Origin of the sequence: Paracraurococcus ruber (assembly GCF_004353985.1) — a bacterium.
Lineage (GTDB): Bacteria > Pseudomonadota > Alphaproteobacteria > Acetobacterales > Acetobacteraceae > Paracraurococcus > Paracraurococcus ruber.
Map to the genome: position 1 here is coordinate 1 of NZ_SMOA01000006.1, position 55,894 is coordinate 55,894.

Annotated in this window: 50 protein-coding genes (1 of these 50 cut by a window edge); 31 read left to right on the top strand and 19 right to left on the bottom strand. The window is 72.7% G+C overall.

Going from position 1 to position 55,894, the window contains the following annotated elements; genetic code table 11:
• Both E2C05_RS02815 and E2C05_RS02820 read left to right on the top strand, forming a co-directional pair.
• Nucleotides 1-573 (top strand): Smr/MutS family protein (locus E2C05_RS02815; protein ID WP_338045097.1); only part of this gene is annotated, 573 nt, incomplete at its 5' end.
• A gap of 58 nt (nt 574-631) precedes the next feature.
• A complete protein-coding gene (locus E2C05_RS02820) occupies nt 632-997 on the top strand; it encodes a helix-turn-helix domain-containing protein (protein ID WP_133218084.1) in 366 nt (121 codons plus the stop codon).
• A gap of 103 nt (nt 998-1,100) precedes the next feature.
• Here E2C05_RS02820 and E2C05_RS02825 read toward each other — a convergent pair whose 3' ends face one another.
• Complete coding sequence (locus tag E2C05_RS02825; RefSeq protein WP_133218085.1) at nt 1,101-1,931, bottom strand: alpha/beta fold hydrolase; 831 nt, start codon at nt 1,929-1,931, stop codon at nt 1,101-1,103.
• A 239-nt stretch (nt 1,932-2,170) separates the two neighbouring features.
• Between E2C05_RS02825 and E2C05_RS02830 the strand changes: the two genes are divergently transcribed.
• The 4 genes from E2C05_RS02830 (at nt 2,171) to E2C05_RS02845 (ending at nt 10,728) form a co-directional block, all read left to right on the top strand.
• A complete protein-coding gene (locus E2C05_RS02830; RefSeq protein WP_133218086.1) occupies nt 2,171-2,743 on the top strand; it encodes a helix-turn-helix domain-containing protein in 573 nt (190 codons plus the stop codon).
• 456 nt (nt 2,744-3,199) lie between these two features.
• Nucleotides 3,200-4,366, top strand: a complete 1,167-nt coding sequence (locus tag E2C05_RS02835; RefSeq protein WP_133218087.1) for an efflux RND transporter periplasmic adaptor subunit — start codon at nt 3,200-3,202, stop codon at nt 4,364-4,366.
• 76 nt (nt 4,367-4,442) lie between these two features.
• Nucleotides 4,443-7,640 (top strand): efflux RND transporter permease subunit, encoded by a 3,198-nt coding sequence (locus E2C05_RS02840; RefSeq protein WP_240046531.1) that lies wholly within the window; start codon nt 4,443-4,445, stop codon nt 7,638-7,640.
• Between the two features lie 187 nt (nt 7,641-7,827).
• Nucleotides 7,828-10,728: an ATP-binding protein gene (locus E2C05_RS02845; protein ID WP_158291913.1), complete on the top strand. Its 2,901-nt coding sequence runs from the start codon at nt 7,828-7,830 to the stop codon at nt 10,726-10,728.
• A gap of 386 nt (nt 10,729-11,114) precedes the next feature.
• Here E2C05_RS02845 and E2C05_RS02850 read toward each other — a convergent pair whose 3' ends face one another.
• Nucleotides 11,115-11,693 (bottom strand): TetR/AcrR family transcriptional regulator, encoded by a 579-nt coding sequence (locus E2C05_RS02850; protein ID WP_133218089.1) that lies wholly within the window; start codon nt 11,691-11,693, stop codon nt 11,115-11,117.
• Between the two features lie 113 nt (nt 11,694-11,806).
• On the opposite strand from E2C05_RS02850, the gene E2C05_RS02855 reads away from it, so the two are divergent.
• Nucleotides 11,807-12,643 (top strand): SDR family NAD(P)-dependent oxidoreductase, encoded by an 837-nt coding sequence (locus E2C05_RS02855; protein WP_133218090.1) that lies wholly within the window; start codon nt 11,807-11,809, stop codon nt 12,641-12,643.
• Entirely contained in the window at nt 12,640-14,046 is a 1,407-nt protein-coding gene (locus E2C05_RS02860; RefSeq protein ID WP_200305179.1) for an MATE family efflux transporter, read from the top strand. Before E2C05_RS02855 ends, E2C05_RS02860 begins: the two co-directional genes overlap by 4 nt.
• A 64-nt stretch (nt 14,047-14,110) precedes the next feature.
• Here the strand turns inward: E2C05_RS02860 and E2C05_RS02865 are convergent, their stop codons facing one another.
• The 6 genes from E2C05_RS02865 to E2C05_RS02890 all read right to left on the bottom strand — a co-directional run bounded on the left by E2C05_RS02865 (nt 14,111) and on the right by E2C05_RS02890 (nt 21,289).
• Nucleotides 14,111-14,611 carry a hypothetical protein gene (locus E2C05_RS02865; protein WP_133218091.1) on the bottom strand — a complete coding sequence of 167 codons (501 nt, stop codon included), beginning with the start codon at nt 14,609-14,611 and terminating at the stop codon, nt 14,111-14,113.
• Complete coding sequence (locus E2C05_RS02870; RefSeq protein ID WP_133218092.1) at nt 14,608-15,777, bottom strand: zinc-dependent alcohol dehydrogenase; 1,170 nt, start codon at nt 15,775-15,777, stop codon at nt 14,608-14,610. The genes E2C05_RS02865 and E2C05_RS02870 overlap by 4 nt, the downstream gene beginning before the upstream one ends.
• Before the next feature lie 187 nt (nt 15,778-15,964).
• Nucleotides 15,965-16,981, bottom strand: coding sequence for a cation diffusion facilitator family transporter (locus E2C05_RS02875; protein ID WP_133218093.1), 1,017 nt, complete (start codon nt 16,979-16,981; stop codon nt 15,965-15,967).
• A 13-nt stretch (nt 16,982-16,994) separates the two neighbouring features.
• Nucleotides 16,995-17,465 (bottom strand): nuclear transport factor 2 family protein, encoded by a 471-nt coding sequence (locus E2C05_RS02880; RefSeq protein WP_133218094.1) that lies wholly within the window; start codon nt 17,463-17,465, stop codon nt 16,995-16,997.
• 170 nt (nt 17,466-17,635) lie between these two features.
• Nucleotides 17,636-18,430 (bottom strand): Bax inhibitor-1/YccA family protein, encoded by a 795-nt coding sequence (locus tag E2C05_RS02885; RefSeq protein ID WP_133218095.1) that lies wholly within the window; start codon nt 18,428-18,430, stop codon nt 17,636-17,638.
• A 285-nt stretch (nt 18,431-18,715) separates the two neighbouring features.
• Nucleotides 18,716-21,289: an ABC transporter permease gene (locus tag E2C05_RS02890; RefSeq protein ID WP_240046532.1), complete on the bottom strand. Its 2,574-nt coding sequence runs from the start codon at nt 21,287-21,289 to the stop codon at nt 18,716-18,718.
• A 116-nt stretch (nt 21,290-21,405) separates the two neighbouring features.
• Here E2C05_RS02890 and E2C05_RS02895 point away from each other — a divergent pair, with 116 nt between their 5' ends.
• Nucleotides 21,406-22,218, top strand: a complete 813-nt coding sequence (locus E2C05_RS02895; RefSeq protein ID WP_133218096.1) for a TerC family protein — start codon at nt 21,406-21,408, stop codon at nt 22,216-22,218.
• Between the two features lie 266 nt (nt 22,219-22,484).
• On the opposite strand, the gene E2C05_RS02900 is transcribed toward E2C05_RS02895, so the two are convergent.
• Nucleotides 22,485-23,291 carry an SDR family NAD(P)-dependent oxidoreductase gene (locus E2C05_RS02900; protein ID WP_133218097.1) on the bottom strand — a complete coding sequence of 269 codons (807 nt, stop codon included), beginning with the start codon at nt 23,289-23,291 and terminating at the stop codon, nt 22,485-22,487.
• A gap of 40 nt (nt 23,292-23,331) precedes the next feature.
• Between E2C05_RS02900 and E2C05_RS02905 the strand changes: the two genes are divergently transcribed.
• The 5 genes from E2C05_RS02905 to E2C05_RS02925 all read left to right on the top strand — a co-directional run bounded on the left by E2C05_RS02905 (nt 23,332) and on the right by E2C05_RS02925 (nt 28,653).
• Entirely contained in the window at nt 23,332-24,231 is a 900-nt protein-coding gene (locus E2C05_RS02905) for a YicC/YloC family endoribonuclease (protein ID WP_240046533.1), read from the top strand.
• Nucleotides 24,221-24,895, top strand: a complete 675-nt coding sequence (gene gmk / locus E2C05_RS02910) for a guanylate kinase (protein ID WP_133218098.1) — start codon at nt 24,221-24,223, stop codon at nt 24,893-24,895. The genes E2C05_RS02905 and gmk overlap by 11 nt, the downstream gene beginning before the upstream one ends.
• Before the next feature lie 112 nt (nt 24,896-25,007).
• Nucleotides 25,008-25,877: an FAD binding domain-containing protein gene (locus tag E2C05_RS02915; protein ID WP_133218099.1), complete on the top strand. Its 870-nt coding sequence runs from the start codon at nt 25,008-25,010 to the stop codon at nt 25,875-25,877.
• 17 nt (nt 25,878-25,894) lie between these two features.
• The gene (locus E2C05_RS02920) at nt 25,895-26,377 is read left to right on the top strand and encodes a (2Fe-2S)-binding protein (RefSeq protein WP_133218100.1); all 483 of its coding nucleotides are present in this window, start codon (nt 25,895-25,897) and stop codon (nt 26,375-26,377) included.
• A complete protein-coding gene (locus E2C05_RS02925) occupies nt 26,374-28,653 on the top strand; it encodes a xanthine dehydrogenase family protein molybdopterin-binding subunit (RefSeq protein ID WP_133218101.1) in 2,280 nt (759 codons plus the stop codon). The genes E2C05_RS02920 and E2C05_RS02925 overlap by 4 nt, the downstream gene beginning before the upstream one ends.
• 138 nt (nt 28,654-28,791) lie before the next feature.
• Here E2C05_RS02925 and E2C05_RS32780 read toward each other — a convergent pair whose 3' ends face one another.
• Complete coding sequence (locus tag E2C05_RS32780) at nt 28,792-29,307, bottom strand: DUF4142 domain-containing protein (RefSeq protein ID WP_158291914.1); 516 nt, start codon at nt 29,305-29,307, stop codon at nt 28,792-28,794.
• 598 nt (nt 29,308-29,905) lie between these two features.
• Here E2C05_RS32780 and E2C05_RS02935 point away from each other — a divergent pair.
• Complete coding sequence (locus tag E2C05_RS02935) at nt 29,906-30,565, top strand: HAD family hydrolase (protein WP_200305177.1); 660 nt, start codon at nt 29,906-29,908, stop codon at nt 30,563-30,565.
• 5 nt (nt 30,566-30,570) lie between these two features.
• Nucleotides 30,571-32,136 (top strand): alpha-amylase family glycosyl hydrolase, encoded by a 1,566-nt coding sequence (locus E2C05_RS02940; protein ID WP_133218103.1) that lies wholly within the window; start codon nt 30,571-30,573, stop codon nt 32,134-32,136.
• A 107-nt stretch (nt 32,137-32,243) separates the two neighbouring features.
• Here E2C05_RS02940 and E2C05_RS02945 read toward each other — a convergent pair whose 3' ends face one another.
• The 3 genes from E2C05_RS02945 to E2C05_RS02955 all read right to left on the bottom strand — a co-directional run bounded on the left by E2C05_RS02945 (nt 32,244) and on the right by E2C05_RS02955 (nt 34,390).
• On the bottom strand, nt 32,244-32,738 hold the full coding sequence (locus E2C05_RS02945) for a hypothetical protein (protein WP_133218104.1): 495 nt from the start codon (nt 32,736-32,738) through the stop codon (nt 32,244-32,246).
• A 159-nt stretch (nt 32,739-32,897) separates the two neighbouring features.
• Entirely contained in the window at nt 32,898-33,515 is a 618-nt protein-coding gene (locus E2C05_RS02950; RefSeq protein ID WP_133218105.1) for a Maf family protein, read from the bottom strand.
• Nucleotides 33,512-34,390, bottom strand: a complete 879-nt coding sequence (locus E2C05_RS02955; protein WP_133218106.1) for a pyruvate, water dikinase regulatory protein — start codon at nt 34,388-34,390, stop codon at nt 33,512-33,514. The genes E2C05_RS02950 and E2C05_RS02955 overlap by 4 nt, the downstream gene beginning before the upstream one ends.
• Before the next feature lie 300 nt (nt 34,391-34,690).
• Here E2C05_RS02955 and hemE point away from each other — a divergent pair, with 300 nt between their 5' ends.
• The 6 genes from hemE (at nt 34,691) to rho (ending at nt 42,347) form a co-directional block, all read left to right on the top strand.
• Nucleotides 34,691-35,761 carry a uroporphyrinogen decarboxylase gene (hemE, locus tag E2C05_RS02960; protein WP_133218107.1) on the top strand — a complete coding sequence of 357 codons (1,071 nt, stop codon included), beginning with the start codon at nt 34,691-34,693 and terminating at the stop codon, nt 35,759-35,761.
• A gap of 374 nt (nt 35,762-36,135) precedes the next feature.
• Nucleotides 36,136-38,385 carry a methyl-accepting chemotaxis protein gene (locus E2C05_RS02965; protein WP_133218108.1) on the top strand — a complete coding sequence of 750 codons (2,250 nt, stop codon included), beginning with the start codon at nt 36,136-36,138 and terminating at the stop codon, nt 38,383-38,385.
• Between the two features lie 68 nt (nt 38,386-38,453).
• The gene (gene hemH / locus E2C05_RS02970; RefSeq protein ID WP_240046535.1) at nt 38,454-39,587 is read left to right on the top strand and encodes a ferrochelatase; all 1,134 of its coding nucleotides are present in this window, start codon (nt 38,454-38,456) and stop codon (nt 39,585-39,587) included.
• Nucleotides 39,588-39,654: 67 nt separating this feature from the next.
• Nucleotides 39,655-40,326, top strand: coding sequence for an HAD family hydrolase (locus tag E2C05_RS02975; RefSeq protein ID WP_133218109.1), 672 nt, complete (start codon nt 39,655-39,657; stop codon nt 40,324-40,326).
• Complete coding sequence (hemJ, locus tag E2C05_RS02980; protein WP_133218110.1) at nt 40,323-40,775, top strand: protoporphyrinogen oxidase HemJ; 453 nt, start codon at nt 40,323-40,325, stop codon at nt 40,773-40,775. The genes E2C05_RS02975 and hemJ overlap by 4 nt, the downstream gene beginning before the upstream one ends.
• A 297-nt stretch (nt 40,776-41,072) precedes the next feature.
• Nucleotides 41,073-42,347, top strand: a complete 1,275-nt coding sequence (rho, locus tag E2C05_RS02985) for a transcription termination factor Rho (RefSeq protein ID WP_133218111.1) — start codon at nt 41,073-41,075, stop codon at nt 42,345-42,347.
• A 45-nt stretch (nt 42,348-42,392) separates the two neighbouring features.
• On the opposite strand, the gene E2C05_RS02990 is transcribed toward rho, so the two are convergent.
• Nucleotides 42,393-43,532: a pentapeptide repeat-containing protein gene (locus E2C05_RS02990; RefSeq protein WP_338045098.1), complete on the bottom strand. Its 1,140-nt coding sequence runs from the start codon at nt 43,530-43,532 to the stop codon at nt 42,393-42,395.
• 6 nt (nt 43,533-43,538) lie between these two features.
• Nucleotides 43,539-44,405, bottom strand: coding sequence for a hypothetical protein (locus tag E2C05_RS02995; protein WP_133218113.1), 867 nt, complete (start codon nt 44,403-44,405; stop codon nt 43,539-43,541).
• A gap of 119 nt (nt 44,406-44,524) precedes the next feature.
• On the opposite strand from E2C05_RS02995, the gene E2C05_RS03000 reads away from it, so the two are divergent.
• Nucleotides 44,525-45,115 carry an HD domain-containing protein gene (locus E2C05_RS03000; protein ID WP_133218114.1) on the top strand — a complete coding sequence of 197 codons (591 nt, stop codon included), beginning with the start codon at nt 44,525-44,527 and terminating at the stop codon, nt 45,113-45,115.
• A complete protein-coding gene (locus E2C05_RS03005) occupies nt 45,112-45,861 on the top strand; it encodes a GNAT family N-acetyltransferase (RefSeq protein WP_133218115.1) in 750 nt (249 codons plus the stop codon). The genes E2C05_RS03000 and E2C05_RS03005 overlap by 4 nt, the downstream gene beginning before the upstream one ends.
• A 99-nt stretch (nt 45,862-45,960) precedes the next feature.
• Here E2C05_RS03005 and E2C05_RS03010 read toward each other — a convergent pair whose 3' ends face one another.
• The 3 genes from E2C05_RS03010 to E2C05_RS03020 all read right to left on the bottom strand — a co-directional run bounded on the left by E2C05_RS03010 (nt 45,961) and on the right by E2C05_RS03020 (nt 48,437).
• A complete protein-coding gene (locus tag E2C05_RS03010) occupies nt 45,961-46,869 on the bottom strand; it encodes a LysR family transcriptional regulator (protein WP_133218116.1) in 909 nt (302 codons plus the stop codon).
• A gap of 69 nt (nt 46,870-46,938) precedes the next feature.
• Nucleotides 46,939-47,907: a quinone oxidoreductase family protein gene (locus tag E2C05_RS03015; RefSeq protein WP_133218117.1), complete on the bottom strand. Its 969-nt coding sequence runs from the start codon at nt 47,905-47,907 to the stop codon at nt 46,939-46,941.
• A complete protein-coding gene (locus E2C05_RS03020; protein ID WP_133218118.1) occupies nt 47,904-48,437 on the bottom strand; it encodes a methylated-DNA--[protein]-cysteine S-methyltransferase in 534 nt (177 codons plus the stop codon). Before E2C05_RS03020 ends, E2C05_RS03015 begins: the two co-directional genes overlap by 4 nt.
• Before the next feature lie 296 nt (nt 48,438-48,733).
• Between E2C05_RS03020 and E2C05_RS03025 the strand changes: the two genes are divergently transcribed.
• The 7 genes from E2C05_RS03025 (at nt 48,734) to E2C05_RS03055 (ending at nt 55,290) form a co-directional block, all read left to right on the top strand.
• Nucleotides 48,734-49,096: a (2Fe-2S) ferredoxin domain-containing protein gene (locus tag E2C05_RS03025; RefSeq protein WP_133218119.1), complete on the top strand. Its 363-nt coding sequence runs from the start codon at nt 48,734-48,736 to the stop codon at nt 49,094-49,096.
• Nucleotides 49,097-49,180: 84 nt separating this feature from the next.
• Nucleotides 49,181-50,506, top strand: coding sequence for a tRNA uridine-5-carboxymethylaminomethyl(34) synthesis GTPase MnmE (gene mnmE, locus E2C05_RS03030; protein WP_133218120.1), 1,326 nt, complete (start codon nt 49,181-49,183; stop codon nt 50,504-50,506).
• Nucleotides 50,507-50,510: 4 nt separating this feature from the next.
• Nucleotides 50,511-51,134, top strand: coding sequence for a hypothetical protein (locus E2C05_RS03035; RefSeq protein WP_133218121.1), 624 nt, complete (start codon nt 50,511-50,513; stop codon nt 51,132-51,134).
• Between the two features lie 38 nt (nt 51,135-51,172).
• On the top strand, nt 51,173-53,044 hold the full coding sequence (gene mnmG / locus E2C05_RS03040) for a tRNA uridine-5-carboxymethylaminomethyl(34) synthesis enzyme MnmG (protein WP_133218122.1): 1,872 nt from the start codon (nt 51,173-51,175) through the stop codon (nt 53,042-53,044).
• Nucleotides 53,041-53,649, top strand: coding sequence for a 16S rRNA (guanine(527)-N(7))-methyltransferase RsmG (gene rsmG, locus E2C05_RS03045; protein ID WP_192912406.1), 609 nt, complete (start codon nt 53,041-53,043; stop codon nt 53,647-53,649). Before mnmG ends, rsmG begins: the two co-directional genes overlap by 4 nt.
• Nucleotides 53,618-54,433, top strand: coding sequence for a ParA family protein (locus E2C05_RS03050; protein WP_240046537.1), 816 nt, complete (start codon nt 53,618-53,620; stop codon nt 54,431-54,433). The genes rsmG and E2C05_RS03050 overlap by 32 nt, the downstream gene beginning before the upstream one ends.
• Nucleotides 54,430-55,290 carry a ParB/RepB/Spo0J family partition protein gene (locus tag E2C05_RS03055; RefSeq protein ID WP_133218123.1) on the top strand — a complete coding sequence of 287 codons (861 nt, stop codon included), beginning with the start codon at nt 54,430-54,432 and terminating at the stop codon, nt 55,288-55,290. Before E2C05_RS03050 ends, E2C05_RS03055 begins: the two co-directional genes overlap by 4 nt.
• A 51-nt stretch (nt 55,291-55,341) precedes the next feature.
• Here E2C05_RS03055 and holA read toward each other — a convergent pair whose 3' ends face one another.
• A protein-coding gene (gene holA, locus E2C05_RS03060; protein ID WP_133218124.1) for a DNA polymerase III subunit delta crosses the window boundary here: on the bottom strand, nt 55,342-55,894 show its 3' portion. It continues 467 nt past the right edge of the window; 553 of the gene's 1,020 nt are visible here — the last part of the coding sequence; its start codon lies beyond the right edge, outside the window — the gene reads right to left on this strand; its stop codon occupies nt 55,342-55,344.

Here is a 55,894-nt window from a genome sequence, read left to right on the forward strand (position 1 = left end):
AGCGGCGGGGACGCCGCCCCGCCCCCGCGTGCCCGGCGGCTGCTGAGCGAGGCCGAGAGGGCCCTGTGGCAGCTCTACACCGCGCGCGCCCAGGTGGCGCCGCTGCCCGGCAAGGCGTTGCCGCCCCCGCCGGCACCGCCGACCGCCGCCGCCACCGCGCCTGCCTCGCCGCCCGCCGCCGTGCCCGTGCCGAAGCCGGCTGCCGCGCATCGCGGGGTGGAGGTGCAGATCGGCGCCCAGCCCGCCGGCCTGGACCAGAAGCGCTGGAAATCCCTCCGCCGCGGGGAGACGCGGCCGGAGCGCACGCTGGACCTGCATGGCCGTCGCGCGCAGGACGCCCATGCCGCCGTCCGCCGCTTCCTCCACCAGGCCCAGGCGGAAGGCCTGCGCTGCGTCGCCATCGTCACCGGCAAGGGCTCCATGGGACAGGAGATGGGGGTGCTGCGCCGCGAATTGCCGCATTGGCTGAACGCGCCGGACCTGCGGCCGCTGATCCTCGGCGCCGCGCACTACGCCGCCGGCAATCCCGGCGCCGTGGTGCTGCTGCTGCGCCGGCCGCGGGCGCCGCGCTGATGCTGCCGGGCCGCCGAAGCCCGCGCCGGCCGCCGGGCACCGCCTGCGCCGGTCCGGCATGACGCCCTTCGGCGCCCGCCTGCGCGCGCTGCGCGATGCCCGCGGCGTCACCCTGACCGACCTGGCGAAGGCGCTGCATGTCTCGCCCGCGTATCTCTCGGCGCTCGAGCACGGGCATCGCGGCCGCCCCTCCCCCGGCCTGATCCACCAGGTGAACGAGTTCTTCGGCCTGATCTGGGACGATGCGGAGGACATGGTGCGCCTGGCCCGCGTCTCGCATCCGCGGGTGGTGCTGGACACGGCGGGGCTGAGCCCGGAGGCGACCGCGCTGGCGAACCGGCTGGCGCGCGACATCCGCCGCCTGCCGCCGGACGCGATCGCGGCGCTGCTCGCCATCCTGGAACGCGCCGCGCCGGAGGCGTGACGCCAAGGGGGTCCCGCCCGGCCGCGCCGGCGCGGCCTTGCCCGCCGCCCCGGCGGCGAGGATGCGCAGCCTTCGGCAGGGCGCGTGCGGCCCCGTTGCGGCCTCAACCCTGCAGGAAGGCGAGCATGTCCTGGTTCAGGCGCTGCTTGTGGGTCTCCGTCAGACCATGCGGCGCGCCTGCATAGACCCGCAGCACGGCCTGCGGACCCAGTGCCTCGGCGGCGCGGCTGGCGCCGTCGACGGGCACCATCTGGTCGTCATCGCCATGCAGGACCAGCGTCGGCCGGTCGAAGTGCACCAGGTCGCGGCGGAAATCCGTCTGCCCGAAGGCGGCGATGCCGTCATACGCGGCCTTGTGCCCGGCCTGCAGCCCCTGCAGCACGAAGCGGTCGATCAAGGCTTGGCTGGCCGCGGCGCCGGCCCGGTTGAAGCCGTAGAAGGGGCCGGATGCCAGGTCGCTGTAGAGCTGCGCGCGGTTGTCGAGGCTGGCGGCGCGCAGGGCGTCGAAGGCCGCCATCGGCAGCCCGCGTGGATTATCCGGCATCCGCAGCAGCAGCGGCGTCACGGCGGCGATCAGGCCCAGCCGCGCGATGCGCGCCGTGCCGTGCCGGCCGACATAGCGCGCCACCTCCCCGCCGCCGGCGGAGACGCCGAACAGCGAGATGCCGCGCAGGTCCAGCGCCTCGACCAGCGCCGCCAGGTCGTCGGCATAGTGATCCATGTCGTGGCCATCCCAGGGCTGGCAGGAACGGCCATGGCCACGGCGGTCATGCGCCACCACGCGGAAGCCGCGTTGGGCAAGGTGCAGGGCCTGGCTTTCCAGGCTGTCGGCGTTCAGCGGCCAGCCATGGCTCAGCAGGACCACGGGCCCCGCGCACGGTCCCCAGTCCTGGTAGTGCAGCGTGATGCCGTCCCGCGTGGTGATGCTGCCCATGGTCGGTCTTGCCCTGCGGTTGCGGTTGGCGCGGCGGTCGCCGGGGCTGGATGTATCCGGCGGGCGCCCCGCGGCGGCTTGGCGGCCCGGCCGTGATTTGGCGATTTCGCCGCCGCTGCGGCCGCGGTGTGAATCGGGCGATTTGCAACGCTTAACTCACGCCTTGGCCGCGACCCGCGGCATGCCTTGCGCTGCGCGCCGCCCGGCAGGGGCCGGCGGCGCCGGAGGAGGGCAAACGGATGCAGACCATCGCCATGACGGACACCGCGGCGGGCGGCGTCCCGCCCGCCCTGGATGTCGCGCAATGGCTGAGCGCCGCGGCCGAAGGCATCCGCACCGATCCTGCGCAGCTGGACGCCATCCTGGCCGAAACCGGCGCCCGGCTGGGCGCGCTGCGCCGTGGCCTGGCGCAGTCCCGCCCTGGCGCCCCGGCCGGGCTGCTGGCCTGGCAGGTGCAGCGCCTCCGCCGCATGATCGAGGACCGGCTGCAGGAGAACCTGCCGGTGCCGGCGATGGCGGCGACGGTACGGCTCAGCCGCAGCCATTTCTGCCGCGCCTTCGCCGCCAGCTTCGGCTGCACCCCACATGCCTATCTGCAGGCGCGCCGCATCGCCCGCGCCCAGGCGCTGATGCTGGCGACGCGAGACCCGCTGGCGCAGATCGCGATCGCGTGCGGCTTCGCCGACCAGGCGCATCTCTCGCGCCTGTTCCGCCGCCATCTGGGCTGCACGCCCAGCGCCTGGCGCCGCAGCCAGGATCCGGCGGCGCCCAGAAGCCATGCGCCGCTGGCCCCGCTGCCCGCCGCCGCGTGACCTGCGATGCAGCCGCCATCCCGATGCCGCAGCGGCCGCGCCGGCCTGGCCAGGGCAGGCGCGTGGCCGTCCTGGCCGCATGAACGGCGGCGGCCGTCCTCCGCATCACCGGCCGCGCCAGGCCGCGCGCGGGGGCGCCGGAAGCGACGATGCGCGCGATGCGGTCCTTGCGACCGCGCGCGATAGGCGCGGGCGCATCGCCCGCTGGCGGCGGGACGGGATCGGCAGGCCCATGGCGCCGGCATTGGCCATTGCCGATGCCGGCAATCCATCGCAAGGCTTGGCCGAGGCGCGGCGCGCCCGCTTGCCGATCGGATGCTGCGCCGGGCCGCCGGCATGGTAGCCTGCGGCAACAGCCGGGGATCGCGGGCGGATGGGCGGGCAGGGGACCAGGATCGCTGCGTGGTGCGGGGCCGGGCTCCGGCCGCCCGCCCGCCCGGTGGCGCGAACCGCTTGATGCGAAGCCTGCGGCAGCGCCGCGCCGCGGCGCCGCGGCTGCTGGCCGTGCTCTGCCTTCTCCTCGCGCTGCTGCCCGGCTGCGACAAGCATGAGCAGGAGATGGCGCCGGAAGTGGCGCCGGTGGTCACGGTGGTGCGACCGGTGCAGCGGCAGGTGACCGACTGGGACGAGTTCACCGGCCGCTTCGTGAGCGTGGAGCGGGTGGAGCTCCGCGCCCGGGTCAGCGGCTATCTCGACAGCTTCGAATTCCAGGACGGCCAGGTGGTGCGGCGCGGCGACCTGCTGTTCCGCATCGACGCCAGGCCCTTCCGCACCGCCATCATCGATGCGGAGGCGCGGCTGGTCGCCGCCCGGTCCCAGGTGGTGCTGGCCGAGCGGGAGTTCGAGCGGACCCGCAACCTGCTGACCGCCCGCGCCGCGTCGGAGGCGAATGTCGAGCAGCGGGCGCAGGCGCTGGATGCCGCCCGCGCCGCCGTCACCCAGGCCGATGCGGCCCTGCAGCGGGCCCGGCTGGACCTGGAGTTCACCGAAGTGCGCGCCCCGGTCGCCGGCCGTATCGGCCGCCACCTGGTCAGCCCCGGCAACCTGGTCTCGGGTGGGGAGGGCAGCACGGCGACGCTGCTGGCGACGATCGTCACCATCGACCCGATCGACTTCGGCTTCGACATCGACCAGGCGGCGGGGCTGCGCTACGCGCGCCTCGCGGTCAGCGGCGGCCGGCCATCCTCGCGCGACATGCAGAACCCGGTGCAGCTGGCGCTGGCGGACGAGACGGGATTCCCGCATGCCGGCCGCGTGGTCTTCGTCGACAACGAGGCGGATGCGGGCACCGGCACCATCCGGCTGCGCGCCCGCTTCGCCAATCCGCGCGACCTGTTCCTGCCCGGCGGCTTCGCCCGGGTGCGGCTGGTGGCCAGCGCGCCCTACCAGGCGCTGCTGGTGCCCGACAGCGCGGTGGCCACCGACCAGTCCCGCCGCGTGGTCTATGTATTGGGTGAAGGCGACAAGCTGCAGATGCGCCAGGTCCAGCTCGGCTCCCTGCATGACGGGATGCGGGTGATCCGCAGCGGCCTCGACGGGTCCGAGGAGGTGGTGACCACCGGGCTGACGCGCATCCGCGCCGGCCAGGCGGTACGCCCGAACCGCGAAGGACCGAAGTCGTGAAGGCGGAAAGACTCGAGGGTTCCAAAGGCCTTTCGGCCCTTGGCGGTGGGAGCGCGAGGGACGCAGGGCCTCCCTCGTGAGCAACCTCGGCGTCCTTTCCGTCCGCCAGCCGGTCCTCGCCTGCGTGATGTCGCTGGTGCTGCTGATCGTCGGCGGGCTGTCGCTGCTGTCGCTGCCCATCTCGGAATACCCGGATGTCGCGCCGCCCACGGTCGTCGTCGCCACCTCGTATCCCGGCGCCTCCGCCCAGGTGGTGGCGGACACGGTGGCGACGCCGATCGAGCAGGAGGTGAACGGGACCGAGGGCATGCTCTACATGTCCTCCCAGTCCACCTCGGACGGGCGGATGGTGCTGACCGTCACCTTCCGCCTGGGCACCGACCCGGACCGGGCGCAGATCCTGGTGCAGGGCGCCGTCTCCACCGCCTTGCCGAGATTGCCGGAGGAGGTGCGGCGCTGGGGCGTGACGACGCGCAAGCTGGCGACCGACCGGCTGATGATCGTCTTCGTCAGCTCGCCCGATGGCAGCTACGACCAGCTCTATGTCTCGAACTACGCGCTGCGGCAGGTGCGGGACGAGCTGCTGCGGATCGACGGCATCGGCGACATCGACATGCAGGGCGCGCGCGACTACGCCATGCGCGTCTGGCTCGACCCGGGCCGCATGGCCGCGAACGGCGTGACGGCGGAGGACGTGATCGCCGCCGTGCAGGCGCAGAATGCCGAAGTGGCGGGCGGGCAGATCGCCGAGCCGCCGGTGACCGGCCAGGCCTTCCAGCCCAACCTGATGTTCCGCGGCCGCCTGGCCGACCCGGCAGAGTTCGAGCACATCGTCATCCGCGCCGGCGCCGATGGGCGGCTGCTGCGGCTGCATGATGTGGGGCGGGTGGAGCTGGGGGCGGCCGCCTACACCACCGGCAGCACGCTGCAGGGAAGGCCGGCGGTGGCGCTGGCGGTCACCCAGCGCCCCGGGTCCAACGCGCTGGCCACCGCCACGCAGATCCGCACCCGCCTGGCGGAAATCACCGCCAATTTCCCCGCCGGCATCCAGGCCGAGATCGCCTACGACCCGACCCGCTTCGTCGCCGACAGCGTGCAGGAACTGGTGAAGACCATCGGGGAAGCGGTGCTGCTGGTGGTCTTCGTCGTGCTGCTGTTCCTGCAGAACTGGCGGGCGGCGATGATCCCCATCCTGGCGATCCCCGTCTCCCTCATCGGCACCTTCGGCGTGATGATCGCGCTGGGCTACACGCTGAATGTGCTGACGCTGTTCGGGCTGGTGCTGGCGGTGGGCATCGTCGTGGACGATGCCATCGTGGTGGTGGAGAACGTGGACCGCCACCTGCGCGACGAGCCGACGGTCGAGCAGGCGGCGACGCGGACGATGCGGGAGGTCGGCGGGGCGCTCATCTCCATCGCCCTCGTGCTTTGCGCCGTCTTCGTCCCGACCGCCTTCTTGGAAGGCATCGCCGGCAATTTCTTCCGCCAGTTCGCCGTCACCATCGCGGTGGCCACGGCGCTGTCCTGCTTCTGCTCCCTCACCCTCAGCCCGGCGCTGGCGACGCTGATCCTGAAGCCGGAGGAACCGGGGGCGCATGCCCGGCGCAGCCTGCCGGCGCGCGTCACCGGCTGGCTGCTGGACGGCTTCAACCGCGGCTTCGACCGGCTGGCGGAGGGCTACGGGGCGATGACCAGGCAGCTCGCGCCGCGCGCCCTGCTCATGCTCACCTTCTATGCCGGGCTGATCGGCGCGGTGGGCTGGCTGCTGGTGACCTCGCCGCAGGGCTTCGTCCCGGCGCAGGACCGCGGCTATGCCATCGTCTCGATCGAACTGCCCGGCGGCGCCTCCCTCGCCCGCACCACGGCGGTGGTGGAACGCGCGGCCGCCATCGCGCGGGACGTGCCGGGGGTCGGCCGCGTCGCCGGCCTTGCCGGCGTCTCCGGCGCGACCAACACCGCCGGCGGCAACCAGGGCCAGCTCACCGTCGTCTTCGCCGGCTGGGAGGAGCGGCTGGAGCATGGGCACACCGCCAGCCGCATCATGGCGGCGCTGCGTCAGCGGCTGGCCGTGCTGCAGGACGCGACGGTGCTGGTCATCCCGCCGCCCGCCGTCCCCGGGCTCGGCAGCGGCGCCGGCTTCGCCCTGCGGCTGGAGGACCGGACCGGCCGCGGCACCGCCGTGCTGGCGGATGCGGCGCAGAGCCTGGCGGAGGCGCTGAACCGCACCCCGGGCCTCGCCAATGTCTATACCCCCTTCAGCGTCGACAGCCCGCTGATCGCGGTGGACATCGACCGGACGCGCGCGGAGATGCTGGGCGTGCCGGTGGCGCGGCTGAGCCAGAGCATCGAGACGCTGCTCGGTTCCTCCTACGTCAACGACTTCACCGCCTATGGCCGCAACTGGCGGGTGGTGGCGCAGGCGGCGCCCGAATTCCGGCGGGAGGCAGCGGATCTCGCGCGGCTCTACGCCCGCAACAACGACGGCGCGATGGTGCCGCTGGCCAATGTCATGTCCTTCCGCGACATCGCCGGGCCGCAGCGGGTGCCGCGCTACAACCTCTACCCGGCCGCCGAGGTGGCGGGGGACATCCGGCCCGGCCTCGGCTCCTCCGCCGCGCTGCGGGTGATCGAGGCGACGGCGCGGCGGGAATTGCCGGACGGCATCGGCTTCGAATGGACCGACCTGTCCTTCGAGCAGCGGAACAGCGGCAATGCCGGGCTGTGGATCTTCCCGCTCTGCGTCGTCTTCGTCTACCTGGTGCTGGCGGCGCAGTACGGGTCTTGGACGCTGCCCTTCGCCGTCATCCTCATCGTGCCGATGTGCCTGCTGACCTCCACCCTGGGCGTGCGCCTGCTGGGGCAGGACGTGAACATCCTGACGCAGATCGGCTTCGTGGTGCTGGTGGGGCTGGCGGCGAAGAACGCCATCCTGATCGTCGAATTCGCCTCGGCGCTCGAGGATGAGGGGAAGTCGCCGCTGGAAGCGGTGGTGCAGGCCTGCCGGCTGCGGCTGCGGGCGATCCTGATGACCTCGCTCGCCTTCATCCTCGGCGTGCTGCCGCTGGTCGTCGCCGAAGGCGCGGGCGCGGAGATGCGGCGGGCGGTGGGCGCGGCGGTGTTCTTCGGGATGATCGGCGTGACCCTGTTCGGGCTGATCTTCACGCCGGTCTTCTACCTGACCATCCGGCGCATCCGCGGGCCGAAGCGGTCGAAGCTGTACCAGATGAAGCGGCGGCAGCGCGGCGCCGCGCCGGCCGGGGCCGCGGCGCACTGACGCCATGATGCACTGACGCAGAGTTACGCTGGCGGCGCAATGCACTGGCGCCGGCCGCGCCAAGGCAGCCGCGGCACGACGGGCCGCCGCGGCTGACGCGGCTGACGCGGCTGACGCGATCGTCGCTTGACCTTGGACCTGGGTACCTTCTTGGTTCACGCGTCCCGTGACAGCGACCCCGCCCCCCGTGCCCGCGTCCGACGGCCTGCTCGGCTTCGGGCCCTTCCGACTGGACCGGCAGCGCCGGCTGCTGCTGCTGGCGGATGGCCGGCCGGTGGAGCTCGGCAGCCGCGCGCTGGACATCCTCCTCCTCCTGCTGGAACGGCCAGGCGCGCTGGTCGGCAAGGCCGAGCTGATGGCGCGCGTCTGGCCTGGCCTGACGGTGGAGGACGGCAATCTCCGCGTGCAGATGGCCGGGCTGCGCAAGGCGCTGGCCGAGGCGACCCCCGACCGGGCGGATGGCCGCTATGTCGAGACCGTCCCGGGCCTCGGCTATCGCTTCGTCGCGCCCGTGCAGGTCATGCCGGACCCGGCGTCGCCAGGACCGGCGCCCGCCGCGCCGCCGGCCGCCCGGCTGTTCGGCCGGGAGGCGGCGCTGGCGCAGGTGCTGGCCGGGCTGCGGCAGGCGCGGCTGGTGACGCTGGTCGGGCCGGGCGGCATCGGCAAGACGACGCTGGCCGGCAGCCTGGCCATCCGGGATCCGCCGCTCGGCCTGCCGGTGCGGGTGGTGGACCTCTCGCCGCTGAGCGACCCGGTCCTAGTCCCGGGCGCGATCGCCGCCGTCCTCGGCGTGGCGACCCGTGGCGGGGATGGCGCGGCGGGGCTGGTGGCGCTGCTGCGCGACCGGTCCCTGCTGCTGGTGCTGGACGGGTGCGAGCATCTGCTGGCGACCGTCGCCGCCCTGGCGGAGGCGCTGCTGCGCGGCGCGCCCGGGCTGCGCATCCTGGCCACCAGCCAGGAACCGCTGGAGGCGGAAGGGGAGATGGTGCTGCGGCTGCCGCCGCTGGCCCTGCCACCGGACCAGCCGCATCTGGGCGCCCGGGAAGCGATGGCCTCGCCCGCCGTGCAGCTCTTCGTCGCCCGTGCCGCGGCGCGTCTCGGCGGCTATGCGCTGACGGATGCCGAGGCGCCGGTGGTCGCCGCCATCTGCCGGCGGCTGGACGGCATCGCCCTGGCGATCGAGATGGCGGCCGGGCGGGTGGACAGCTTCGGCGTGGACGGCGTCAACCGGTTGCTGGACGACCGCTTCCGGCTGCTGGTCGGCGGCCGCCGCACCGCCCTGCCGCGGCACCAGGCGCTGCGCGCCACGCTGGGCTGGAGCTTCGACCTGCTGGCGGAGGAGGACCGGGACATCCTCTCCGGCCTGGCGGTCTTCGCCGGCCCCTTCACCCTGGGCGCGGCGGAGGCGGTGCTGGCCTCCGACGGGGTGGAGGGGTGGCGGGTGGCCGAGGCGATCGGGACCCTGGTCGCCAAATCCCTGGTCAGCGCCGACCTGCGGCAGGCGCCGGTGCAGTACCGGCTGCTGGAGACGACGCGCGCCTTCGCGCTGGAGCAGCTGCGGGCCCGCCCGGCCATGGCGGCGCTGGCCCGCCGGCATGCCGAGCATTACCGCGACCGCATGCTGGAGGCCGAGGCGGCCTGGGAACGGACCGAGGCGCGGACCTGGCTCGCGCTCTATGGCCGGGACATCGACAATGTGCGCGCCGCGCATGACTGGGCCTTCTCGCCCGGCGGCGACCGCAGCATCGGCCTGGCGCTGACCGCCGCCGCGGCGGTGCTGTGGTTCCAGCTGGCGCTGCTCGAGGAAGGCCGGGCGCGGTTCGAGACGGCGCTGCGCGAGATGGACGCGGCCGGCTGCGGCGACCCGGCGGTGGATATCCGGGTGCTGGCGGCGCTCGCCGCCTCCCTTACCTACACCATCGGCCCGGGCCCGGAGGTGGACCGGGTCTGCGACCGCGCCCTGGAACTGGCGGACAGCGCCGGCGCCGGCGGCTGGCGGATGCGGGCGCTCTGGGCCAGCTGGGTGACGCGGCTGGCCGATGGGCGCTTCGCGGCGTCGCTGGACATGGCGCTGGCCTTCCAGTCCCTGGCCGGGGCCGCGGGCGACGCGGCCAACATCATCACCGGCCACCGGCTCGCCGGCGTGGCGCGCACCTATCTCGGCCGCCTGGACGGGGCGGCGGCGGCGCTGGACGCGGCGCTGGCGCCCCCGGCCCGCGGCTCGCACGTCGTCCGCGTGCCGTTCAACCAGCAGCTCACGGCACGGTCCTTCCGCAGCCAGGTGCTGTGGCTGCAGGGCTTCCCGGAGCAGGCGCTGGACATGGCGCGGCGCGCGGTGGCGGAGGCCGAGGCGCTGGACCAGCCGCTGAGCCTGTCGCTGACGCTGGCGGAGGCCGGCTGCCCGATCCCGCAGCTGGCGGGCGACCTGGCGCTGCTGGACCGGCATGTGGCGCTGATGGCGCGGACGGCGGCGGACTACCCCTTCGGCCCCTGGGCCGCCTGGGCCGCCTGCTTCGAGGGCGGGCTGCTGGCGGCCCGCGGCGAGACGGCGGCGGGAATCGCGCGGCTGCGCACCGGGCTGGACCTGCTGCGGCAGACCCGCTGGCAGATCCGGCGGACGCCCTTCCTGGCGGATCTCGGCGCGGCGCTGCTGGCGGCGGGGGAGACGGCGGAAGCCCGCGCGACGCTGGCCGAGGCGCTGGCGCGGGCCAGGCGGGACGAGGAGGCGTGGTGCCTGCCGGAATTGCTGCGGCGGCAGGCCGCGCTCGACCTCGCGGAGGCGCGGCGGGGCGAGGCCGAGGCCGGGCTGCGCGAGGCGCTGGCGGTCGCCGAGGCGCAGGGCGCGTTGTCCTGGACGCTGCGGGCGGCGACCGACCTGGCGGGGCTGCTGCCCGCCGCGGCGGGACATGCGGTGCTGGCGCCGGTGCTGGCGCGCTTCACCGAGGGCTTCGGGCTGCCGGACCTGCAGGCGGCGGCGGCGCGGCTCCGCATGGCAGCGGCTGGCGGGTCCCGCGCCGCCCGGGACGAGGGCGCATCGCCCATCGACCCGCCGCGCGAGGCCGAGCGGCAAGGCGACCCGGGGGCCTGAGGCGCGGCGGCGCTCCGGCGGCCTGCCGGGTCGGTTGACCCCGCACGCCGCTGCAAGCCATTGCCGGTGCAGCGGCTACGCGCCTCGCGCCGGTCACTGCCGCCCGCGATCCGTTCCAGCCAGCCGGCCGTTCGCTCCCGCCATCGGGCGAGCGGCCAGCCGTCGCGGCGATGGCGGCGAGGCCACCCGGCCCGGAGGCTCGGCCGCCCAGCCCGGGCGAGCCCGGACGCCCCATGGCGGCATCGCTGTGCCGCCATTCCGCCGCCGGCGGGGGCAGGTAGCGAGGGCGGCATGCGCCTGCGATGCCACATGCCAGTGGCCCGACATCCTTGCCTTCAAGGACGGGCGCCGCGCGCCGCGGCGCCATCCGCTCCGGCTGGCGGCCGTCAATCCTCGCCCGGTGGCGCCGCCAGCGCCTCGGTCGCGGCGGAGAGGATGCGGTCCGACAAGGCCGGGTCGTTCACCGCGCGGGCCAGGATCAGCGCGCCGATCATGCCGGCCAGCATGGCCAGCGCCGCATCCTCCCGCGCCTGGTCGCCGTGGCGGCCGGGCAGCAGGCGGGCCAGCCGTGCCGCGCGGTCCCGCAGCGCCGCGGTGAAGATCGCGCGCAGCCCGGGCGACTGGCGCGAGATCTCGCAGCCCAGCGCGGCGAAGGCGCAGCCCTGCCCGGGCGCGTCGCGATGCGCCAGCGCCAGGTAGCGGGCGAGGACATCTTTCAGCATCTCCGGCCCGGCCTCCTCCGGGAGCCGCGCCAGGGGGCTGCGGGACAGGGCCTGTTCGACTGCCGCCGCCGCCAGCCGGTCCTTCGAGCCGAACTGGCTGTAGAGGCTGCCATGGGTCAGCCCGGCGGCCTCGGCCACCGCATCCACGCCGACGCCGTCCAGCCCGCGTTCGCGGAACAGCCACGCCGCTTCCTCGAGGATCCGGGCCCGATTCGCCGCCGCCTGCGCCTTCGAGACCCGCACCCCTGCCGACCCTTCTCCGATCCCAGATTTCCTGCTTGACAGTTTTAATAGCGGTCGCCACCAATGTCAAACATGGCGATCGTCATTAAAATTCGCCGCAAGGAGAGGTCTCCATGCCTGCTTCCCATGCCGCCCCCCCGGGCGCCGGCACCGCGCTGGTCACCGGCGCTTCCGCCGGCATCGGCGCCGCCTATGCGGAGCGCCTGGCCCGGCGCGGCCATAACCTGATCCTCGTCGCCCGCAGCGCCGGCCGGCTGGAGGATGTGGCCGCCACCCTGCGCGCCCAGACTGGCCGCGGCGTGGAGGTGCTGGCGGCCGACCTGGCGCAGGAGGCCGGCCTGGCGCTGGTGGAGGCGCGGCTGCGAGCGGACCCGCACATCGCCCTGCTGGTGAACAATGCCGGCATGGCGTTGGCCGGGCCGGTGGCAGGCGCCGATCCGGCGCGGCTGGCGGCCATGGTGCAGCTGAACGTGGTAGCGGCAGCGCGGCTGGCCGCCGCCGCGGCCACCGCCTTCAGGGCGCGCGGCCAGGGCACGCTGGTGAACATCGCCTCCGTCCTCGGCCTGGCGCCGGAGCGCTTCAACGCGGTCTATGCCGCCTCGAAGGCCTTCATGCTGGCGCTGTCGCAGGGGCTGGACGCGGAGCTGCGCGGCAGCGGCGTGCGGGTGCAGGCGGTGCTGCCGGGCGCGACGCGCACCGCCATCTGGGCCGCCGCCGGCCTGGACCTGGCCAGCATCCCCGCCGACATGGTGATGGAGGTGAAGGAAATGGTGGACGCCGCCCTCGCCGGCCTGGATGCCGGGGAACTGGTCACTCTCCCCTCCCTGCCCGATGCGGCCGGTTGGGAAAGGCTGGACCGGGCGCGCCTTGCCCTCGGCCCCCACCTGTCGCGCCGCCATGCCGCCGAGCGCTACGCGCGCGGCGGGCAGCCGGCGGAGGCGGGCGCGTGAGCGCCGCGCTGTCCCCGGCCATCCCCGGGGCGGTTGCCGCGCCGGGGGCGGCCGAGCTGAACCCGCGCACGCGGCGGCTGCTGCACGACCCGATCGTGCCGACGCTGCTGCGCATGGCCTGGCCCAACATCCTGATCATGCTGGCGCAGGCCTCCACCGGGCTGATCGAGACCTGGTGGGTTTCCCACCTCGGGACCGATGCGCTGGCCGGCATGGCGCTGGTCTTCCCGCCGGTGATGCTGATGCAGATGATCTCGGCCGGCGCGCTGGGCGGCGGCATCTCCTCGGCCGTGGCGCGGGCGCTGGGCGCGGGGAAGCGGGACACGGCGGATGCGCTGGTGCTGCACGCCGTCATCATCAACCTGGTGCTCGGGCTGGCTTTCTCCGCCCTCATGCTCGGCTTCGGGCGCGGGATCTACCAAGCGATGGGCGGGGAGGGCGGCGCGCTGGAGGCGGCGCTGGCCTATTCCCACATCGTCTTCCTCGGCAATCCGCTGCTCTGGCTGATGAACGGCCTCGCCAGCGTCATCCGCGGCACCGGCAACATGCTGGTCCCCGCGCTGGTGATCTGCGCCGGCGTGGCGCTGCTGGTGCCGCTGTCGCCGCTACTGATCTTCGGCTTCGGGCCGGTGCCCGCGCTGGGCGTGGCCGGCGGCGGCTGGGCGCTGGTGCTGTTCAACGTCATGGGCTGCGCGGTGCTGGGCTGGTATGTGCTGTCCGGCCGCAACCTGGCGCGCTTCCGCCCGGCGGCGCTGCGCTGGCCGATGCTGCGGGAGATCCTGCGGATCGGCGCCGTCGCCGCCATCAGCACCCTGCAGACCAACCTGACCATCGCGCTGCTGACCGCGCTGGTGGCCGGCCATGCCGGGCTGGATGCGGTGGCGGGGTTCGGGACGGGCGCGCGCCTGGAATACCTGCTGGTGCCGCTGGCCTTTGGCCTGGGGGCGCCGCTGGTGGCGCTGGTCGGCACCAATATCGGCGCCGGCCAGCGGGAGAGGGCGCTGCGCATCGCGCTGACCGGCGGCGGCATCGCCTTCCTGCTGACCGGGATGGTGGGCGTGCTGGCGGCCTGCTTCCCGGTGGCTTGGCTGGGGCTGTTCAGCGCCGAGCCCGGGATGATCGAGGCGGGCAGCCAGTACCTGCGCATGGTCGGCCCGGCCTATGGCTTTTTCGGCCTCGGGCTGGCGCTGTACTTCGCCTCGCAGGGCGCGGGGCGGCTGGGCTGGCCGCTGGGCGCGGGCTTCCTGCGCATGGTGATCGCGGTCGGCGGCGGCTGGCTGGCGCTGCGGCTGACGGGATCGCTGGAAGCATTGTTCGCCGTCGCCGCATTCGCGCTGGCGGTCTACGGCACCGTGCTTGCCCTGGCGGTCAGGGCCGGCGTCTGGTTCCGCGCCGCGGGCTGACCTCCCGGTTTCCAAAGGCCCTTCGGCCTTTGGCGGGAGGAGTGTGAGGAGGGCAGCGCCCTCCTCACGCCGCGGACGTCCACGGCCTCAGCGCCTCCGGGATGCGGAAATCCTTCGGCACCTCGAAGTCGCTCGCCGCGCCGCGCATCTGCCCGGGCGTTTTCGGCATGCCGCGCCGGTCGGCGAAGCTGCGGACGGGCTGGCGTTCCCGGCGGCTGGAGAGCGCCCGGGCGCAGAGCACGTCCAGCAGCGTGACGCCGGCGACGGCGGCCAGCGCGACGCCGGCGCCGCCGCGCCGGCGGCCCAGCCCCGTCGCCAGCGTACCGAGGTCGAGCGCATCGCCGGCGACGCGGCCCCAGATCCAGGGCGTCGGGTCGCGTGAGGCCAGGATGCCGATGCCGGTTGCGATCTCCCGCGCGCCGTAGCCGGCGATCAGCCCTTCCTGCCCGCGCAGGCCGAGGCCGCGGGCCAGCGCGCGCGGCGCCAGCAGTTCCACCACGCCGAGGCCGATGCTGAACCAGCCGAGGCCGCGGGCGACACCGAGCGTCCTGTCGGCGCGCCTCATGGCCGGATCACCACCTTGATGCAGCTGTCCAGCTTGTCGCGGAAGGTCTTGTACATCTCCGGCCCCTGTTCCAGCCCGATGCGGTGGGTGATGACGAAGGACGGGTCGATCTGCCCCTGCTCGATGCGGCGAAGCAGGTCGTCGCTCCAACGGTTCACATGCGTCTGGCCCATGCGGAAGGTCAGGCCCTTGTTCATGGCCATGCCGAAGGGGATCTTGTCGACCAGCCCGCCATAGACGCCGGGGATGGAGAGCACGCCGGCCGGGCGGCAGACATACATCATCTCCCGCAGCACATGCGGCCGGTCGGTCTCCAGCATCACCGCCTGCTTGGCGCGGTCATAGATGCTGTCCAGCGTGGCGGTGGCGTGCGCCTCAAGCCCCACGCAGTCGATGCATTTCTCCGGCCCCTTGCCTTTGGTCAGCTCGTTCAGCCGCTCGACCGTGCTCTCGGTCTCGAAATTGATGGTGGTGGCGCCGCCGGCGGCGGCCATCGAGAGGCGTTCGGGCACGCAGTCGATGGCGATCACCTGGCGGGCGCCGAGCAGGATGGCGCTGCGGATCGCCATCTGGCCGACCGGGCCGCAGCCCCAGATCGCCACCGTGTCCTCCGGCTGGATGTCGCACTGCACGGCGGCCTGCCAGCCGGTCGGGAAGATGTCGGACAGGAACAGCACCTGCTCGTCCGTCAGGCTCTGCGGCACCTTGATATGCGTCTTGTCGGCGAAGGGCACGCGCAGGTATTCCGCCTGCCCGCCGGGATAGCCGCCGGTCAGGTGGGTGTAGCCGAACAGCCCGGCGGTGGTGTGGCCGAAGACCTTGTCGGCCATGTCCTTGTTGCGGTTGGACCGCTCGCAGACGCTGAAATTGCCGCGTTTGCACTGGTCGCAGTCGCCGCAGATGATGGTGAAGGGGATGACGACGCGGTCGCCCTTCTTCAGGCCACGGCAGTCCGGCCCCACCTCCTCGACGATGCCCATGGTCTCATGGCCCATGATGTCGCCGTTCTTCATGCCGGGCATGAAGTTGTCGTACAGATGAAGGTCGGAGCCGCAGATCGCGCAGGACGTGACCTTGATGATCGCGTCGCGCGGCTGTTCGATCCGCGGATCGGGAACGTTGTCGCAGCGGATGTCCTGCTTGCCGTGCCATACCAGTGCGCGCATGCCGGGGTTCCTCCCGAGAGCACGCCGCGCCCGCCTGCGCGCGCGCGGCCTGCCCTCCTCATTGTTGGCGGAGCGTCGTCCCGCATCCGGATGAGCCGATCCGGATGCGGTCGGGTCTCGGCCTTGCTGCGGGGGCCGTCCTGTGCCGAACGCGGGGGAGCGGGCCGGGTTGTGAGCGCGGGCGGCGTTACAGCGTATGCGCCGGGGCCAGGGCGCAGGAATGCGCCGGATCGCCGCTTTCCACCTGCAAGGTGCTGTGGCCGATGCCGAAGCGGGATCGCAGCGCGCCGCAGAGGCCGGCAAGGAAGGCGTCGTCAGCCCCGCCCGGGCGGACCAGATGGGCGGTCAGCGCCGTCTCGGTGGTGGACAGGGCCCAGATGTGCAGATCATGCACCTCCTGCACGCCGGGCTGGGCGGCGAGGAATTCCTGCACCGCCGCCGGGTCGATGCCGCGCGGGACGGCGTCCATGGCCAGGTCCACGCTTTCCCGCAGCAGGCCCCAGGTGCCCAGCAGGATGACGCCGGCGATGACCAGGCCGAGCACCGGGTCCACCCAGAGCCAGCCGGTGGCGCCGATCAGCAGCGCGCCCAGCACCACGCCGGCGGAAACGCCGGCATCGGCGAGCAGGTGCAGATAGGCGCCGCGGCGGTTCAGGTCGGCCTCCCGCCCCCGGGCGAAGAACAGGGCGGTACCGCCGTTCACGACGATGCCGGCGGCGGCGACCCAGAGCATGAGCCCGGTCTCGACCGGCGCCGGCTCGATCAGCCGCCGGATGGATTCGAGCGCGATGGCGCCGACCGCGACCAGCAGCAGCATGGCATTGGCCAGCGCCGCCAGGATGGTCCCGCGGTGCCAGCCATAGGTCCGGCGGCCGGTGGGCAGGCGGCGGGTCAGCCGGGCGGCGATCCAGGCGAGCACCAGGCCGAGCACGTCGGACAGGTTGTGGCCGGCATCGGCCAGCAGGGCGAGCGAGCCGCCAAGCAGCCCCGCCGCCACCTCCAGCACCACGAAGCCGAGGTTGAGGCCGATGGCGGGGACGAAGCCGCGCTCCCCCGGCATCGGGCCGTGGTGGTGGCCGCCCGGGCCATGGTCGTGGCCCGAATGGTCATGGCCGTGGTCGTGATGGCCGCTGCCCGGGCCGTCATGGTCGTGGGCATGGCGATGCGGGTGCGGCGCGCCGTGGCGGTGGGGTTGCTCGCTCATGCGCCGCCGCCGGTCACAGCCCCAGCGCGGTCAGGCCCGGGTGGTCGGCCGGCCGCGGCCCGGGCGCCGGCCAGCGGAACAGCCGGTCCGCCTCGGCGATCGGGACATCGTTGATGCTGGCATGGCGCTCGGCCATCAGCCCGTTCGCGTCGAACTGCCAATTCTCGTTCCCGTGGCTGCGGAACCAGTGCCCGCTGTCGTCGTGCCATTCATAGACGAAGCGGACCGCGATCCGGTTGCCTTCCCAGGCCCAGACCTCCTTGATCAGCCGGTACTCCAGCTCCCGCGCCCATTTGCGGCGGAGGAAGGCGGCGATGGCGGCGCGGCCGGCGAAGAACTCGGCGCGGTTCCGCCAGCGGCTGTCCTCGGTATAGGCCAGGGCCACGCGGTCCGGGTCGCGGCTGTTCCAGGCATCCTCGGCGGCGCGTGCCTTCTGCGCCGCGGTCTCGGCAGTGAAGGGGGGCAGGGGTGGGCGGCTGCTCATGGCCAGGGCTCCGGACGGGCTGACTCGGGCGGGGACGCCCCGTGCCGTGCCTGGCCCGCCGCGATCCGCTTCCGCCGTGGATTCGGCGCGGCACGGCGGCCGGTTGCAACGAAAAAGGCCCCGGGGAAGGGTCCCCGGGGCCGGATCCGCACTGCCCGATGGGCGTCGGATCAGTTGTCGGACTGCCGCACGCCAACCAGCTGCAGCAGCATCTGGAACAGGTTGATGAAGTTCAGGTAGAGGCCGAGCGCATCCATCACGGACCGCTTGCCGGCCTCCTCCGTCCCCTCGGCATAGGCGTACTCGATGTAGTCCGCCTTGATCCGCTGGGTGTCGAACGCCGTCAGGCCGAGGAACACCACCACGCCGATCAGGCTGATGGCGAACTGCAGCGCCGAGCTGGCGAGGAAGATGTTCACGATGCCGGCGATCAGGATGCCGATCAGCCCCATCATCATGAAGCTGCCCATCCGCGTCAGATCCGCCTTGGTCGTGTAGCCGTAGAGGCTGACCGAGGCGTACATGGCGGCGCAGATGAAGAAGGTGCTGCCGATGCTGGCGCCGGTGTAGCGGAACGCCAGGTTGCTGAGGCTGGCGCCCATGCAGACGCAGAAGGCCCAGAACAGGGCCTGCGCCGTGGTCTTGCTCAGCTTGTTGTAGCCGAAGCTGAGGACCAGCATGAAGGCCAGCGGCGACAGCGAGACGACCCAGAACAGGATCGTCGGCTGCATGACGATGCGGCCGGACGGGGTACGGGCGGCGCTGTAGAACAGCTCCTGCAGCGCGGGCACGGTGACGACCGCCAGCGCGACGATGCCGGTCAGCAGCAGCCCCGAGGCCATCCAGTTGTAGACCCGGAGCATATACGCCCGGAGCCCGGCATCGACGGCGGCCGCGTCGGCCGTCGCGACGCGACCCCAGCCTGGCGCACCCGTCTGGTATCGATAGTCGGGTTGAAGGGCCATAGGTGTCTCGAACCTCCCAAAGGGGGTGATCCCCGCGGTGTCCATATTATGGAGGGTTTGTAATCCTGCGCAATGGGAATCCGTGCGCCGGATTGCCGTAACCACGCCGGCGGGCGGGGGCCGCCAACAGCCGTGATGTAGTGTGGCGTGGTTGCCGTTTCATGTCACGAAGGGTGACCAGCGCGCGGACGATCAGCGGCCGCGGGCGGTGCCCATGCCCGGCACGGTCGGCGACCGGCGAATCCCGGCGCGCAAGCCCGCGGCCGGACGCCGCGGGCCCTGGGCTCACTCGTTCCGCAGCAGCGGGCCCGGCCGGGCCCGCAGCGCCAGCGCGGTGCCGACCTGGCCGCAGAGCAGCGTCAGCGCCGCGCAGCCCAGGATGGTGGCGGCCAGCGTACCCGGCAGCAGCACCCATTCCGCCCGCATGACCAGCGCGACCACCGCCCAGGAGGCCAGGCTGCCCATCACGGCCGCCAGCGTCCCGGCAACCAGGCCGATCAGGGCATATTCCACCAGCCAGGCGGCCCGGATCTGCGCCCTGGTCGCGCCGACCGTCTTGAGGATGACGGCGTCCCGCACCCGCTGCCGCTGGCCGGCCGCCACGGCGCCGGCCAGCACCAGGGCGCCGGCCAGCAGGGTCAGGCTGCCGGTGGCGGTCAGGGCGGTGCCGACCCGCCCCAGGATGCCCGCCACCGCCTCCAGCGCATCCCGCACCCGGATGCCGGAGCTGTTGGGGAAGGCGTCGGTCAGGGCCCGCAGCACCGCGGCATCCTGCGCCGCATCGCCCCGGACGGTGGCGATGTGGGTGTGCGGCGCCGCCTCCAGCAGGCCGGGGGAGGCGATGAGGGTGAAGTTCATGCCCAGCCCCCGCCAGTCCACCGCGCGCAGGTTGGCGATGCGCAGGTCGATGTCGCGCCCCAGCACGTTCACCGTGATCACGTCGCCGATGCCCACCCCCCAGCCGCGGGCGATGGCGGCATCGAAGGACAGCAGCGGGTCGCCGCGGTAGTCGGGCGCCCACCATTGTCCCGCGACCAGCCTCGAACCCTCGGGCGGCGTCGCGGCATAGGTCAGGCCGCGGTCGCCGCGCAGTGCCCAGGCGGTCTCCTCGGTCACCTGCGCCCGCTCCGCCGGCACTCCTTTCACCGCGACCACCCGGGCACGGAGGCTCGGGACCCGCTTGACCTCCGTCACCCCCGGCAGGCCGAGCGCCACCTGGTCGAAGCGCTGCGCCTGGTCCGACTGGATGTCGATGAAGAAGAAATTGGGGGCGCGGCCGGGCATCTCGGCCGCCAATTGCCGGCGCAGATTGCCCTCGATCTGGGCGATGGCGGCCAGGGTGGTCAGGCCGATGCCGAGGGAGACGACCAGCAGCGCCGCCGGCGCCCCCGGCCGGTGCAGGTTGGCGAGGCCGAGGCGGAGCGCCGGCCGCCGCAGATGCGCCAGCCGCCGGGCAAGGGCCGCCAGCCCCCAGGCGCCGCCGCGGAACAACAGCAGCGCGGCGATGGCGGCGCCGCAGAAGCCCAGGGCGAAGCGCGGGTCGCCGGAGGTCAGCACGATCAGCCCGATGAGGGCGAGGGCGGCCAGCGCATTCAGCGCCAGCACGCCCCAGCCGGGCCTGGCGCCGGCCGGCTGCACCGCATCCCGGAACAGCGCGGCGCCGGAGATGCGGGCGGCACGGCCGAGCGGCCAGAGCGCGAAGGCGAGCGCCGTCAGCAGCCCGTAGAGCGCCGCCAGCGCCAGCGGCGCCGGATAGGGCGCCAGCCGCGGCGGCACGGGCAGCGAGCCCGACAGGGCCTGCGCCGCCGCCCAGGTCAGCCCATACCCGGCCAGCAGCCCGAGGCCGATGCCGAGGCCGGCCAGCGCCAGCACCTGCAGCAGGTAGGTCAGGAAGATGGTGGAGGCCGGGGCGCCCAGGCAGCGCAGCGTGGCGATGGACCGCGCCCGGGCGTCCAGCCAGCCGCGCACCCCGGTCGCCACGCCGATGCCGCCGACCAGCAGGGCGGTGAGGCCGGCCAGGATCAGGAAGGATGCGGCGCGGTCGAGGAAGCGGTTCACCCCCGGCTCCGCCTGGTCGGCGGTGCGGATGCGCCAGCCCTCCTGGGCGAAGTCGCGCCGCAGGTCGGCGGCGAAGCGGGCGCGCGGCGTCCCCTCCGGCAGCCGGACCCGCAGGTCATGGTTCACCAGCGCCCCGGGCTGCAGCAGCCGGGTGCGGTCGAGCATGGCCCGCGTGATCAGGGCGCGCGGGCCGAACAAGGCAGGGGTGGTGGCCTTGTCCGGTTCCGCCACCACCCGGGCGGCGACGCGGAACTCCGCCTCGCCGATCCGGACCCGGTCGCCGATGGCCAGCCCCAGCCGCTCGATCACCAGCGGGTCCAGCGCGACGCGCGGCAGGTTCAGCGCCGCCTCCTCGGCCGGGCTGCCCTGCAGGATGGGAACGGCATTCGCCTCCTGCGCCGTCGCCAGCGGCCCGGGCGGGTCGAGATCGAGCGCGCCATAGAGCGGGTAGGGCCCGTCCACCGCCTTCACCTCCACCAGCATCCGCTCGCCGGAGGGGGCGACCAGCATGGAGCGGAGGGTGACGACCTCGGAGACGCGGCCGCCGCGGGCCTCGACCAGGGCGCGGGCCTCGGGCGGCATCGGGCGGTTGCCGCTGCGCACCTCCACATCGCCGCCCAGGATCCGGGCGCCATCGGCGGCCAGCCCTGCCTCGATCGCCGCGCGCAGGGTGCCGACCGCGGCGATGGCGGCGACGCCCAGCGCCAGGCAGGCAAGGACGATGCGAAGCGAGCGGATGCCGCCGCGCAGCTCCCGCCGTGCCAGGCGGAGGCCGAGGAGAAGCTGGCCGAGGGGGCCCAAGGGCGGGAACTCCGTCAGGACTGCTGTCGCAGTTGGGGCGCCGCGAAGCCGTTCCAAGCCCGGCAACGCGCGGCGTTGCGCCGCGTTACGCGGCGGAAAGCCGGGACATAGTTGCAATGGACGCCGAACTCGCCGTCGCCCTCTTCGCCCTGATCGGGATGGAGGTGGTGCTGGGCATCGACAACCTGGTCTTCATCGCGATCCTGTCGAACCGACTGCCGGAGCACCAGCGGGTGAGCGCGCGACGCATCGGCCTCGGCCTGGCGGTGCTGATGCGCTTCGCCATGCTGGCCGGCACCACCTGGCTGCTGACCCTGACCCGGCCGCTGTTCACGGTCGCGGGCATGGAGATCTCCGGCAAGGACCTGATCCTGCTGGCGGGCGGGCTGTTCCTGATCGGCAAGGCGGTGATGGAGATCCACCACCGGGTGGACCCCGAGAGCCAGGCCGACACCCAGGCCGCGAATGCCGCGACGGCGCTGTTCTGGCCCAGCGTCTTCCAGATCCTGCTGCTCGACATGGTCTTCTCGGTGGACAGCATCCTGGCGGCGGTGGCGCTGACCCGGGAATTCTGGGTGATCGCCACGGCCATCGTCGTCTCCGTCCTGGCCATGCTGCTGTCCATGGATGCCCTGTCCCGCTTCATGGAGCGCAACCCCACCGTGGTGATGCTGGCCCTTGCCTTCCTGGTGATGATCGGGATGGTGCTGGTGGCGGAAGGGCTGGGCTTCCATGTCCCGAAGGGCTTCGTCTATGTCGCCATGGCCTTCGCCGCGGCGGTGGAGGGGCTGAACCTGCTGGCCAAGCGGGCCGGCCGCCGGCGCCGCGCGGCGGCCCAGGCCGCCGGGGCGGATGCCGCCTCCCGCCCGGCCGGCGCCAGCATGGTCCAGCCGGGCGCGACCCAGGCCGGGGCGCCGCAGCAGGGCTGAGCGGCGGCCCAAGCGGCGGTCCGGCGGGGGCCCTGCTGACCTTCCTCCGTGCCGGGCCTTGGCCGCGGGCGGCGTAGGGGACGGACCAGCAGCGTCCTTGGCCGCCGACCTGACCGGCGGGCTGCGGCGACAGGCGCCGCCCACCCCGGGACCGGCTGCCGCGACATGCGCCCGCGGCCGGGCGTCGCCCGGCCCCGGCCTTTCCCCACGGGCGCATAGCCTCCCCGGGGCCGGTGGCGGCCCGCGTCGCGTCGGGGCAGGCCGCGCTACCCCACCCGCGGCAGCATCTTCCCCTTGGCCGGCGCCGCCCGGAACAGCGCCGCCCGCAGGCCGGGCGGCAGCGCGCCGGCCAGCCGCGCCGCCAGATAGACCGGTAGCGGATAGGCGATCCGCAGCCGCCCGGCGGCGATCCCGTCCAGGCTGCGCCGCGCCGCCGCCTCCGGCTCCATCAGCAGCGGCATCGGGAAGGCATTCGCCGCCGTCATCGGCGTGCGGATATAGCCGGGGCAGACCGCGTGCAGCCGGATGCCCCGCTGCCGTTCGGTGGCGTCCAGCGCCTCCGCCCAGCGCTGCACCGCCGACTTGCTGGCGCAATAGGCCGGCGCCCCCGGCACCGCGACGAAGGCGGCGATGGAAGCGAGGACGGCGATGCGCCCGCGCACCCCGTCCGGGCCGGGCTCCTGCCCGGCCATGGCGGCGATGGCGGGCAGGGCGGTGTTCAGCACCCCCGTCACATTGGTCTCGAAGATGGCACGGGCCTGGTCGGCGGGTTCCGTGCTGCCGCCGGTGCCGGCCGAGACGCCGGCATTGGCGATGACCAGGTCGAGCCGCCCCGCCCCGCCGATCCAGCCCGCCATCGCCGCCTGGTCCCGTACATCGACGGCGCGCGGGTGCGCCTCGGCCCCCGCTTCGGCGCAGGCGGCGGCGGTTTCCGCCAGCCGCCCGGCATCCCGGCCGCCCAGATGCAGCGTCACCCTCGGCGCGGCGCAGGCCAGGGCCAGGGCACGCCCGATGCCGGAGGAGGCGCCGGTGACCAGCACATGCCGCCAGGGATAGCGCCCGGCCCTCACCATCGCTTGCATCCGGCCCCCTTCGGCGGGACAAACCGCCCCGATGGGCACCCTTATGAGCATGACCGGCTTCGCGCGCGAGAGCGGCACGCTGCCGGACGGCACCGCCTTCGCCTGGGAACTCCGCAGCGTGAACGGCCGCGGCCTGGACTTGCGGCTGCGGCTGCCGAATGGCCAGGACGCGCTGGAACCCGCGCTGCGGGACGCGACGGCGAAGCGCCTGAAGCGCGGCAACGTCTCCGCCAACCTGACCCTGGCGCGGGCGGAGCGGCCGAGGCTGGCGGCGGACCCGGCGGCGCTGGACCAGGCACTGGCCCTGGCGCTGGACCTGGCCAAGCGCATCCCCGGCGCCGCGCCGCCGCGGCCGGAGGCGCTGCTGGCCCTGCCCGGCGTGCTGCGGGCCGAGCAGGCGGAGCCGGACGAGGCGCAGGAGGCGGCGAAGCGCACCGCGCTGGCCGCCGCCTATGACCAGGCGCTGGCCGGCCTGGCCGCCGCCCGCGCGGCCGAGGGCGCCAGGCTGCAGGCCATCCTGGCATCCCTGCTGGAGGAGATCGCCGCCCTGCGGGACGCCGCCGCCACGGAGGCCGCCGGCCAGCCGGAGGCGCAGCGCAGCCGCCTGCTGGACCAGCTTTCGGCCCTGCTGGGGGAGGCCGGTCCGGCCCGCATCCCGCCCGAGCGCCTGGCGCAGGAGGTGGCGCTGCTGGCGCAGAAATCCGACGTGCGGGAAGAGCTGGACAGGCTTTCGGCACATATCGAGGCTGCCCGCGCCCTGCTCGCGGCCGGGGAGGGTGCCGGCCGCAAGCTGGACTTCTTGGTGCAGGAATTCGTTCGGGAGGCGAACACGCTCTGCTCGAAGTCGGCCTCCGTCCCGCTGACGCGGATCGGGCTGGACCTGAAGGCGGCCATCGAGCGGCTGCGGGAGCAGGCGGCCAATGTCGAGTGACGGGCCGGGAGGCCGGAGCGTGAGCCGGACGGTGTCCCCTGTCGCCACCCGGCGAGGCATCTGCCTCGTCCTCGCCTCCGCGCCGGGCGGCGGCAAGACCAGCGTCTCCCGCGCCCTGCTGGAGAGCGAGCCGGCGCTGTCCCTGTCGGTCAGCGCCACCACCCGGGCGCCACGGCCCGGGGAGCAGGAGGGGGTGCACTATTTCTTCCGCACGCCCGGCGAGTTCGCCGAGGGCGTCGCCGCCGGGGAGTTCCTGGAACATGCCAGCTTCCTCGGCCGCAGCTACGGCACCCCGCGGGCGCCCGTGGAACAGGCCCTGGCCGAGGGGCGGGATGTGCTGTTCGACATCGAATGGCAGGGCCACCGGCAGCTCAAGGCGGCGATGCCGCAGGACGTCGTCGGCATCTTCCTGCTGCCGCCGAGCCTGACGGAGCTGGAACGCCGGCTGCGCGGCCGCGGCCAGGATGCGGAGGAGGAGATCGCCCGCCGCATGGTCGCCGCGCGGACCGAGATGGAGCACTGGCACGAATTCGACCATGTGCTGGTGAACGAGGAGTTCGCCGCGACCGTCGCCGCGGTGCGCGCCGTGCTGCACGCCGCCCGCACCCACCGCACCCGGCAGCCCTGGCTGGAAGGCTTCGTCGCCGGCCTGCTGCGGGGCTGAGGCCGGGCCGGCAGGTCGGTCGTCCGAACCGGGGGGCTAGCCCGACCGCAAGGCGCATCCTAGCATCCGTGCAAGCCCCCGCGGGGGCACGGGAACGATCTGGGAATCAGCCATGACGGACGTCCGATACCTGGCGCCTCGCACGCTGGAGGAGGCGGTGAGCGCCTTCGCCGCGGCGCAGGGCGCAGCCCGCATCCTGGCGGGCGGCACCGACCTTCTGGTGCAGATGCGCAACGGCATCCTGAAGCCGGGCGTGATCGTGGACATCAAGAAGATCGCCGAGATGACCGAGATCGCGGACCTGCCCGATGGCGGCTTCCGCATCGGCGCGGCGGTCAGCGGCGCGGCGATGGCCGAGCATCCGCGCTTCGGCAAGGCCTGGCCCGGCGTGCTGGAGGCGGTGAACCTCATCGGCTCCAAGCAGGTGCAGGGCCGCTGCTCGCCGGGCGGCAATCTCTGCCACGGGTCGCCCGCCGCCGACAGCGTGCCGGCCATGGTCGCCGCCGGCGCCGTCGTCACCCTCCAGGGCCCGCAGGGCCGGCGGGAGATCCCGGTGGAGCAGGTGCCGGCCGGGCCGGGCCGCACCACCCTGGCGCCGGGCGAGATCCTGGTCAGCTTCACCCTGACCGCCCGCCCGGCCGGTGCCGGCGATGCCTATCTGCGCATGATCCCGCGGACCGAGATGGACATCGCGGTGGTCGGATGCGGGGTGAACCTGACGATGCAGGGCGGCATCGTGACCGCGGCGCGCGTCGCGCTCGGCGCCGTCGCGCCCACCGTGCGGCTGGTCGAGGATGCCGGGAAGGCGCTGCTCGGCACCCGGCTGGAGGATGCGGCGCTGGAGGCGGCGGCGGCCGCCTGCCGCGCCGCCTGCAAGCCCATCGACGACAAGCGCGGCACCATCGCCTACCGCACCAGGGTCGCCGGCGTGCTGCTGAAGCGCACCGCCGCCGTCGCGGCCCAGCGCGCCCAGGGGAACTGAGGGGGAAGCCGAACGCCATGCCGAAGGTCCATGTCACCGCCAGCATCAATGGCGAGCCCGCGGAATTCCTCTGCGACCCCGACAAGAGCATGCTGGAGGTGCTGCGCAACACGCTCGGCCTGACCGGCACCAAGGAAGGCTGCGGCACCGGCGATTGCGGCGCCTGTTCCATCACCGTGGATGGCCGCCTGGTCTGCGCCTGCCTGATGCTGGCGGTCGAGGCCGAGGGCACCGAGATCGGCACCATCGAGGGGATGGCGCAGGGCGAGGCGCTGCACCCGCTGCAGCGGAAATTCCTGGAGATGGCGGCGCTGCAATGCGGCATCTGCACGCCGGGCGTGCTGATCGCGGCCAGGGCGCTGCTGGAGAAGAACCCCGACCCGACCGAGACCGAGGTGCGCTTCGGCCTGGCCGGCAATCTCTGCCGGTGCACCGGCTACGACAAGATCGTCCGCGCGGTGCTGGAAGCCGCCGCCGAGATGCGGGAGACCGTGGCATGAACGTCATCACCGACAAGCTGCAGGTCGAGGACAACAAGTGGATCGGCACGCGCACCGTCCGCCCGGACGGGGCGGACAAGGTGACCGGCCGCGCCGCCTATGCCGCCGACAACACCATGCCCGGCATGATCTGGGGCAAGGTGCTGCGCAGCCCGCATGCCCATGCGCGCATCCTGTCCATCGACACGAGCAAGGCCGAGGCGCTGCCGGGCGTGAAGGCGGTGGTGACGGCGAAGGACATCGTCGAATTCCCGCTCGACAAGTCGGTCATGCTGGGCATCCAGGACATGCGCTGGATGTGCCGCAACGTGATGGCGCGGGAGAAGGCGCTGTTCCACGGCCACCCGGTGGCCGCCGTCGCCGCCATCAACGAGGAGGTGGCGGCCGCTGCCTGCGCGCTGATCGAGGTGCAGTACGAGCCCCTGCCGCATGTCATCGAGATCGAGGACGCGATCAGGCCGGACGCGCCGATCCTGCATGACTTCCTGAAGTTCCAGGACAAGCCTTCCAACATCTCCGCCACGATGACGGCGAAGCTGGGCGACGTGGAGGCAGGCTTCGCCCAGGCGGATGTCGTGATCGAGCGGACCTTCCGCACCCGGCCGGTCCACCAGGGCTATATCGAGCCGCAGGCCTGCACGGTCAGCTACGCCGCCGATGGCCGCGCGACGATCTGGAGCAGCTCGCAGGGCCAGTTCATGGTCCGGGCGATGACGTCGCTGCTGACCGGCGTGCCGCAGAGCCACATCAAGGCCATCCCGGCCGAGATCGGCGGCGGCTTCGGCGCCAAGACCATCATCTACCTCGAGCCGCTGGCGCTGATCCTGTCGAAGAAGTCCGGCCGCCCGGTGAAGATGGTGATGTCGCGGGACGAGGTGATGCGCGCGACCGGCCCCACCTCGGGCTCCTTCAGCACGGTGAAGATCGGCGCGAAGAAGGACGGCACCATCGTCGCGGCGCAGGGCACCTTCTACATCCAGGCGGGCTGCCTGCCCGGCGGGCCGCTGCGCGGGCCGGTCGGCTGCGCCTTCGCGCCCTACGACATCCCGCATGTCCTCTCGGTCGGCTACGAGGTCGTCTCCAACCGCTCCAAGGTCGCGGCCTATCGCGCCCCGGGCGCGCCGCTCGGCGCCTATGCTGCCGAATGCGTGCTGGACGAGATCGCCGAGAAACTCGGCATGGACCGCCTTGAGATCCGGCTGAAGAACAGCGCGAAGCCCGGCACCAAGGCGGCCTATGGCGCCACCTTCGGCAAGGTCACCTTCGAGGAGACGATCGAGGCGGTCCAGAACCACGAGCACACCAAGGCGCCGCTCGACCGCAACCCGCGCCCGGGCGTGAAGCGCGGCCGCGGCGTCGCCTCTGGCTTCTGGTACAATGCGGGCGGCGAATCCTCGGCGCAGCTGAACATCTCCGAGGACGGCAATGTCCTGGTGACGACCGGCCACCCGGATGTCGGCGGATCCCGCGCCTCCATCGCCAATGTCACGGCGGAGCTGCTGGGGATCGACCATGGCCGCGTCTCCGTGCAGATCGGCGACACCGCTTCCATCGGCTTCTCCAACCTCACCGGCGGCAGCCGCGTCACCTTCGCCTCCGCCATGGTGGTGACGCAGTCCGCCGAAAAGGTGATCGGCCAGCTGAAGGAACGCGCGGCGAAGATCTGGAAGATCGACCCGGAGGCGGTGACCTGGGAGAATGGCGAGGCACGGCCGGCCGGCCCGAATGCCGGCCAGTTCCCGCCGCTGAGCCTGAAGGAACTGGCGGCGAAGGCGAACGAGATGGGCGGGCCCATCGGCGCCGGCGTGCAGCTGAACACCACCGGCGCCGATCCCGGCTTCGCCACGCATGTGGTGGATGTGGAGGTGGACGTCGATCTCGGCATCGTCCGGGTGCTGCGCTACACCGCGGCGCAGGATGTCGGCCGCGCGCTGCATCCCAGCTACGTGGAAGGCCAGATCCAGGGCGGCGTGGTGCAGGGCATCGGCTGGGCGCTGAGCGAGGAATACCTGTACGACAAGCAGGGCCGGCTGGATAATGCCGGCTTCCTCGATTACCGCATGCCGGTCTGCTCCGACGTGCCGATGATCGAGCCGCTGATGCTGGAGATCCCGAACCCCAAGCATCCGCAGGGCGTGCGGGGGGTGGGGGAAGCGCCGATCGTCCCGCCGCTGGCCGCCATCGCCAACGCGGTCTACGACGCGCTCGGCACCCGCTTCTACAGCCTGCCGATGTCGCCGCCGAAGATCCTGGAAGGGCTCGACGCCGCGGGTTAGAGCAGATCCCGATCAGTGAAATCACCTGATCGGGTGAGGATGCTCGTCGATTCAAATGACTAGAGCGGTTGCCGTGAGCCATGGCGAACGGAAACCGCTCTAGCGGAAGGGGGCCGCGGCGCCGCGGCCTCCGTCGCCTCAGGTCAGCATCATCTGGATTTCCTGCAGCATCGTCAGGTGCTGCTGGATGGACATGCGGGCCAGCACGGCGATGTGCTGCGTGTCCGTGCTGCGGTTGGTGTTCTCCAGATAGCCCTGCTGCGTCAGCAGCAACGCCTGGTGCTGCTGGATCTGGCTGAGGATGAAGGCGCGGTCGAAGGCCGCCCCGGTCTGCGACTGCAGCGTCTTCAGCACCGCCATGTGGTCGGCATCCAGCGGCACCGGCCGCGGATTCTCCGAATTGGTCAGGACCTGCGCCAGCGCCGTCTGCTCGGCGATCTCGAAGCCGGCGAACTGCTTCACCTTCGGGTTCTGTGCCCGTTCCAGGGCCAGGGTGCTGGCCTGCGTCGCCAGCGTGCCGCCCATCAGCGTCTTCGCCAGGTATTCGGTGCCGGAGACGGTGGGCACCGTCCGCACCTGCGCCAGGGCCAGCCGCGGGCTGAGCGCCAGGGCCGCGAGCCCGGCCGAGCCGAGCAGGATGCCGCGTCGATCCATCGGGTCGTTCCTTCTGCGGGAGTATCGGCTGGGTCGATCCACCCGGCCGCCGGTGCGCAGAACGAGGATGACGGGCTTGGGTTCGGGGCGGCCGCCTTGTCGGCACCCGCCGGCCCGCCGGACGGCGGCGGTGCTGTCCCGGCTCACGCCGCCGTGACGCCCACCGGGGAAGGGGGATAAACCTCGGCGGTGGCCAGGGTCTTTTCCGTGCCGCCAGCGTTGCCCAGGCATGACAGAGGGAAGGGTCGCCGGCCATGCCACCTGCGGCCGGCCGGCGCGGCGAAGGCGGAGTCGGACCTGCCCGATGCCGCCCGCCACGGCCGCGCGCGCCGCTGCCCGATCCGCGACGGCGACGCAGTGCGGGACCACGGCGTCAAGCTTCGTCACCCGTCGCCCGGCCGGCACGACCGCGCGGAATGTTGGGGGCGCCGGGCATGACGGGCGCGGCGCGCCATGCGGCGGCAGCCAATCGGGCGCTGCGATGTGCGGCCCCCACGCCGCGGGTCGGGCCGGGTCGTGGCCGCGACGGCGCCCGCCGCCACCGCGGCTGCGGCGCCCCACGACCGCTGCGCATTTCCGACCGGGGATGAGGTGACGAATGATCAGCATGGTCCTCTTCGACGTGGACGGCACGCTGGTGGATACGGTGGACCTGCATGCCGAAAGCTGGGTGCGCTGCTTCCGGCATTTCGGGCGTGAGGTCGCCTTCGATGCGGTGCGCAGCCAGATCGGCAAGGGCGGCGACCAGCTCATGCCCGTCTTCCTGCCGCGGGAGGAGGTGGAGCGGCATGGCGAGGACATGGAGGCCTTCCGCAAACAGCTCTACATGCGGGAGATGATCGGGACGGTCCGCGGCTTCCCCGGCGTCGCCGACCTGTTCCGCCGGCTGCGCGCGGATGGGCGGCGCATCGTCCTCGCCTCCTCCGGCAAGCCGGATGAGCTGGAGCGCTACAAGGCGCTGCTCGGCATCCAGGACCTGGTGGACGGGGCGACCAGCTCGGAGGATGCCGAGAGGTCGAAGCCGCATCCGGACATCTTCCAGGCGGCGCTGGATGGCGCGGACCCGCGGGCGGCGATCGTGGTGGGCGATTCGCCCTACGATGCCGAGGCCGCGGGGAAGGCCGGGCTGCGGACCATCGGCCTGCTCTGCGGCGGCTTCCCGCCCGGGGATCTGCGCGGCGCCGGCTGCATCGCGCTCTACCGCGACCCGGCCGACCTGCTGGCGCAATACGACCGCTCGCCGCTGGCGCGGGGCTGAGCCGCATGGCGCGCTGGTGGCAATCCGCGGTCATCTACCAGGTCTATCCGCGCAGCTTCCAGGACAGCGACGGCGACGGCATCGGCGACCTGCCGGGGATCGCGGCGCGGCTGGACCACCTCGTCGCGCTCGGCGTGGACGCGGTCTGGATCTCGCCCTTCTATCCTTCGCCCATGGCGGATTTCGGCTATGACGTGGCCGATCATCGCGGCGTGGACCCGGCCTTCGGCACGCTGGCGGATTTCGACCGGCTGGTCGCCGCAGCGCATGAGCGGGGTTTGCGCGTCATCCTCGACTACGTGCCGAACCACACGGCGGACACGCATCCCTGGTTCCTGGACAGCCGGGCGTCGCACGAGAACCCCAAGCGGGACTGGTACATCTGGCGGGAGCCGGCGCCTGATGGCGGCCCGCCGAACAATTGGCGCAGCGAATTCGGCGGTGCCGCATGGACGCTGGACGCGGCGACGGGCCAGTATTTCTACCATGCCTATCTGCCGCAGCAGCCAGACCTGAACTGGCGCAACCCGGCGGTGCAGGACGCCATGCTGGACGTGCTGCGCTTCTGGCTGGACCGTGGCGTGGATGGCTTCCGGGTGGATGCGATCCACCACCTGTTCGAGGATGCCTCGCTCCGCGACAACCCGCCCAACCCGGCCTGGCGGGACGGCATGTCGCCGGCGCGCCGCGTCCTCCGCACCCACACCATGGACCAGCCGGAGGTACAGGGGGCGGTCGCCGCCATGCGCCGCCTGGCAGACCTCTATCCCGGGGAAAGGCTGCTCATCGGCGAAGCCTATCTGCCGATCGACCGGCTCATGGCCTATTACGGCGTGGACCTGTCGGGCTTCCACCTGCCCTTCAACTTCCACCTGCTCTCCACGCCCTGGTCCGCCCCAGCCATCGCCGACCTGATCGCCCGCTACGAAGCGGCGCTGCCGGAAGGGGCCTGGCCGAACTGGGTGCTCGGCAACCATGACCGCAGCCGCGTCGCCAGCCGCCTCGGGCCACGGCAGGCCCGCATCGCCGCCATGCTGCTGCTGACGCTGCGCGGCACGCCCACCCTCTACCAGGGGGAGGAGCTTGGGCTCACCGACGTGCCGATCCCGCCCGGCTTGGTGCAGGACCCGTGGGAGAAGCGCGTGCCCGGCCTTGGCCTGGGGCGCGACCCGGTCCGCACGCCGATGCCCTGGGACGGCACGGCGCAGGCGGGCTTCACCACCGGGACGCCCTGGCTGCCGCTGGGGGAGGCGCATCGTCCGCTGCATGCGACGGCCCAGGCGCGCGACCCCGGGTCCATGCTCCGGCTCTACCGGGACCTGCTGATGCTGCGGCGGCGGGAACCGGCCCTGTCGCTCGGGCCCATCGCCGCGGTGGCGGCGGAGGGCGATTTGCTCCGCTACGAACGCCGGGATCCGGACGGTGGCCGCGGGTTGCTGGTGCTGCTGAACCTCGCCGAGGCCGAGCGGACGCTGCGGGTCGGCGGCACGCCGCTGCTCTCGACCCATGGCGATGCCGGCAGCGGCACCAGGCTTCGGTCGCTGGAGGGGATGGTCATGCGGCCGGAGTAGAGCGCATTGCGGAGCGGCGTGGCTCCGCCCGGCAGCCAAGGAGATTCAGCGGTGCGGCGTTCAGGCCTGAGCGCGATCCGCCAGGGCGATGCCAGGGCCGTCGTGGTTCAGCCGAGGGCATCCGTCAGGCGCACCGCATGGGTGACGTGTCGCAGGCCATGCGTGGCGCGGCCGACCAGCACCCCGGTGTGACGGTTGTCATACAGGGTCGCCAAGCCGAAGCCATAGCTGCGCAGCAGCAGGAAATGGTCGGTGATGCGCAGCAGGTACCACCCGGCGGCCAGGTCGCCGCGGGCGAAGCGGATCAGGCTCTGCCGCTTCGCCGGCAGCGCCACCGGCCCATGCGCGATGCCGGCCAGGTCCAGCCCGGCCAGCAGGTCGCGCCAATAGGCCGTGACGATGGGCCCATCCGCCGGGTACCAGGCAGGGGCGACGGTGCGCAGCATGGCGCAGGCCTCGGCATAGCCGCGGCCGGTCGCCAGGGCGAGGGCAGCCGGGCCGCACCACGGCGTCTCGCCCTGGTTCTCCTCCAGCAGCGACAGATGGCCGCGCAACGCGGCGGCCGGCCGGGATCCACCGGCCAGTCTGGACTGGAATGACATGCTGAAATCCCGAGGAACGGGCGGCCTCGCCGCCGCGATGCTCGCAAGATCGTGTATTGTCACATTGTAGTCAATCAGAATGTCTATCTTCGCCTATCCAACCCATCGAGCCCCGCGGCCCGTTCCAGGCGGCGGGCATGGCTCTGCCGCCGGCTGGCATCAGCGCAGCAGCACCCCGTGCTGGCGCAGGAAGTCGAGCAGCGGCAGCAGCGGCAGGCCGAGGATGGCGGCGTGCTCCCCCTCCACCCGGGAGAAGAGCTGGACGCCCGGCCCCTCCAGCCGATAGGCGCCGACCGAGGACAGCAGCGCCTCCCCCTCCGCCGCCAGATAGGCCTCGAGGAAGTCGTCGCTGAAGTCCCGCATCGTCAGCCGCGGCCGCGCCAGGTGCTGCCACACCCGCTGGCCCTGCCGCCAGCAGACCAGGGCGGAGACCAGCTCATGCGTCCGGCCGCGCAGCGCCCGCAGATGCGCCCGCGCCCCATCCATCCCCACCGGCTTGTCGAACCAGCGGCCGTCGCAGACCAGCATCTGGTCGGCGCCGATCACCAGTGCCTCCGGGTGCCGGCGGGCGATGCGCTGCGCCTTGGCCTCGGCCAGCAGCATGGCGGCATCCTCCACCGGGATGCCCTCGGCCTGGGCGCTTTCCTTGATCGCCGCCTCGTCCACCGCCGCCGCCTCGGCCGTGAAGGCCAGGCCGGCGCCGCGCAGCACCGCCTGCCGGGCAGTGGAAGCGGTGGCGAGGACCAGCGGCGGCGCCGTGCGCTGCAGCAGGCTCATGTGCCGGAGGCCGGCACCGGACTGGGCATCGGCTTCGCCGCCTGGGCGCGCCGGGCGTGCCAGGCTTCCATCAGCTGCAGCACGGTCGCCGCCGTCTCCTCGATGCTGCGGCGGGTGACGTCGATCACCGGCCAGCCGCGCGCGGTGCAGAGCCGGCGGGCGACCAGGATCTCGGCCTTCACGCTGTCCGGGTCGATATAGTCGTTGGTGTCCTGCCGCACCCCGTCGGCGCCGATCAGCCGCAGCCGGTGGCGGCGGATCTCGATCAGCGCCGGCGCGTCGATGGTCAGGCCCACCACCGGGCAGGGCGGCGAGTCGAGCTCGGGCGGCAGCGGCGCGTTCGGCACGATGGGGACATTCGCCGCCTTGATGCCGCGATTTGCCAGGTAGAAGCAGGTCGGCGTCTTGCTGCTGCGGGACACGCCGACCAGGCAGACATCCGCCTCATGGATGCCGGCCGTGCCCTGGCCGTCATCATGCGACAACACGTAGTGCATGGCGTCGATGCGGCGGAAATAATCGGCGTCCATCACATGCTGCGCCGCCCGCTTCTCCTTCGCCTGGGCGCCGATCTGGCCCTGCAGCAGGTCCATCACCTGGTCGAGGACAGAGAGGCAGGGCACGCCCAGCCGCTCGCACACCTCCTCCAGCGCATGCCGAAGGCTGCGGTCCACCAGGGTGAACAGCACCGGCCCCGGCTCGTGCTGCACGCCTTCCAGCACGCGGTCGAGCTGGAGGCGGGAGCGGATGAGGCTCCAGCGGTGATGAACCACATGGTGGTCCTCGAACCGCGCGAGCGTCGCCCGGGCGATGGAGTTCAGCGTCTCCCCGGTGCTGTCGGAGACCAGATGGAGGTTGATGGCGCGCGTGGGCATGGCCGGGAGAATAGCGTGTGAATCGGGGAGTCATGGGGAAAACCCGCGCGCCCCGCCGCCGGACGGGGGAGAAGGTTGACGAGTCCTTAGCGGACCGACCGGCGGGAGGAAACCGCGGCGGTCGCGACCCGGAATCCGGGCGACTCCGGCTTATCCCCGTGATTCCACCGAGTCGCCGGCCGCGCCGCCTGTGGGCCAGCCTGTGGATCGTTCGCGAACCAATTGTCTCCACATCATCCACAGGCCCTAATTCGACTCCCACCTTTCAAGACTCCTGTTTTCTTGCGAGAGAGTAGGGCGATGGAGAGCGACATCCCGATGCCCGGCGCGGCCACCCCCCCCAAGCCCATGCTGCGCGCCCTGGCCGGGGAAGCGGTCTGGCCCCCGCCGATGTGGCTGATGCGCCAGGCCGGCCGCTACCTGCCCGAGTACCGGGAGGTGCGGGCCCAGGCCGGCGACTTCATCGCCCTCTGCACCAGCCCGGAGCTGGCGGCCGAGGTCACCATCCAGCCCATCCGCCGCTACGGCATGGATGGCGCCATCCTGTTCTCCGACATCCTGATGGTCCCCTGGGCGCTCGGGCAGCCGCTGCGCTTCGCCGAGGGCGAGGGGCCGGTGCTGCAGCCGGTGCGCGACGCCGCGGCGATCGGCGCGCTGGATCCCTCGGTCTGCCGGGCCAATGCGGCGCCGATCCTGGAGACGGTGCGGCTGGTCCGCGCGGCGCTCGACGCGCATGCGCAGAAGACCACGCTGATCGGCTTCGCCGGCAGCCCCTGGACGGTCGCCTGCTACATGGTGGAAGGCCATGGCAGCCGGGACTGGGCCACGGTGCGGGGCCTGGCCTATGCCGACCCGGCGCTGTTCGGCACGCTGATCCGCACCCTGGTGACGGCGACCACGGACTACCTGCTCGGCCAGCTCGAGGCCGGGGCCGAGGCGCTGATGCTGTTCGACAGCTGGGCCGGCAGCCTGCCGCCCAGCCAGTTCCGCCGCTGGGTGATCGAGCCGACCGGGCAGATCGTGCGGAACATCCGCAAGGTGAACACCACGGTGCCGATCATCGGCTTCCCCCGCCTGGCCGGCCCGCTGCTGGCGGAATACGCGCAGCGCACCGGGGTCCAGGCGCTGGGGGTGGACACCACCATGGACCTGCGCTGGGCGGCACAGGCGGTGGCGCCCAGCCAGGCGCTGCAGGGCAACCTGGACCCGCAGGCGCTGGTCGCCGGCGGCATGGCGCTGGAGACGGAGGCGCGGAGCATCCTCGGCGCCATGCGCGGCCGGCCCTACATCTTCAACCTCGGCCATGGGATCGAGAAGGTGACGCCGCCCGAGCATGTCTCGGCCCTGGTGCGGCTGGTGCGCGCCGGATAGGCGGGGCAGGCCGCGCGCCCCGGCGCGGCGTCGGCTTGGGGCGGCACCGCACCGCCGGACACGGGGGCCGTGCGCGGCCGGCAACACGGCCCGTCGCCCCATCGGCTGCACGGGAAGGCGCCGCGGGCAATGCCGGCCGGGCCGCCTGCTGGTCTGCATGGCCGTCGTTCCGGGCGCGCCGCCGCCACGCCAATCCGGCGGGAGACATGGCTGCCCGGGCGTCGGGGCATCGGCACCGGGTCATGGGTCCCGCCAGGGCGGCGAGGCCTGGGCCGCGCCGCACCGGAAACCCCGTCTTCACCGCGGCATGCGATCACCGGTCCGATTGAACCAAAACGGATACGGCTGGGTCCCGGATGACGCTCTTTCCCCGCATGGCCTTGGTGCTTGGCAGCCTGCTCTCGCTCTGCGTGGCAGGCGCTGTCGGCATGCATGTCCTACTCACCACGGTCGGGACCTCGGCCGCCGACGGGGCGGCGGCGAATGCCCGGCTCGGCGCCATCCGCCAGGCGGAGATCGACCTGACCGCCGCCCGCAACCAGATCAACATCTGGCTGCAGCGGGCGAACGACACCAATGCCCGCAATGCCGACGGCTTTTTGGCGGCCATGGCCCGCAGCACGGACGAGATGCGCGCCCGGGCCGCCCGCGACCGGGACCTGCTGGATGGGCTCGAGCGGCTGGACCGCGCCCGCCAGGCCTACACCGCCACCTGGGGGGAGATGCAACGCGCCACCGCCGAGCGGAATGCCGCCGCGCGGCGGATGGATGACAGCGGGCCGCTGCTGGTCGAGGCGGTGACCAGCCTGCCGGCCAGCTTGCGGCTGGCGACCGAGCACCCGGTCAATGAGGCGCGGATCGCGGTGCTGCGCTTCCGCGCCGCGCCGACACCGGAAGATCGTGCCAGCGCGGCGGCCCGGCTGCCCGCCATGGCGCAGGCGATCGCCGCCGCGGCGCCCGACAGCCAGGCGCCCCTGGCGCGGGTCTTCGCCACCTGGGCGGACGGGTATGACCGCTACCTCCGGGCCGCGACCGAGGTGGAGGAATTGCTGGTTCGCTTCCGGACCGAGGGCAATGCGATGAGCGCCATCATGGCGCCCCTGCGGGAACGCGAGGCGGCGCAGGCCCAGGCGGCGACCGATGCCGCCGCGGCAGGCCTCGCCAAGGCGAAAGGCGATCTGCTGCGGTTCGGCGCCGGCATCGTGCTGCTCGGCATCGGCCTCGTCTGGTTCGTGCTGCGGACGGTGGTGCGGCCCCTGCTGGGCGTGACCGGGGCGATCCAGGCGGTGGCCGGCGGAAGGCTGGACGCTGCCATCCCGCATGCCGGCCGACGGGATGAGATCGGTGATACCGCCCGGGCGCTATCGGTGTTCCGTGAAGCCCTGGCCGAGGCCGAGCGGCTGCGCCTGGCCGAGGCGGAGCAGCGCACGGCGGCCGATGCGGCGCGCGTGGCCGCCCTGACGGCGATGGCCGAGCGGGTGGAGGTCGAGGCCGGCGCGGCGGTGGATGGCGTGGCCCAGCAGGCCCAGACCATGGCCGACGATGCCGAGGCGATGGCCGCCTCGGCCGACCTGGTCGCCCGCGACAGCGCCGCCGTCAGCCAGGCCACCGGCGATGCGCAGCGCGGGGTCGAGGCGGTGGCGGCGGCCACCGAGGAATTGACGGCCTCGATCCGCGAGATCGCCCGGCAGGTCGCCGGCGCGACCGCGGCCACCCGCAACGCGACCCAGCTGGGCGCGGAGGGGCGGGACCGCATCGCCACCCTGGTGCGGAACATGGAACGGATCAGCGGCGTCGCCGACAGCATCTCCGGCATCGCGGCGCAGACCAACCTGCTGGCGCTGAACGCGACGATCGAGGCGGCCCGCGCCGGCGAGGCCGGCAAGGGCTTCGCCGTGGTGGCCGGGGAAGTGAAGGCGCTGGCCACCCAGACCTCGCGGGCGACCGAAGAGATCGCCCGCGAGGTCGCCGAGGTGTCCGCCGCGACCGAGGCGGCCGTGGCGGTGGTGCGCGACATGGCGGCGGCCATCGCGGGGGTGGACGGCGCCGCCGCGGCCATCGCGGCGGCCATGGAACAGCAAAGCGCCGCGACGCAGGAGATCTCCCGCGCGGTGGCCGAGACCGCGAACTCGACCCAGGAAGCCGCGGCGCGGGTCGGCAGCATGGCGCAGGAGAGCGGCGCGGTGGGGACCCGTGCCAACCATGTCCGGCAGGCAAGCGGCCTGGCGCGCGACGCTGTGGAGGCGCTGCGGCTGACCATGGTGCGCATCGTCCGGGAAGCGGCGCCCGAGGTGGATAGGCGCGGCGAGGCGCGCATCGCCCTGTCCCTGCCGGTGATGGTGGATGGCGCCGGGCTGCCGCCGGAGGGCGCGCGGGCGGCGCTGACCGACCTTTCCATGGGCGGCTGCGCCCTGCAGGACGGGCCAATGCTGCCGCGCGGCAGCCGGGTGACGCTGCGCGGCAGCGGCCCGCTGGCCGGCCTGGCCCTGCCGGCCGAGGTGGCTGGAACACCGCCCGAGGAGCCGCGGCTGCGCCTGCGCTTCACCGGGCTGGACGCGGCTGCGCGGGCCCGGCTTTCGGCGCTGGTGGAACCCGTGCCCGCCACCCGGCGGGACGCCGCCTGAGTAGTGCGCGACGCGCCGCCGGCACGGCGGCCTTGACCTGGGGGGCTGGCATGTCATCTGCATTCGCCATGGATCAGACCGCGCCCGCCGGCCCGCCCGACGAGACCATGGACCGTCCGGGCGCGCCGCGCCCGCGGGTCGCCATCGTGCTGTTCAACCTGGGCGGGCCGGACAAGCCGGAGAGCGTGCGCCCCTTCCTCGAGAACCTCTTCCTCGACCCCGCCATCCTGCGGGTGCCGGGCTGGGTGCGGCCCTGGCTGGGCCGGCTGATCGCCCGCCGCCGCACCAAGGCGGCGTCGGAGAACTACGCGATCCTCGGCGGCCGCTCCCCGCTGCTGGAACTGACCGAGGAGCAGGGCCGCACGCTGGATGCGATGCTGGCCGGGGAAGCGGTGGAATACCGCAGCTTCGTCGCCATGCGGTACTGGCACCCGATGAGCGACGCGGCCGCCCGCGCGGTGGCGGCCTGGGGGGCGGAGGAGGTGCTGCTGCTGCCGCTCTATCCGCAATTCTCCACCACCACCACGGGCAGCAGCCTGGCCGCCTGGGAGGCCGCCGCGCGCAAGGCAGGGCTGGACGTGCCGACGGCGACGCTGTGCTGCTACCATTCCGATCCGGGCTTCGCCGCGGCCACGGCGGCGCTGGTGCGCGGGGCCTGGGACAAGGCACGGGCGGAATTGCCGCCGGAGGTGCCGCTGCGGATCCTGTTCTCCGCGCACGGCCTGCCCGAAAGCATCGTCAAGGCCGGCGACCCCTACCAGTGGCAGGTCGAGCGCAGCGTCGCCGCGGTGGTGGAACGGCTTGGCATGGACGGGCTGGACCACGTGACCTGCTACCAGTCCCGGGTGACCCCGCAGAAATGGATCGGCCCCAGCACGGAGGACGAGCTGGAGCGGGCGGCGCACGACAAGGTGGCGGTGCTGGTCTGCCCGATCGCCTTCGTGTCCGAGCATTCCGAGACGCTGGTGGAGCTGGACGTCGAGTACCGGGAGGAGGCGGAGCGGCTGGGCGTGCCCGGCTATTTCCGCGTCCCCGCCCAGAACAGCGACCCTGGCTTCATCCAGGCCCTGCGCGACCTGGTGCTGGCCGCCCGCGGCGGCGGCCGCGCCCTGTGCAGCTATGCCGGCGCGCGGCAATGCCCGAAGGCCTTCGGCGACTGCCCGCATGCGAAGGCCCGCACCCGGGTCTCCGCGCTGGCCTGAGCCGCCCCGGCAAGGGCGGGCATCCCCCCGATTGCGCTTCCCGGTGAAAACCGGCACTCCGCCGCGCATGACCCGTACCCGCCGCCCCGCCGCCGTGCTGTTCGACTGCGACGGCGTCCTCGCCGACAGCGAGGGGCTGGTGAACCGCATCGTCGCCGAGGACCTGACCATGCGCGGCTGGCGGCTCACCGCCGAGCAGGCGCGGGAGGAGTTCCTTGGCCTGGCGGCGCCCGACATGCTGCCGATGATAGAGGCGCGGGTCGGCCCGCTGCCGGCGCGCTGGATGCACGACCTGTCCCGCCGCATCGCCGCCGCCATGACCGCCGAGCTGGAGCCGGTGCCGGGCGCTGCCATGGCGCTGCGGGCGGTGGCGGCAGCCGGGCTGCCGGTGGCGGTCGCGTCCAACTCCGCCCGGGCGGAGCTGCTGGCCAAGCTGGACCGGCTGGGCTTCGCCGACATCTTCGGCGACCGGGTGCTGTGCTACGAGGACGTGCCGGCGCCGAAGCCGGCGCCCGACATGTACCGCGCCGCCGCAGCGGCCTGCGGCGTGCCGGCCGAAGCCTGCGTGGTGGTGGAGGACAGCCTGATCGGCTGCCGCGCCGGCATCGCCGCCGGCTGCCGCGTGCTGGGCCTGACGCGGGAGACGGATGCTGCTGTGCTGGCGGCGGTGGGCGCCGAGCCCTTCGCGCGGATGGAGGACCTGCCCCTTCTGCTGGGGCTGACGGAGACCCTGGCGTGACGCTGGACTTCCTCGCCCCCGCCTACCCTTGGGTGAAGGCGCTGCACCTGATCGCCGTCATCGCCTGGATGGCCGGGCTGCTGTACCTGCCGCGGCTCTTCGTGAACCACTACCGCGTGCCGGCCGGCGGGCCGGAAAGCACGCTGCTGGACGGGATGGAGCGGCGGCTGATCCGCGCCATCATGAACCCGGCGATGATCGCGGTCTGGCTGCTGGGGATCACGCTGGTGCTGACGCCGGGCGTGGTGGACTGGCGGGCCGGCTGGTGGCACGTGAAGCTTGTTTCCGTCATCGGCATGACCGGCTTCCATCATCACCTCAGCGTCAACCGCAAGGCGATGGCCCGGGGCGAAAGGCCACGCAGCGAAACCTACTGGCGGGCAATGAACGAGGTGCCGACGCTGCTGATGATCGGCATCGTCATCATGGTCATCGTCAAGCCGTTCTGATCGGCCGGGCGGGCGGGACCGGCCTTGATCTTGCCATTTTCGGTTGCCATCTCTCTGGTTGACGGGCCGCGGGGCGATCCCTAGGTTCGCGTCGCTCCCTTCGGGGTGGTCAAGGCCTTTGCGCCGCGCCGCCCCTCTCCCTCCTCTCCTCGGGACTTCGCCGGCCAACGGCCCCAGCCCATCGCGGGCTGCGTTCATGGCCAAGGCGAACCGGCCGGGGCCATCGCGCGGGTTCTCCGCACCGCCGCCGGCCTACTGGGAAGGGTTCCGCTTCCCCGCATTCGGACGCACAGCGCCATGCATCTCTCAGAACTCAAGGCCAAAAGCCCCGCCGACCTCCTCTCCTTCGCCGAGGAGTTGCAGGTCGAGAACGCGTCGTCCCTGCGAAAGCAGGACATGATGTTCGCGATCCTGAAACAACTGGCGGACAACGACCAGGCGATCTACGGCGAAGGCACGCTGGAGATCCTGCCGGACGGCTTCGGCTTCCTGCGCAGCCCGCAGGCGAATTTCCTGCCCGGGCCGGACGATATCTACATCTCCCCCGCCCAGGTGCGGCGCTTCGGCCTGCGCACCGGCGACACGGTGGAAGGCCAGATCCGCGCGCCGAAGGATGGCGAGCGCTACTTCGCGCTGCTGAAGGTCAACGCCATCAATTTCGAGCCGCCGGAGGCGCTGCGCCACCGGATCAACTTCGACAACCTCACGCCTCTCTATCCGACGCGCCGGCTGAAGATGGAGAACGAGAGCATCGAGTCGGTGGCGAAGGGTCCCACCAAGGACTACACGCACCGCGTCATCGACCTGATCGCGCCGATCGGCATGGGCCAGCGGGCGCTGATCGTGGCGCCGCCGCGCACCGGCAAGACGGTGATGCTGCAGAACATCGCCAAGTCCATCACGGCGAACCACCCCGACGTCTTCCTGATGGTGCTGCTGATCGACGAGCGGCCGGAGGAAGTGACCGACATGGCCCGCACCGTGCGGGGCGAGGTGGTGGCCAGCACCTTCGACGAGCCGGCGACGCGCCACGTCCAAGTGACGGAGATGGTGCTGGAGAAGGCCAAGCGCCTGGTCGAGCACAAGCGCGACGTGGTCATCCTGCTGGATTCCATCACCCGCCTGGGCCGCGCCTACAACTCGGTCGTCCCCTCCTCGGGCAAGGTGCTGACCGGCGGCGTGGACGCCAATGCGTTGCAGCGGCCGAAGCGTTTCTTCGGCGCGGCCCGCAACATCGAGGAAGGCGGGTCGCTGACCATCATCGCCACCGCGCTGATCGACACCGGGTCGCGCATGGACGAGGTGATCTTCGAGGAGTTCAAGGGTACCGGCAATTCGGAGCTCATCCTCGACCGCAAGCTGTCCGACAAGCGCACCTTCCCGGCGATCGACATCACCAAGTCCGGCACCCGCAAGGAGGAGCTGCTGGTGGACCGCGCCACCCTGACCAAGATGTGGGTGCTGCGGCGCATCCTGAACCCGATGGGCACTCAGGATTCGATGGAGTTCCTGCTGGACAAGCTGAAGTACAGCAAGACCAACAACGACTTCTTCGAGGCGATGAATACCTGACGGCGGCGATGCCTGGCGGCGCTGGCCGCCAGGGTCCGGGCCTGCTCAGGACGGCAGGTCGCGCGACGCAAGGTCCCGAAGGCGCCCCCGCTCGTCGGCGTCCAGGCCGACCGCGCCGGCGCAGGCCGGGTCCAGCAACCGGAGCGCCAGCAGCGCCGACCGGCCGTCCAGGTGGCGTGCCTCGCCGGCGGGCAGCGTCATCTGCCGCAGCAGCGCCCGCGCGGCATGCGGCGCCCCATCGGGCAGGCAACCCAGCACTGCAAGCCCTTCGGCAACAGCGAGCGGGGATGGTGGCGGCCTGGGCAGCACCGGCCGGGTCGCCCGCATGCCCCAGTCCACCCGGCCCAGGCGCTCCGCGGCGGCGTCGCGCGCCTGGCCCCTCGGCACCACGGACAAGGCACGCCCCCGCCAGTCGATCCATGCCTGCAACTGGACGCAGCCGCGTCCCTGGGTCGTGAAGGTCTCGCAGGGTGGCCGGTCGTCGAGGTCAAGGCGCTCGGCCTGCACTCCCTCCAACTCGGTATCCTGCAGGCGAAGGCCGATGACCAGGGCGTCCTCCAGCCAAGCGAAGCGCAGCACCGCCCGCTGCAGCACGGCCCCTTGCATCTGCGTCCGCCGCAGGAGGGTCGCCGACAGGTCCACCCCCTTCAGGTCCGCGCCCTGCATCTGGGCATCGGCCAGCGACGCGGCGCGCAGCACGGCGCCTTCCAGTGTCGCCCCCTGGAACTGCGCCCGGTCCAGGATGGCGCCGTGCAGCCGCGCGCCCCGCAGGGAGGCCGCCTGCATCTGGGCGTCGGCCAGCGAGGCGCTTGCCAGGACCGCCCCGTCCAGCGAAGCGGCCTGCATCTGCGCCCCGTCCAGCCGCGCCCGCGTGAGGTCCGCCCCGTCGAGATGCGCCGATTGGAGCTGGGCACCCGCCAGCACCGCCCCTTCGAGCACGGCACAGGGGGCGGGCATCGCGGCGCCGACACAACCGAGCCTGGCCCCGCGCAGCACGGCACCATCCAGCCGGGCACCGCGGAGATTGGCGCCGTCGAAGCTGGCCTGATCCAGCCTTGCCCCCGTCAGGGAGGCACCCTCCAGCCGGCTGCCCGCGAGATCGGCCTTGCGCAGGTCCACCCGGTCCAGCACCGCCGCGCGCAGATCCCGCCCGCGCAGGACGCGCGTGCGCGACAGGCTTGCCAGCGGCGCCTACTCCTCCGGCACGAAATCCTCGTCGGGCACGACGAGGCGGCGGGAGAAGATGCTGACCGGCGACTGGGTCACCGGATCGACCGGCCCGTCGAACAGCGTCGCGCGCAGCGGCCGCAGCGGGCCCTGCAGTTCCGTCGCCTCGCCGGGGATGGTCGCCACGCCCCAGGAGAAGAGCAGCACCGCCACGGCGGAGCTCCAGCGCAGGGCACCAAGGTACCAGAAGCGCCGGGGCAGGCGGCCGATATAGGTGGGCCAGAGCCACCAGATCACCGCCATGTCCGCCAGCACCAGGATGCGGTGCCACCAGGTAACGACCGGATCATGGTAGGGCAGGAAGCGAAGCTGGAAGAACAGCAGCAGCAGCACAGGCGCCGCGACCAGCGTCGTCCAGGCCATCAGCCGCACCTGCAGCTGCGGGATGCCGAAGCGTTCCGACGCCAGCAGCTGCAGCACCGAGAAGCTGTCGAGCCGCTTGAGGGCGAGTTTGCGGGCGGCCCGGTCGCCCGCGGCCGCCTGTTCGACCGCGTCGAGGAAGGGCCGCAGCTTGTCCGCCATCAGCCGCAGCTGCGCGAGCAGGTAGAAATGCAGCAGCAGGAAGATGGCCGGCGCAGCGCCGTAGAAGCCGCGCAGCGGCAACTCGACCGAGAGGAAGGGAACCTTGACCGGTTCCTCGAGCAGCAGCGTGCGGTGCGTCGTGGACCCGACGATGGCCGCGACGGTGATCATGATGGTGATCAGGAAGAACCACTGCCCGGCTTCGCGCCGCGCCGCCTCGTTGGCGGCATCGGCCAGGGTCTTCAGGTCCGTCTCAAGCCGCGGCGCCGGCTTCGGCGGGTAGCGGCGGATGGCGGGACGGTGGGCCAAGGCGGCGGTCCAGGCGGGCTGAGATGCCTGCCTGTTGGGCATGGGCCGCATTGGCAACGGGATTCCGCCCCGCCCGAACCCTTCCCTTTCCCCCTCCAACCCCCGACAGTCAGGCCACCATGGACAGCCACACGCCCACCGAGACCGACCTCGCCCGCATCCTCCGCGCCGCCGTCTTCGCCGCCCGGGTGCACGCCACCCATCGCCGCAAGGGCGCGGCGGCCGAGCCCTATGTGAACCATGTGCTGGAGGTGGCGGAGATCCTCGCCGCCCATGCCGCCCCGCCGGCCGCCATCATCGCCGCCCTGCTGCACGACACGGTGGAGGACAGCGACGAGGACCCGGAGCCCTGCACCCTGGCGCAGATCGAGGCCGCCTTCGGCGCCGAGGTCGCCGGCATCGTCGCCGAGGTCTCGGACGACAAGTCCCTGCCGAAGGAGGTCCGCAAGGGCCTGCAGGTGCGCAACGGGCCGAAGAAGTCGGACGCCGCGAAGCAGCTCAAGCTGGCCGACAAGATCTCCAACCTGCGCGCCATCGCGGCCAGCCCGCCGAAGGGCTGGGACCATGCGCGGCGGCTGGAATATGTCGGCTGGGCCGGGCGCGTCGCGGCCGGGCTGCGCGGCGTGAACCCGGCGCTGGACGCGGTGTTCGAGGCGACCTACCGCGACGCCGTCCGGCGGCTGGCCGCGGATGGCGGGACGCCGGCATGACCTGGACCGTCGCCGGGCTGGAACGCGCCTGCCTCACCGCCCTGCCCGCGCCGCGCCATGGCTGGGACGGGCCCTTCGTGATGAAGGCCTTCCTGGGCGGCACGGGGCGGGCGAATTCCTGCTGCGCCCTGGACCCCTCGCCGGACCCGCTGCTGGCGGACCGCGTCGCCCGCATCGCGGCGCGCTACCACGCGCTCGGCCTGCCCAGCCGCTTCCGCTCCACCCCGCTGAGCCCGCCTGGGCTGGAGGAGGCGCTGCTGGCGCTCGGGCACCGGGCCGACCCGGACCCCACCATCGTCTTCGCCGGCGCGATCGGCGGCGTGGCGGCGGACGACCCGGCGGTTCGGGACGAGGCCGGGCCGACCGCGGCCTGGATGGGGCTGGTCGGCACCGCCGAATACCAGACCTCGCTGCGGCAGGCGGAGAAGCTGCGGAACCCGGAATTCCTGGCGGCGCCGGCCGCCTGGCTGGTGCTGCGAGATGGCGGGGTGGACGCCGCCTGCCTCTTCACCGTGGCGGATGGGGACCATTGCGGCGTCTTCGACCTGGCGACGCGGCCGGACTGCCGGCGCCGCGGGCTGGCCGCCCGGCTGATCCGTGCCGCGGCCGCCTGGGGCCGGGCACGGGGCGCGACCACGCTCTACGCCCAGGTGGCAGCCAGCAACGCGGCATCCGGCGCGGTGCAGCGCGGCCTGGGGCTCGCGGAAGCCTATCGCTACCGGTACTTCGTCCTGCCCCCCGGCTGAGCGCGGCGCCCGGCGGCGGCCGGCCTTCGGCGCCGAAGGCCGCGGCGCTGCCCGCGGCACGGTGCCAGGCCGGATGCTCCGGGCGCACCACGCGACCGCTCAGCGCGCCCGCAGCCGCGGCTCGGCCGCCGCCTTCTCCACCAGCAGGTCCAGCACCGCGCGCACCCGCCGCGACAGCGCCCGGCCGCCGGGCCAGACGGCGTGCACTTCCCGCGGTTCCGCCCGCCAGCCCGGCAGCACCGGCACCAGCCGGCCGGTCGCCACCTGGCCCATCACGCTCCAGGGTGCCAGCAGCGCGAGGCCGAGTCCCGCTTCGGCCGCCACCTGGGTGGATTCGATCGCATCCGCGGCGAAGCGGCCATGCATCGCCACGGCCGCGGTCGCGCCTTCGGGGCCTTCCAGCATCAGCATGTCGTTCGGGCGGGGGCCGCGCAGGATGCAGAATTCGTGCTGCGCCAGGTCTTCCGGCGTTTCCGGCAGGCCGGCCCGCGTGAGATAGGCGGGCGCGGCGAAGAGCGCGAAATCGACCCGCCCCAGCCGCCGCGCGATCAGCGATTGCTGGCGGATCGGGCCGATGCGGATGCCAAGGTCGATCCCCTCCTCGACCAAGTCCACCGCCTTGGACTGCAGCCGCGCCTCCACCGCCAGCCCGGGATGCGTCGCCAGGAAGGGCGCCAGCCAGGGCATGACGACGGCATTGTAGAAGGACGCGACGCAGGAGATGCGGACGAGGCCGGTGGGCGCCCCCTGCAGGCCGCGGGCATTCGCCTCCGCCTCCTCCAGCGCGTCCAGGATGCGCACGGCTTCCAGGTGGAAGGCGGCGCCGGCATCGGTGGTGGAAAGCCCGCGCGACGAGCGCAGCAGCAGCGGCACGCCGAGCCGCTGCTCGAGCTCCCCGACGATGCGGCTGACGCTGGGCTGGCTCATCGCCAGGTCACGGGCGGCGCGGGTGATGTTCCCCGTCTCCACCACCCGCCGGAACACCTGGAGCTGCTGCAGCTTGTCCATGGGCAGGGAAAGCGCCGGAATTCTTCCGGCCGGATCAGATCCGGCCGATCGCCCTCGACGCCGGGCCCGTTACGGCAACAGCACCGTGCTGCCGGTGGTCTTGCGGGATTCCAGTGCCCGATGCGCCTCGGCCGCGTCCTTCAGCGGGAAGGTCTGGTTGACCGCGATACGCACCGCGCCCGACGTGACCGCGGCGAACAGGTCGTTGGCGGTCGCCACCAGGTCCTCCCGCTTCGCAGTATAGGTGTTCAGCGTCGGGCGCGTGACATAGAGCGACCCCTTGGCCGCCAGGACGCCAAGGTCGGTGGTCACGGGGCCGGAGGCATTGCCGTAGGTGATCATCAGGCCGAAGGGGCGAAGGCAGTCGAGCGAGGTGATGAAGGTGTCCTTGCCGACGCTGTCATAGACCACGGGCAGCATCGCCCCGCCGGTGATCTCCTTCACCTTCGCCGGGATGTTGTCGCTGGTCAGCAGCGCGTGGTCGGCGCCCAGGTCGCGGATCAGCGCCGCCTTCTCGGCGGTCGAGACCACGCCGATCACGGTCGCGCCCAGGTGCTTCGCCCATTGCACCAGGATGCTGCCGACGCCGCCGGCCGCGGCATGCACCAGGATGGTGTCGCCCTTCTTCACCGCATAGGTGCGCATGACCAGGAACTGCGCCGTCATGCCCTGCAGCATCATCGCCGCAGCCTGGGTGTAGTCGATGCCGTCGGGGATCTTCACCAGCTTCTCGGCCGGGGCGCAGCGGTATTCGGCATAGGCGCCCAGCGCGCCGGCATAGGCGACGCGGTCGCCGACCTTCAACTCGGTCACGCCGTCGCCGACCGCATCCACCTCCCCCGCGCCCTCCATGCCGATGGTCACGGGCATCGACGGCGCCTTGTAGAGGCCGGTGCGGAAATAGACGTCGATGTAGTTCAGCCCGACCGCGTGCTGGCGAATGCGCACCTCGCCCGGCTTCGGCTCGGGCTTCGGCAGTTCCTCCCAGACCAGCTTCTCGGGGCCGCCGTGCTCATGGACGCGGATGGCATGGTTCATCGGTTGGGTCCCTGGTGTTGCCCGCCGGTCGGCGGGGAGGAAAGGGGAAGCTCGCCCGGCGCGGCGCCGGTGCGGGACCGGGCCTCGAGCGCGAGCAGGAAGCGCTTGGTAGCCGCGCCCTCGCCGCCCGAATAGCCGCCCAGCGAGCCATCGGCGGCCACGACGCGGTGGCACGGAATGATGATCGGGATCGGGTTGTCGCCATTCGCCTGGCCGATGGCCCGGGCGGACCGGCACCCCACGTCCCGCGCGATGTCCAGGTAGCTGCGGGTCTCGCCAGGCGGGATGCGGCACAGCGCGTCCCAGACCTTGCGGCGGAAGGTGCTGCCCTGGGGATCCAGCGGCAGGTCGAAGGTCGCGCGGACCCCGTCGAAGTAATCCTGCAGCTGGGCGGCCGCGGCCTGCAGCAGCGGGGTTGGCGCCGCGTCATCGGGGCCGACGCCGCGGCCCCAGTCGAGAGCGACGATAGCGCCCCGGTCCTCGAAGACCGTGAGCTCGCCGAGCGGGGTGTGGAGCGTGATATGGGGCATGCAGGCGGCGGATGGCACACCCGGGCGCGGCCATCGTCAAGCGCGCGGCGCACCATGCCTGCGGTGCCGTCGGCGCCTTGGCTCCGGCCTGCCGCGTTCCGGCCGGCATGGCGGCCGGCCGCCGGGATCGGTCCGCGTGATGCGTGGGCTGCTGCCCCGGCGCCACGCAGCGGCGCCGTACCGGCCGGGCCCGTCCGCCCACCGGCCGGACGGCCTACCCTGGCCGCTGACCCGGCGCATCGCTACATCCAGGGGACGGGCCGGTGACGCTGTCCCGCCCACGGAGAGACGCAGCCTTGCCCGACACGCCGCATCCCGACGATCCGCCCGCCTATTTCCGTGCCCATGTCTTTGTCTGCTGCAATCGCCGCCCGGATGGGCACAAACGCGGGTCTTGCGCTGCCCGCGGCAGCGAGCGGCTGCGGGACTACATGAAGGCGCGGGCGAAGGAACTGGGGCTGGAGGGCGTGCGGGTGAACCAGGCGGGCTGCCTGGACCGTTGCGAATTCGGCCCGACGCTGGTGATCTACCCCGAAGGCGTCTGGTACCGGCCGGAAACCACGGCCGACGTGGATGAGATCCTGGAAGCGCATCTGCGGCAGGGCGGGCGGGTTCCGCGGCTCATGCTGACCGAGAAGGACGTTGTCCCGAAGGGCTAAGGCGCGCCCGGCCGGCCCGGGAGGCCGATGCGGGCCGAGGGTCCGCGATCGTCCCTTCCCCGGCCGGCTGCCGCGCCGCCATCCATGCCGCCGGTGATCGACGATACGGTCTTCGCCCTGGCGAGCGGCGCGGGGCGTGCCGCCGTTGCGGTGCTCCGCCTGTCCGGCCCCGGCACGGCCGCCATCGTCCGGGCGCTCGCCGGCGCGCTTCCCGCCCCACGCCAGGCCTCCCTCCGCCGCCTGCGCCACCCGCACTCCGCCGAGGTGCTGGACCAGGCCCTGGTGCTCTGGTTTCCCGGACCCCGCAGCTATACCGGGGAGGACAGCGCGGAGTTGCATCTGCATGGCGGCCCGGCGGTCATCGCCGGCGTGGCCGAGGCCCTGGTCGCCGCCGGTGCCCGCCCGGCCGAGCCGGGCGAGTTCACCCGCCGCGCCTTCGTGCACGGCCGGCTGGACCTGACCGCCGCGGAGGGCATCGCCGACCTGATCGCCGCCGAGACCGCCGCCCAGCGCCGGCAGGCCCTGCGGCAGGCGGAGGGGGCGCTGGCCACGCTCTATGGCGGCTGGGCGGCGCGGATCACCGCCCTGCTGGCCCGGCAGGAAGCCTTCATCGAATTCGAGGATGAGGACCTACCCGAGGGCCTGGACGATGCGGTGGCCGGCGCCGCCGCAGCGCTGCGGGCGGAGATCGCGTCGCATCTGGCAGATGCGCATCGCGGGGAGCGGCTGCGGGAAGGCCTGCTGGTGGCCATCCTGGGCGCGCCCAATGCCGGAAAATCCTCGCTACTGAATGCCTTGGCGGGGCGGGAGGCGGCGATCGTCTCGGCCCGCGCCGGCACCACCCGCGACGTGGTGGAGGTGCGGCTCGACCTGGCCGGCGTGCCGGTGACCCTGGCCGATACCGCGGGCCTGCGGGAGGCGGAGGATGAGATCGAGGTCGAGGGCATCCGCCGCGCCCGCCGACGGGCGGAGGAAGCCGACCTCGTCCTCGCGGTCTTCGCCGCCGACCAGGCGCCGGATGCCGGGACGCTGGACTGGGTGAGGCCTGGTACGCTGGTGGTGGTGAACAAGCGGGACCTGGCACTGGCGCCGGCGACCATCGGCGGGCTAGCGCCGATCCCGGTGTCCGCCGTCACGGGCGAGGGGCTGAATGCGCTGCGTGCCAGGCTGGCGGAGGAAGCGACCGCCCGTGCCGGCCTCGGGGCCGAGGCCACCCTGACCCGTCCGCGGCATCGGGCCGCCCTGACCGAGGCCGCCGGATGGCTGGCGGAGATCGCCGTCGCGCCCTTGCCGGAGTTGCGGGCCGAAGCGCTGCGGGCGGCGCTGCGCGCCATCGGCCGCATCACGGGCAGGGTGGGCGTGGAGGCGGTGCTTGACCTTGTCTTCGGCGAATTCTGCATCGGGAAATGACGCCATGGCGCTGACCGGCGACGAGATCCGCGACTTCTATGCCCGCTGTGCCGCGGCCCGCCTGCGGCTGCAGGATTTGGCGGTGCGCGCCACGCCGAAGGAGAAGGTGCTGGACCAGATGCGGCGCCTCGGCCTGACGCTGGACCAAGAGATGGGCCAAGTCTCGGACGAGGAACTGGCCTTCGCCTTCGACCTGGCGATCCACACCGCGCCGCCCGGACGGTCGCGCGCCATCGACCGCGTGGCGAAGCAGCATGCCCGGCTGCCGGGAGAGGGCGCGCTGGTGCTGAATGCGCTGACCCATGCCTGGGTCTCCATCTTCCGGGTGCTGGACCGGCACCCCGAGGAAGGGCTGATCCTGGAGGATGCGCTGCTCGGCGGCGAGGTCTGGCTGGTGGACCAGAACATCGCCGAGACGGCGCCGCCCGGCACGGTGATCGCCAGCCGGATCGGCCGGGTTGCTGGCTTCTGCATCTCCTGCGGCGTGGTGGCGCATCTGGATGAAAGCCGCCTGGCCGGAGTGCGCGGCACCCTGGAGCGGAGCGGTCTGCCGGCGGCGGACCTGCTGGCCGACCCGCGCTTCGCCGCGATGATGTGGCAGGACGGTCTCGGCTTCCGCATCGCCTGAGGCTTCGTCGCCGCGGCCGGCGCCGCTATATGCCCGGCATGTTCGACGCGACCTATGACGTGGTGGTGGTGGGCGGTGGCCATGCCGGTTGCGAGGCGGCGGCTGCGGCGGCCCGCTGCGGCGCCCGGACCTTGCTGCTGACCCATCGTGTGGAGACGCTTGGCGAGATGTCGTGCAACCCGGCCATCGGCGGGGTCGGCAAGGGGCACTTGGTGCGGGAGGTGGACGCGCTGGATGGCCTGATGGGCCGCGCCGCCGATGCGGCCGGGATCCACTTCAAGCTCCTCAACCGCAGCAAGGGCCCGGCGGTGCGCGGTCCACGGGCGCAGACCGATCGCGCGCTCTATCGCCAGGCCATCCAGGCGCTCCTGCGGGCGACGGCCAACCTGACGATCGAGGCGGAAGCGGCGGAGGATTTGCTGGTTGGGCCGGATGGGCGCGTGCAGGGCGTGGTGGGTGCGACCGGGCGCTGCGTCGGGGCTGGCGCCGTGGTCATCACCACCGGGACATTCCTGCGCGGGGTGATCCATATCGGGGAGCAGCGCATTCCTGCGGGTCGCGTGGGCGAAGCACCGTCGATCGGGCTTGCCGGGACGCTCCGCCGCCTGGGCCTGCCGTTGACGCGCCTGAAGACCGGCACGCCGCCGCGGCTGGACGGCCGGACCATCGACTGGGCGGCGCTGCAGCGCGACCCCGGCGATGATCCGCCCGAGCCGCTGTCCTGGCTGACGCGGCGGATCGCCAACCCGCAGGTCGACTGCGCCATCACGGCGACCACGACCGCGACCCATGATCTGATCCGGGCCAACCTGCACCGCACCGCCGTCTATGGCGGACGGATCGAAGGGGTGGGGCCACGCTACTGCCCTTCGATCGAAGACAAGGTGGTTCGGTTCGCCGACAAGACGCATCACCAGATCTTCCTGGAGCCGGAAGGGCTGGACAGCCACACCGTCTACCCGAACGGCATCTCCACCAGCCTGCCGGAGGCGTTGCAGGCCGCTTTGATCGCCAGCATCCCGGGGCTGGAGCGGGCGGAGATCGTCCGACCTGGCTACGCGATCGAATACGATCATGTCGATCCACGGTCGCTCCGGTCGACGCTGGAGGTCAGGACGGCGCCGGGGCTGTTCCTCGCAGGGCAGATCAACGGCACGACCGGTTACGAAGAGGCGGCTGCACAGGGTCTGCTGGCCGGCATCAACGCGGCGCAGCGCGCCGGCGGGGGAGAGCCTGATGCGGTGCTGATCCGCAGCGAAGCCTATGCCGGCGTGCTCGTGGATGACCTGGTGCTGCAAGGCGTCACCGAGCCCTACCGGATGCTGACTGCCCGATCCGAGTTCCGCCTGTCCTTGCGCGCCGACAATGCGGGGTTGCGGCTGACCGAACGGGGCATTGCCTGGGGCGTCGTCGGACCGGAGCGGGCGGAGGCCTACCGATCCTTCGCAACCGCCCTCTATGGCGCTCTGGCCCGTGCCCGGGCGGAAGGGGGCTCACCTAGCTGGTATGCCGCTGGTGGAGTACCGCTGAACCAGGATGGCCGCTGGCGGAGCGCTTTCGAAGCCCTGGCACTGCCGGCCATGACGCGGGACGCCGCGGATCGCCTGTTCCCTTGGCTTCCGGAATTGCCCGTCCGGGTTCGCGCCGAGCTGCAGGCGCAGGCCCTCTACGCCCCCTATCTCGAGCGGCAGGCGGCCGAGTTGCGGGCGCTGGAGCGCGAGGAGCGATTGCCGATTCCCACCGGCATCGACTTTACCGAGGTGGCTGGCCTGTCTGCCGAGATGCGGTCGCGGCTGGACAAGGCACGGCCAACCACCCTGGGCAAGGCCGGCCGGGTTCCGGGGATAACCCCGGCGGCACTCGCCGCCCTGGCGGTCCATTTGCGGCGGATCGAGGCGCGTTTCACGTGAAACAGGGGCAGTTGGATGTTCCACGTGAAACGGAGGAGCGTGCCCGCAGCTTCATCGCCCTGCTGCAACGCTGGAACACGCGCATCAACCTGACCGCCGAGCGCGAGGTCGAAGCGATCTGGCATCGCCATGTGCTCGATTCGCTCCAACTCGCGCCGCTGGTTCCGGAGGGTGACGGCCCGCTGGTGGACCTTGGGTCCGGCGCGGGCTTCCCCGGGCTGCTGCTGGCATTGGCCACGGGGCGCGACACCCATCTCGTGGAATCGGATCGGCGGAAATCCGCCTTCCTGATCGAGGCGGCGCGGAGCCTTGGCCTCGCAAGGGTCAGGGTGCATCCTGCCCGCATCGATGCCGTCACCTTGCCCCCGGCAGCCGTTGTCACTGCCCGTGCTCTTGCCCCTCTTCCCGACCTCCTTGCCCATGCCCATCGCCTGCTGGCACCAGGCGGCGTTGCGCTCTTCCCCAAGGGCCGGACGGCCGAACAGGAATTGACGGACGCCGCCCGCGCCTGGAACATGCGGACCGAGCGGTTCCCGAGCCGAACCGACCCCCAAGCCATCATCCTCCGACTTAGTGAGATTCGCCCTGCCGGCCCCACCACCTGACCGGGCCAAGCCCCGCATCATTGCCCTCGCCAACCAGAAAGGCGGCGTCGGCAAGACGACCACGGCCATCAATCTTGCCACCGTCCTGGCGGGTGGACACAAGGTTCTCCTCATCGATCTGGACCCGCAGGGCAACGCCTCGACCGGCCTGGGCATCGACCGGGCCGAGCGGGGTGCCGGCAGCTATGCGCTTCTCGTGGATGGTCGGCCCCTGGAGGAACTCCTCCGCCCCACCCCGGTGCCCAACCTCCACCTCGTCCCGGCCGATTCGGACCTGGCCGGGGCAGAAGTCGAGCTCGTGGCGCTGGAGGACCGGGAACGCCGCCTGCGCGCCGCCCTTGCCGCCGATCCGGCCCTCATCGCCGGGTTCGACTATGTGCTGCTGGACTGCCCGCCCTCGCTCGGCCTGCTGACGCTGAACGCGCTGGTCGCTGCCCACAGCGTCCTGGTGCCCCTGCAGACCGAATTCTTCGCCCTGGAAGGCGTGAGCCAGATCACCCAGACCATCGAGCGGGTGCGCAGAGCCCTGAACCCAGCCCTTGCCCTGGAAGGCATCCTGCTGACCATGTACGATCGCAGGAACAACCTGTCCGAACTGGTCGCCCAGGATGTGCGTGGCTTCTTCAAGGACAAGGTGTTCGAAACCGTGATCCCGCGGAACATCCGCATCAGCGAGGCCCCGTCGCACGGCCTGCCGGTCAGCCTCTACGACGCGCGCTCACCCGGCGCGCAGGCCTATGCCGCCTTGGGCGCCGAGGTCCTGCGCCGGCAGCAGCGCGCATGAGCGGCGCCAAGAAGCCTCTCCGCCTGGGCCGCGGCTTGTCCGCCCTGTTGGGCGAGGTTCCGCCAGTGGAAACGCCGGCCCAGCCGGCATCGGAGGGGATCCGCACCCTGCCGATCGAACTGATCGAGCCGGGTCCCTTCCAGCCACGCGGTCCGATCGACCAGGGCCCGCTGCAGGAACTGGCCGACAGCATCCGGGAACATGGCGTCCTCCAGCCGATCCTTGTCCGCGACCGCCCGGGCGCCCCTGGCCGCTACGAAATCATCGGCGGCGAGCGCCGCTGGCGGGCCGCACAGCTGGCGCAGCTGCATGAGGTGCCGGTCGTCCTACGCAACCTCGATGACCGTCAGGCCATGGCGGCCGCGCTGGTCGAGAACCTGCAACGGCAGGACCTGAACGCGCTGGAGGAAGCCGAGGGCTTTCGCCGCCTCACCGACGAATTCGGCCTCACCCAGGACCAGCTCGGCCAGGCGGTGGGAAAGAGCCGGAGCCATGTCGCCAACACCCTCCGCCTGCTGGCGCTGCCCGACCGGGTGCGGGAACTGCTGCGCGACGGTGCCCTGACGGCCGGCCATGCCCGGGCGCTGCTCACCTCGCCTGACGCCGAAACCCTGGCCCTCCAGGTCGTGGATCGCGGCCTGAATGTCCGGCAGACCGAAGCGCTGGTCGCCAGCAAGCCGCGCGACCCCGCCGGCAAGCCCCAGCCGGCTCCCGAGACGATGGCGCTGGAGAAGGATCTGTCGAACCGGCTTGGGCTTAAGGTCAGCATCAAGCATGGCGACCGGGGCGGGCAGGTCACCATCGCCTATCGGGACCTGGATCAGCTCGATGGGCTGATCCGGCTTCTGAACCCCTAGGCATCCAGGGTCACGGATTCTCCCAGGGGCCCTCTTCCAGTTCCCTCGGATCTAACGCCGGGCGGCGGCTTGGCGCGCTAGGCCGGTCACCGCGCTACGGGCGACCACGACCGAGGGAAGACCCGTCGTCTTGGTGCGGCGCTCCGCCTCCAGCAGCGCCGTGCCGGCGGCTTCCAGCGCCTCGGGACGCCAGACCCGCAGCGCACGCTCCATCATCGGCTTGTGGCGAAAGAATACCGGCGGCCGCAACGCCTCCAGCGCGCCCATGGGCGCGGCACCCGCCGCCACGGCCAGCGCCGCAATATGCAGCCGCTGCACATGGCGCAGCGCCGCGCGGACCACCTGCACGGCATTGGCGCCCTCGGCGAAGGCGGTGTCCAGCGCCTTGTCGGCCACCGCCACCTCCCCCGCCATGGCCGCGATCAGCGCTTCCTCCAGGTCCAGCGCCGAGCCTTCCGCCACGCAGGCCACCGCCGCCTCCGGCGTCACCTTCCCGCCTGGCCCAACGAACAGCGCCAGCTTCTCCAGCTCCCGTCGCAGCAGCATCCGATCCTCGCCCAGCCGCTGCACCAGCCATTCCACGGCCACGGGCTCGGCGCTCACG

Bases quoted from the DNA above. Each gene is read 5' to 3' on its own strand.
- E2C05_RS02965 (WP_133218108.1), top strand. From the start codon at position 36,136: ATGGCCTTGGTGCTTGGCAGCCTGCTCTCGCTCTGCGTGGCAGGCGCT.
- E2C05_RS03020 (WP_133218118.1), bottom strand. From the start codon at position 48,437: ATGCCCCATATCACGCTCCACACCCCGCTCGGCGAGCTCACGGTCTTC.
- E2C05_RS03000 (WP_133218114.1), top strand. From the start codon at position 44,525: ATGGACAGCCACACGCCCACCGAGACCGACCTCGCCCGCATCCTCCGC.
- E2C05_RS02940 (WP_133218103.1), top strand. From the start codon at position 30,571: ATGGCGCGCTGGTGGCAATCCGCGGTCATCTACCAGGTCTATCCGCGC.
- E2C05_RS02820 (WP_133218084.1), top strand. From the start codon at position 632: ATGACGCCCTTCGGCGCCCGCCTGCGCGCGCTGCGCGATGCCCGCGGC.
- E2C05_RS02830 (WP_133218086.1), top strand. From the start codon at position 2,171: ATGCAGACCATCGCCATGACGGACACCGCGGCGGGCGGCGTCCCGCCC.
- E2C05_RS02885 (WP_133218095.1), bottom strand. From the start codon at position 18,430: ATGGCCCTTCAACCCGACTATCGATACCAGACGGGTGCGCCAGGCTGG.
- E2C05_RS03015 (WP_133218117.1), bottom strand. From the start codon at position 47,907: ATGAACCATGCCATCCGCGTCCATGAGCACGGCGGCCCCGAGAAGCTG.
- E2C05_RS03055 (WP_133218123.1), top strand. From the start codon at position 54,430: ATGAGCGGCGCCAAGAAGCCTCTCCGCCTGGGCCGCGGCTTGTCCGCC.
- E2C05_RS02870 (WP_133218092.1), bottom strand. From the start codon at position 15,777: ATGCGCGCACTGGTATGGCACGGCAAGCAGGACATCCGCTGCGACAAC.
- gmk (WP_133218098.1), top strand. From the start codon at position 24,221: ATGTCGAGTGACGGGCCGGGAGGCCGGAGCGTGAGCCGGACGGTGTCC.
- E2C05_RS03035 (WP_133218121.1), top strand. From the start codon at position 50,511: ATGGCGCTGACCGGCGACGAGATCCGCGACTTCTATGCCCGCTGTGCC.
- E2C05_RS02880 (WP_133218094.1), bottom strand. From the start codon at position 17,465: ATGAGCAGCCGCCCACCCCTGCCCCCCTTCACTGCCGAGACCGCGGCG.
- E2C05_RS02935 (WP_200305177.1), top strand. From the start codon at position 29,906: ATGATCAGCATGGTCCTCTTCGACGTGGACGGCACGCTGGTGGATACG.
- rho (WP_133218111.1), top strand. From the start codon at position 41,073: ATGCATCTCTCAGAACTCAAGGCCAAAAGCCCCGCCGACCTCCTCTCC.
- E2C05_RS02920 (WP_133218100.1), top strand. From the start codon at position 25,895: ATGCCGAAGGTCCATGTCACCGCCAGCATCAATGGCGAGCCCGCGGAA.
- hemE (WP_133218107.1), top strand. From the start codon at position 34,691: ATGGAGAGCGACATCCCGATGCCCGGCGCGGCCACCCCCCCCAAGCCC.
- E2C05_RS02900 (WP_133218097.1), bottom strand. From the start codon at position 23,291: ATGGTGAGGGCCGGGCGCTATCCCTGGCGGCATGTGCTGGTCACCGGC.
- E2C05_RS02855 (WP_133218090.1), top strand. From the start codon at position 11,807: ATGCCTGCTTCCCATGCCGCCCCCCCGGGCGCCGGCACCGCGCTGGTC.
- E2C05_RS02875 (WP_133218093.1), bottom strand. From the start codon at position 16,981: ATGAGCGAGCAACCCCACCGCCACGGCGCGCCGCACCCGCATCGCCAT.
- mnmE (WP_133218120.1), top strand. From the start codon at position 49,181: ATGCCGCCGGTGATCGACGATACGGTCTTCGCCCTGGCGAGCGGCGCG.
- E2C05_RS02825 (WP_133218085.1), bottom strand. From the start codon at position 1,931: ATGGGCAGCATCACCACGCGGGACGGCATCACGCTGCACTACCAGGAC.
- E2C05_RS02865 (WP_133218091.1), bottom strand. From the start codon at position 14,611: ATGAGGCGCGCCGACAGGACGCTCGGTGTCGCCCGCGGCCTCGGCTGG.
- E2C05_RS02905 (WP_240046533.1), top strand. From the start codon at position 23,332: ATGGGCACCCTTATGAGCATGACCGGCTTCGCGCGCGAGAGCGGCACG.
- E2C05_RS02975 (WP_133218109.1), top strand. From the start codon at position 39,655: ATGACCCGTACCCGCCGCCCCGCCGCCGTGCTGTTCGACTGCGACGGC.
- E2C05_RS02950 (WP_133218105.1), bottom strand. From the start codon at position 33,515: ATGAGCCTGCTGCAGCGCACGGCGCCGCCGCTGGTCCTCGCCACCGCT.
- E2C05_RS02835 (WP_133218087.1), top strand. From the start codon at position 3,200: ATGCGAAGCCTGCGGCAGCGCCGCGCCGCGGCGCCGCGGCTGCTGGCC.
- mnmG (WP_133218122.1), top strand. From the start codon at position 51,173: ATGTTCGACGCGACCTATGACGTGGTGGTGGTGGGCGGTGGCCATGCC.
- E2C05_RS02945 (WP_133218104.1), bottom strand. From the start codon at position 32,738: ATGTCATTCCAGTCCAGACTGGCCGGTGGATCCCGGCCGGCCGCCGCG.
- E2C05_RS02895 (WP_133218096.1), top strand. From the start codon at position 21,406: ATGGACGCCGAACTCGCCGTCGCCCTCTTCGCCCTGATCGGGATGGAG.
- E2C05_RS02955 (WP_133218106.1), bottom strand. From the start codon at position 34,390: ATGCCCACGCGCGCCATCAACCTCCATCTGGTCTCCGACAGCACCGGG.
- E2C05_RS02925 (WP_133218101.1), top strand. From the start codon at position 26,374: ATGAACGTCATCACCGACAAGCTGCAGGTCGAGGACAACAAGTGGATC.
- E2C05_RS02915 (WP_133218099.1), top strand. From the start codon at position 25,008: ATGACGGACGTCCGATACCTGGCGCCTCGCACGCTGGAGGAGGCGGTG.
- E2C05_RS32780 (WP_158291914.1), bottom strand. From the start codon at position 29,307: ATGGATCGACGCGGCATCCTGCTCGGCTCGGCCGGGCTCGCGGCCCTG.
- E2C05_RS03010 (WP_133218116.1), bottom strand. From the start codon at position 46,869: ATGGACAAGCTGCAGCAGCTCCAGGTGTTCCGGCGGGTGGTGGAGACG.
- E2C05_RS03005 (WP_133218115.1), top strand. From the start codon at position 45,112: ATGACCTGGACCGTCGCCGGGCTGGAACGCGCCTGCCTCACCGCCCTG.
- hemH (WP_240046535.1), top strand. From the start codon at position 38,454: ATGGATCAGACCGCGCCCGCCGGCCCGCCCGACGAGACCATGGACCGT.